Here is a 57,671-nt window from a genome sequence, read left to right on the forward strand (position 1 = left end):
TTCAAGAAGATAATTCAAGAATCAAAGATTGTGCGGTAGCCGAAAAATTTTCTTTATTGATAACTTTAATTATGAATCTTTATCGAAGGGTTTTTTATCAATTAGTCAAGGACAGGCGTGGTTAGGAAACCATTGGCAAAACTAACCATTTATAATCTTTCCCAACTGCTAAAGGCGGCGCAGTTTCAGCTAAACTAATGCGATAAATTCCTGGAGTTTCTGTTAAATTAAGGTAAGCTGCCTCACCAATTGGTTGACCTTCCTCATCTTCCAGTCTCAGTTCTAGGACTTGAGCAGAGGTTTGCGGAACATAAACCAGAAATGTCGGTTTTTCTGATACTGTTAACTGGAAATTCATGCCAACCGGGGATCGCTCCAATTCTTTTAATGGTTGGGCATTCAAGACAGAGGGGACAAGTACCGTCAGGGATTGAGATGCCGTGGTATCTTCTGCCACACTTTGCTCCCGCGAACATTGTCCGTCATTTCGCCTTCCTCCACCTGTAGTTATTTCTGGTGCAGGTTGGCTGGGGTTCGGTTTAAAAATTACCTGTTTTGACTGTTGGTGGGGTTGATACCAGGAAACCCAACAGAATATAGGGCTAAGGTTCCCTGACGACAAACGCAATCAAAGCCAATTTCCCAACAACACAAACGGTGCCCAATAGTAAGGATGTCTGAATCTCGACTGCTGCAATAGTGCCAACTGAGCCTGACGCAACGCTTCCGCCTTGGCGACATTGGCTTGTGCCAATTCCTGATAAAATTTCACCATCAACGTAGCCGTAGACTGATCATCTACTGACCATAACGTCGCCAACGTACTCCGCGCCCCCGATCGCACCGCCACTCCTGCTATTCCCAACGCCGCCCGTTTGTCACCTGCGGCGGTTTGACAAGCACTCAATACTAGCAATTCCAAGGGTTGACGTTTCCTCTCTTCCCGCACCTGGAGAACTTCACCCAATTGTTTCACACTGACGCGATCATCCCACGCCAAAATAAAGGTATCTTCAGCATCAGAACTAAACTGACCATGAGTGGCTAAATGAACCACCGGAAATGACGCAGCACTTATCTCTTTTTGCATCGCCGCGCTGGTAAATTGCTGATTTAGTAGCACCTGCGCCGGAATCTCCGCCTGAATCTGCTGTATCTCCGACTCCACACCGGGTAACGCCGGAAAGTTCTGTTTTGCCTCACTTAATCCCCCCACTAACACCTTAATCGGGGTACGGCTTAAGGGTTGGGGTTGCAGGATTTGCAGACTGGGAGTCAGGGCGACACTGTATTTCTCAATCAGATAGTTTTCACCATCATATAATGCTGCCATGGGCAGACTTTTCAGGGAACCATCTAAGGCAAATACTAAGGTTTTAATCTCAGATGCCGCTAACTCTGTCTCAATGGGTTGCACCAACCAATCGTACAATTGTTTAAACAGGGGTAATCGTTCGCGATCGCTCGCCACACGTCTGAGAGAACGGCGGGTTTGATTTAATACGTCTTCCACTTCCGCCTGAGATAAGGGAGTCGCATAATGTCGTAGTGGTTGGTTGGCTATCGAAACAATTACCTCCAATCGATCCGGTAAAATAATCGGATAAATAACCGCCGCATTCGCATCAATTTGGTCAACAGATTCCGGTTGCGCCGTCAAACAAGCCTCACGAAAGAAATTATCTAATTCAGCCAACTGTAAGGATTCAATCACCTCACGGGCTTGAACTAAATTCTCCTGGCTAACCGCTTTACTCCCCGGTTGCAATAGTAAACTAACAAGTTGGCGATAAATCGGTTCTACACTCTCTCGAAATGAGAACTGTAATTCTAAATTTGTTGCCACTAAATCATTCCGCAGGGAATTGAGAGAATGAATCGCTTCTTGATAAGCAGCAACAGCACTAGGATAAGCAGAATCATCGGCAATTCCTCGGTCGATCTGAGCTTTCAGCAACCGTCCTAACTGCCATTGCCACAAATAAGCAATATCAGGAGAATTGACCGATTGCGCCAACAGTAACGCCTGTTCTGTTAGGGTTTTCGCGTCAGACCATTGTTGAGTATACTCGTAAATCTGACCCAAATAACCCAAGCTGTAGGATTCCGCCCGTTGATCGCATAATTCCTTAGCTTGCTGAATTCCTGTTGTCAGAATTTGAGCAACGGTTTGTGGGTTCAGGGTGGATTTAGTGGCGTTAACGGTTTTCCCCAGAACGTTATTAGTTAAACCAACGCCGACGATGGGGAATGGGGCGGGTTTAGTTACGTTAGCGGTTTCCTCCGGAAGGTTAGAAGTAAAACCCGCCCCTACAACCACTGATTCATGACGCCACAGTTTGAGCAGGCTTTGGCTAAAATTAATTCGGGCATAAATCGTGCTACGATTGGTGGGTAAATTGGCAAATTGGGACTGTATTTTCTCGGCTAAGGCTTTCGCGTCTGCCCAGTTTTCTAGTTCTATGAATAAACGCAGTTGATTTAATTGTGCCTGTAGGGTTGTTGTTGGTGAAACAGAAGACGCGATCGCGCTTTGATAAAACTCAATTGCCGCCTTCAATTTTCCCTGACTATACGCCGTATTCCCCAAGCTCAAAAACGCCGCCGTAATCCCTGAGGATAAGTCTAACTTTTGGGCAATGGCTAAACTTTTCTGCAACACTGTCTGCGATTCTTCCAAGTCACCCACCAAGCGCAACGTATCGCCAAAACTCAATAATCCCGCCGCTTTAATCGCGGAATCCGGCTGATTGTGCAACCGTTGGTTCACCTGTTCTAACGTCATCTTAACTCGCGGATAAAACCCCAAAACTCGCAAGGCTTGCGCTTGATTCATCAAGCTACGCACCACCCCAGTTTCATCGCCCACCTGCTGATAGGTTTCTGTCGCTTCTTCCCACGTCTTCAGTGCCTGTTCCGGTTTTCCCTGTGCTAGTTGGAGCTTTCCCTGGGTATTCAGCGCCTGTGCCAAAACCGTCGTGCGATCGCGACTATCATTTTCGGTTTGTATAAGGTGTAAACTCTTCTCAATTACCTGATTGGCTGGCGTCCACTGTCCCAACTGCTGATAGGCGAGTGCTAAATTGCTCAGTACCATGGCTTGATTCCGGGAATCCCCAAGACTTGCAAAAAGATCGGCAGCCTGTTGCCAAGCGGTTACGGCGGCGGCAAATTCACCCGACTGATACCGTTTTTTCCCCACTTGCACCCATTCAGCCGCATTTGGGGTAGATACCTGAACCACTGGTGTATCAGGAATCGCTGCATTAACTGCACTGATTCTCATTCGGCTGGGGAAATCTTGCCACGCTAACGCTACTGTCAAAACAGTTGTTAAACCGACTAAGCCAAGATACTTGAGGAATCGCTTGAATCGTTTTGCTGTAGCGCTCATTGGACGCTCCGAAATGGAACTATAGCTGTGAATCGAATCTTAGGATGAATGTCACTGACTGGTATACCGTAGGGTGGGCAATGCCCACCCTACGGTATACCAAAGGTTTCGGCGATTCAAAACAGCTTATTTCAGTGCCATTAATCTTAGGATACTCCGCTTTATTGAAATCTTGCACCTTTGTCAGTCAACTCCTAAACCCTCCGGATAGAGGAACTGCGATCGCGGGAAATAAAACAAGACCCACATATCGCCTAATTTTTGAATTTAAGCGATAATGTGGGTTTTACTCAGGGTTCAGCAGGGTGCATCTGCTGTGGCTGGCAGGGTGCATCTGCTTTTCTTAGTTTGCCTGTTCCAGCGCGGTTTTAGGTGTAGCTATGATAAAGATGCTTTGAAGAGTTTGTGAAGCATGGGGGGAGGGGGGAAATAGGGGAGCTGGGGGAGCTGGGGAAGCTGGGGAAGATGGGGGAGCTGGGGAAGATGGGGGAGCTGGGGGAGCATGTAGAGACGTAGCATGCTACGTCTGGGAAGCTGTTGGCGTTATTTCTGCCTTCTTGTACTAGGTTTAGCTGCATTATTGAGCGTCTCAAGACTTATCATGATTGCCCACTTCCAACCTCAAAGCGATGGATTGAGGATAGTACAAGAGGGAGAAGGATTCCCTTTTGCTGCAAAATTTGATTTATTGGATAAAAACGTCTAGGTGTAAGCGAGTGAATCACATTCCCCCTATTGATCTGGCACGACAGTATAAACACATTGAAAACCAAGTCAGTGTAGCTGTTCAGGAGATACTTACCTCCGGACGTTACGTGGGTGGGCTTCCGGTTCAAGGCTTTGAGACGCAATTTGCGGCATATATGAATACCAGCGAATGCGTCGCCTGTAACTCTGGCACAGACGCCTTGTATCTGGCACTGCGAGCCTTAGAGATTGGATCAGGGGACGAGGTGATTACCACGCCCTTCACGTTTATCGCCACGGCGGAAGTGATTACCCGGGTGGGGGCGACACCTATTTTTGTGGATATTGATCCCCAAACCTTTAATCTTGACGTTGATCAGATTGCAGCGGCGATTACGCCGAAAACTAAAGCGATTCTCCCCGTTCATTTGTTTGGACAGCCTGTGGATATGACGGCGATTATGGACATCGCCCAGGCGCATGATTTAGTGGTTATTGAAGACTGCGCTCAAGCAACGGGCGCGGAATGGGCGGGACAAAAGGTGGGTAGCATTGGGCATATTGGCTGCTTTAGCTTCTTTCCCACCAAGAATTTAGGGGCTTGTGGGGATGGTGGTGCTGTGATTACTAATGACCCAACCCTAGCAGCTACAATCAGAATGCTGCGAGAACATGGAATGCGCGATCGCTATCACCACGAAGCCACAGGAATCAATAGCCGTTTAGATGCCCTACAAGCCGCCATTTTACAAATCAAATTAGGTTATCTTGATCAGTGGAATCAGGTTCGCTCTCAGATTGCTGATCGGTATCACCAGTTATTACAACCTGTTCCAGAAATCGCCTTACCTCAAGAAACTCTAGGAAGCCATGCTGTCTGGAATCAGTACACGATTCGTCTAACTCAAGACAGCCGCAGCAGTGACTATCGAGATCACGTCCGCCAAAATCTGCAACAGATGGGCATTATTTCGATGGTTTATTACCCCCTACCGTTGCACTTGCAGTCGGTTTATCAGAGCTTAGGGTATCAAGTGGGTGATTTTCCAGTTGTTGAGCAAGTGTGTCACCAAGTTTTGTCTCTACCTATATTTCCAGAATTGTCCTTCTCCGAACAGCAGCAGGTTGTCTATGGTTTAAAAGATATCGCGGAATTCCCCACCCTCTTAAAGGGTAGGGTTAGTTCATAAGATTGCTTGATTAGTGCGGCTGAATAACCGTCGCTATCTCAACCTATTTGCACAGGATAAACCCGTTATCGTAGTCTGGCGTGACGAGTTAAGTCACAATAAAAAATATCAGCCACCCGGTCAACGGATTAATTTTGTGCGAGTTGTTCTCGTCTACCTCACCCATATTGGTGGATTGTTGACCATCTGTTTATTGATTCACAGATGGATACCGACTCTCAGGGAACCCCTCTGGGCGACTCTATTCTTGGCGCTGATGGTGGCAGAATGGAATCAATTCACAGGGCAAACTGTCGATCCGAATCCCCCATTCCCTGGCATTAAACAAATTTGGTATCGCAGTTGCTGGAATCTGGGTTTTGTGCTAGCCGGACTTAGTTATGTCTTGCTAGCCGATGAGATCTTTATTGACCTATTTTTTGTTCCCGCTTCTATGCCACCTTGGGGACTCTTATGGCTGTTAACCCCTTTAACCTTAACCGACATTGCCAGCCGAAGTACGCGATCGCGCCAAGGTAACAAAGAGGCTAATGCCTTTCCCAGAGCATCATTGAGGGATTCTCAAGTGAGTCCTAGGTCATCGGTAGACAACACTGAGTTAGACTCAGATTCTACTCCCAATCAGGAGCTAAACTCAAGGCAAATCCAAGTATTTTGGTGGAGTGCGATCGCCTTATTTCTCGTCCAAGGGCTAACCCTATTCCAACCGGATATTAGACTCATCGGTTTGGGTGTCGCCACTTTCGTGATGTTTATCAATAGCTGCTACCTCGAGCAAACCGTAGCCGCCGCGATCACAATTGGATTTAGCCTAAGTTTTGCTATAGCACGTCTGGGACAAGGAATTCCAGGATTGTCCCCCCTCTCTGCAGCCGATTGGTATTGGGTGGGCGCGATCGCAATTTTCGGATTATGGCTGCTACGCGCTGGCTTAACGCCCCAGTCTAGCCGGCTAGCTCAATTGTACGCTCAAGCCTGCGATCGCTGGGCAATTGCTTTGTCTACTACGGAACTAGGACTACTGACGCTGCAAAGCGCCAATATGTATCTAGAATTCATTCCATCTAGTTGGCAGTACCTGACTGCATCAATGCTCATTGGTGGTGCTATTGTTTACCGATATTGGCATTCTTTTCCCAAATTCAGTATTTATGGCATTAGTTGGGCAATAGAATTGATAATAGCTAATGCGATTGTACTGCTTAATGGTTCATCCTTAATCCTCGGTGTCGCGAACATTATCCTGGCTTATGTAACACTAATTCTCAACCGTTGGTGGTTTGCCCGTTTAGGTGGGGAAGACGGGGAGCATTTAGAGACGTACCCTGGCACATCTGGAAGGTGGAGAGAAAATTGGCAAGAGATACTGGAATCTTTACCCTTAGTTTATGCCATGATTGGCATTAATTTGCGCTTTTCTTATTTCACTCCCTATACAGGGTTGCTCACCCTAGGTGCGGCTTTAACGGGCATTATCCTAGGGCGTCGCCGTACTCAAACCAAAGGTATCACCTATCTTTTCCTGGCAGGTATTTCCCTTGCCTGGTACGAATTGGTAATTTATTCTTTGATTGGCATTAGTTTACGCTTTTTTTATTTCACCCCCTATACGGGGTTGCTCACCTTAGGTGCGGCTTTAATCGGTATCAGCGTAGCGTATCACCGTACTCAAGCCAAAGGTATTATCTATCTTTCTCTGGCAGGTATTTCCCTGGCTTGGTATGAACTGGTGATTTATCAGATACTGCAAAGCGATGGGGGAAATCCTGGGAATGGCTTGATTATTTTAGCGTTAGTCACGGCTGTACTCTGCGGTATTTATCGTTCACTCGCCTGGTTTTTGCGCTCGCGCGATCGGGCTACAATTTTTAAGATCAGCGTCACCCAAATCGAAATTACCGCCCACATTCATTGGGCAATGGGTAGTGTCTTGATGGTTATAGCGGCTGGGATGTCTGTGGGAACATCCCCTAACCTGATGGGATTCGTGGGACTTATCCTTAGTTTAATACTGGCTAGTTATGCGTTTTGCCAAGGAAATTTACGAATTCAACAACGCCAGTTTTCTCCCTCATCTCCCTCATCTCCCTCATCTTCCCCATTTTTCCCAGAGTCTGACATCTGGATATACGCCGGATTAACTGAGGTTGTCGCCATTGGTATTTATGCGCGTTTGATGTGGACACCGTTAAGCCTACTTGATCCTTGGCGAGCTATAATTGCCAGTCTATTCGCGATCGCGGTTTATCAAACGTCCTGGTGGCGGTGGGGATGGAATGATCAGCCTTGGCAAGGATACGCCACGATATTACCTCTTCTGAGCATTTTAATCAATCCTCAAACCCTCTCTGCTTTTAATTTATTAGTTCTTGCAGGTTTTTATGCCTGGGTCACCAATCGCCAATCTAATTTACGTTGGACATACTTAAGTTTATTTTTCATCGATTGGGCAATTTGGCGTGTTTTGCAAAGCCAGCAGGTTACTGAACCCTTAGCGTATGCTGCCGTGATTGGTTATTTTTTCCTCTACATCGCCCAAGTTGATCCAGAATTAAGATTACCGCAAAAACGGAATTGGCGTCACTACATCCGCTTACTGGGTAGCGGCATAATCTGTTGGGTGGCGTTAGGATTTCATCAAGACGTTGGACTCATTCCGGGAATTATTAGTCTGGTTGCTATTGTGGCTGGATTAGGACTGCAAGTCCGGGCATTTTTAATGGTTGGAACGGTTACATTTATTTTTACAGTATTCTACCAGTTAGTCTATTTTGGTTTTCGCTACCCATTCTCTAAGTGGATTCTGCTCATAATTGCTGGCATTATTTTTATCAGCATAACCGCTAACATTGTCAAGGGACGTGAGCTAATTCTTGACCTTGTTCAAGATTGGATCGATCAATGGCGAGAATGGGAGTAGACAAGACAGGGGTATTCGCCACGGGTATCGTCACCTTTAAGTAGGTGGGGACAATTAAAGTTAACGGCGGAGATCGTCATAACAGCTTATAATTCCTCAGTACCCCTCCAGATGTCTCTGTCGTGATTGCAATTTATCCAGGCAGCTTCGATCCGATCACTCTAGGACACCTCGATATCATTGAGCGTAGCTGTAAGCTCTTTGAAACCGTCATTGTTGCCGTACTCCGCAACCCGAGTAAATCGCCATTGTTTACAATACAAGAGCGAGTACAACAGATTCGCGGTTGTACCCAACATCTCTCGAATGTCGAAATCGATAGCTTCACAGGTTTGACAGTGGACTATGCCAAACTCAAGAATGCTCAAGTCTTACTGCGGGGACTACGGGTGCTTTCAGACTTTGAGAAGGAACTCCAGATGGCGCATACCAATCAAACCCTCTGGGATGAAATAGAAACCGTTTTTCTCGCCACGTCTAACGAGTACAGTTTTTTAAGTAGTAGCGTAGTGAAAGAGATTGCCAAATTTGGCGGATCTGTTAACCATCTTGTTCCCCCCCAGGTTGCCCTAGATATTTGCCGATGTTACGCCCAGAGTCATCCCGCATCGAACCCAACCAACTCCCAGAACCAAACCCCCCAGAGAAACGCCTTTCCTCTGGAACCCCCGATGTAGATATCCAGAGAGAACTCACTAAGCTAGAGGAGATGCTGTTTGATAGCCCACACATCCCCTTGACCAAGTACACTTTGATTGATGAAGAAGCGTTCTTGACGCAATTGGATGTAGTGCGGGCAAGTCTACCAGAGGCGTTTGAAAAATCTCAAAAGATTGTTCAGCAAGGGGAAGATATTCTCCTACAAGCAGAAGACTATGCCCAAGAAATCCTAGAAGCCGCTGAACGACAAGCTCAACAGATTCTGGATGACATGGGGATTGTACAACAAGCAGAACTAGAAGCCAAGCAAATTCGGCAACGGGTTCAGCAAGAGTGTGAAACGCTGCAAGAACAAACCCGGACTGACATTGAACAGATGCGCCGACAAGCCCAGCAGGAATTGGCACAACTGCGCCAACTCGCACTCGAAGAATGCGAAGACATTCAAAACGGTGCGGATGATTATGCTGATTCTGTACTCAATAGTATTGAGCAACAGCTTACTGACATGCTGAGGGTGATTCGCAATGGACGTCAGCAACTTTACCAGGATGTACCACCTGGAAAACCACAAGATAAAGACGGGATTGGCGGCGCTGGGTCTCGTTCATCCTCAGCGTCACCGAAAAAGAAGAGCGGTTAAGGGTTGAGGGTTGCCCCTCTTCCCGCCCCTAAGAACCTTGATTTAGACGAATAAAATTATCATGGAGACTGACCAACCCGTCACCATAGATAACTTTGATTTATGGACTTATTCATACTCGAATCAGGTAAAAGGTTGAATGTAGCCAAATCTTCGTCATTGGAGCAACGACTACTAATAATTCTCCATCTGGACTAAACTGAAGTCCGGGCAAACTAAATGTTTCCGGAACTGTGTAGTCAACTTAGCGGGGCGGTTGGAAACCGCAGCTATACAAACAAAACCCACCTGCGTGGGTTAAAATGTAAGTTCGTTCTAAACGACATCGATTGATGAAACCTAGTCAACCGATACATTGGCACAGACAAGAAGTAAGGTGCGATCGCGAACGTCTTGAATTCGGGTTAACCTATTTGGCGGTAATGATTTAGATGATTTTTCTTTGCCAATACTAGCCCAAAGCTGGTAAATGATTAGGACAAGTAATTTTGTTGATGAAGGGATACCGCTACGGATTTTTTACCCAATCAAACGGTCAATGGAACTCAACTGACTCTATAGGCGCACATTTTTTTCAATTCTAATTCTATTTTTTAGATAATCAGAAAAACGCGGCTTTTGTCAACTCCGTATTTCGGTAAGTACCTAGACATACATTCTGTCCGTTGTACTAATAAATGTTAACAAGCATTAAATCCTTACCTTTCCCCGTTTTCTGCCCGTGAGTTTCCCAATCTCAACCATCAACCTTAATCTTGTCCGATGACTTAAGTTTCTCACCCAAATGGGTGACCTAGAAGCATGAAGTCAGAAATGACATTACACCTTATCTTATAAGTAGCGCGTTTCAACGTTAGCGGGATGACAATTAGTTGCTATATCTCAAGTCTTAGCAGCAACCACAGAAGTCACAGGAGTCATCAGGGGGAAACCATGACAGCGATTGCCTTACGCCTACTTCAGTTATTGTTGATTCTCTTGGTTTATGGGGGTTTACTCTACCAAATCTGGCGAAACCAAAAACAGCTATTGAAAAAGTGTTCGTCTCTAAATAATGGGATGAAACACTGTTGTGTAAATTACTTTAAACACGATAAATCAAGACTATTTCCTGAGTTTCGTAAATTCGGCAAAGCCGTCGTTTTAGAATATGGGTTCAATCACTCTCGTTGTTTGATTCAGGACGGCAAACAAATTCAAGAAACTCTAAAAATCTCCAACAAAAAAACTAAATTAACATTATTTAAGCCCAAGTCATCATTAATTAAATTACCAACTCTAATTCGATTTATTTCTCAAAACCCAGAAGACGAGAGCTTTAGCCCGTCCAGTCATTATTTTTTCGCCACTAATGCATTTGGGCGACCTGATTCTAAAAAAACAGAACACCTATTTGCTAAAATTGAACCCTTTTTTAAGACAGAAGGCGTGAAACTTGTCAAGCAAAAAGTATGGATAAAAATTTTAGTCTACCTCTGTGTTATTGTTGCTATTTGCGGTATTATCATCGCCATTGACAGTGGTTCTCGTGCCGCTTTACACCATGGACAAACCCTAGTGGCAACGACTAACCAAGGTGAGGTTTTTACTGCCACCAGTCACTATCTTTACCAGTTCGATGCTCAAGGTCAAATTCAAAATCAATACTCCCTAGAGACTTTAGGTATTAAAGATTTAACTGATCTTTATGCCCTTGATCAAAATCAATTATTAATCGCCGATTGGGAACTCGGAAACATCCAACGATGCCAACTCGACCAAAGTCGTTGTACTCCATTACCCAGTTTTAAGCATAATTCCCCCGAGTCTCCCCTGTTTAAGGGAGCATTTAAATTTGTGGTTGATGCCAAAAACAATCTAATTTATGCGACAGACGCCGGATGGCATCGCTTACTGGTTTTGGATCAAGAAGGGCGAGAACTCGAAAGTACACGAGGCAAAGATTTATTGCTCTGTTATCCCAATGGAATAACTCTGAGTAATGACGGAAAATTAGTTGTCGCCGATAGCAATAATTTGAGAATCCTCACCTGGTCAACGAATCGCCAGGGACTGAATCCAATCCCCAATCAATCGATTGATCTGATTCAACACCCTAGACCAGAAATTCGCTGTACTCCACAGGAAGAGCCACGCAGCGAAATACCTCTAGTGCGAATTTTTCAAGCCTACTTCGAGAGGGATATGGAGTACGAATTAAAAGGAGACGCGACCGCCTTAGAACCAGCTCACGAAGGTCGAGTTTTTCCCATCTTTGTGCAGCAAGATAACCAAGGGTTTTGGTGGGTATTGATTGGGGATCGTAACTTTAATCGGGATGACCTGTTACGCTTTGATCCAGACTGGCAAAATCCGATTCGGGTTAATCTACCGGGTTCAGAGGATATTTCCCATATTGCTGTGGGAGCCAATCAGCTAATTTTGACCCAAGCGAGTCGCTATCGTTTATTTTCAGTCTCTTTAAATGATCTCACCGTTAAGCCCTTTGGTGATGACAGATTTGAGGCGATGATGCAACAAGAACAACAGGCAGAATCCAATTTATGGCAGTTTTACGTGTTCAGTTTACTGGCTCCTCTGTTAGGATTAGTCGGCTTAGGCGTGTTGGCTCTATTCGATCTGCAACAACAATGGGCTGATATGATTAAATCTTAACTGAACCCACTCTTTAACTCCCCGTTTCCCTATCCACGGTTTAACTTGGAAACCTGGATTCAAGGCTTCCGGTGAAAAGTTAGCTGCCTCTTGCCTCCTGCCTTGTTTCCACCTCTAGCGAGATTACCCGGTTGTAGGTTTTATGTATCCTAGTTGGGGCATACTCATAATGCAAAGTTTACAAGATTCCCCTGGAGAGCAGGCTACCCTGTAGGGGAAATAAACACGAGTACACGTTCAACTACATTCTGACGAGAGATATATGACACAACCAAGCTTCGGAGTCATCGGTTTAGCTGTGATGGGAGAAAACCTGGCACTCAATGTGGAAAGTCGCGGGTTTCCGGTGGCGGTGTATAACCGGACTAGCTCAAAAACAGAAGACTTTATGGCAAAGCGTGCCTCGGATAAAAATGTCACCGCCGCTTATTCCCTGGAAGAGTTTGTCAAAACTTTGGCACGTCCCCGCAAAATCCTGGTTATGGTTAAAGCTGGGAAACCGGTTGATATTGTCATCGATCAACTTAAACCTCTGCTTGAACCAGGCGATATGATTATCGATGGCGGGAACTCCCTCTACGAAGAAACCGAACGCCGCACTAAAGACTTAGAAGCCACCGGACTCGGTTTTGTCGGGATGGGGGTCAGTGGTGGCGAAGAAGGAGCGCTCCATGGTCCTAGCTTGATGCCAGGAGGCACGGATACGGCGTATCAAGAGTTAGAACCGATTTTGGTCAAAATCGCGGCTCAGGTGGATGATGGACCCTGTGTCACCTATATTGGTCCTGGGGGTGCAGGTCATTATGTGAAGATGGTGCATAACGGGATTGAGTATGGCGATATGCAGCTCATTGCCGAAGCCTATGATTTGCTCAAACATGGCTTAGGATTGGATCACAAACAGCTTCATCAGGTGTTTTCCGAATGGAATACAACCGATGAGCTAAATTCCTTTTTAATTGAAATTACGGCGGATATCTTTAAGTACATTGACCCGGATACGAATCAGCCTCTGGTTGATTTGATTCTGGATTCTGCCGGACAAAAGGGAACCGGACGCTGGACGGTGGTTAGTTCTCTCGAATTAGGTGTACCGATTCCCACCATGTACGCAGCGGTGAATGCGCGGGTGATTTCGTCCTATAAACAGGAACGAGTGGCGGCGGCGAAGGAGCTGATCGGGACGACGGGCAAATATGATGGAGATAGCCAAGGGTTTATCAATAAAGTCCGTGACGCGCTCTATTGCTCAAAAATGTGTTCTTATGCTCAAGGCATGGCATTGTTGGGTAAGGCTTCAGAGGAGTTTAATTACAACCTGAATTTGGCAGAAACGGCTCGGATTTGGAAAGGGGGTTGTATTATTCGGGCGGGATTCCTGGATAAGATTAAAAATGCCTTCAATGAGAATCCGAAACTGCCGAATTTATTATTAGCGCCGGAATTTAAGCAAACGATTCTGGATCGCCAGGAGGCATGGCGGGACGTGCTCGTGACTTCTAACCAGTTGGGAATCCCGGTTCCAGCCTTTAGTGCATCATTGGATTACTTCGACAGCTATCGGCGCGATCGCTTACCGCAAAACTTGACCCAAGCTCAGCGCGACTACTTTGGCGCTCACACATATCAGCGAACCGACAAGGAAGGGGTTTTCCACACGGAATGGGCGCAGTCGTAAACATCTTCCATGTTTTATAGCAGTAGACACATCGATTAAAACAAAGGAACTGTTGTAGAGACGTTGCATGCAACGTCTCTACCATAAGATGCGTCCTAACCGCTATGGCGGTTGCTATACGTGACGTCCTCCTACACCGACCCTACGGGTACGGTTGTAGGCTTCCTTTGGGGTTCCGTTTCAGAACGACGCTTCCGGATAAGCTAAAAAGCCATAGGTAGGGGTATGACTACCCCTAGACCTATTTCAGAAGACACGTATTCTTTAGGCTTTCTTACGGAGCAACAGGATCACCATCGTTGCTTCCATTGACGTCGGAGTTACCAGGACCAGGAACTCCTTCTGGACCGTTACCAATCCCTTGGTTGGAGTTGGAGTTGCTGTTGTTATTCATATCAACCTGCGCTTGGTCATCATCGTCATCCATGTCATCGTCAACTTCTAAGTCATCATCGATGTCAGTGTCAGTATCATCAACATCATTGTTTTCACTATTAGCTGGGAAAGTTGCATCGTTATTGACACTGGCAGTATCGTCAGGTTCAAGATCAGCATCATCTGCAACATCACCAAGTTCATCTTGAGAAAGTTGTCGCAGACCAACTAAACCTGGGAAACAACGACTTTGTGGACCAACTAACTTATAGCCAGCAACGACTGAGCCACTACCTGCGCCTGCACCAGCACCAGCACCTGCGCCTGCACCACTACCAGCACCACTACCAGCACCAGCACCTACGCCCGAACCTGAGCCACTACCGGAACCAGCACCTGCACCTGCACCTGAGCCGCTACCGGAACCAGCACCTGCACCTGCACCTGAGCCGCTACCGGAACCAGCACCTACGCCCGAACCTGAGCCGCTACCGGAACCAGCACCTACGCCCGAACCTGAGCCGCTACCGGAACCAGCACCAGCACCTACGCCCGAACCTGAGCCGCTACCGGAACCAGCACCAGCACCTACGCCCGAACCTGAGCCGCTACCGGAACCTGCACCAGCACCTACGCCACTACCAGAACCAGAACCAAAACCACTACCGCCACCTGTTGTAACCAAGTAGTATCGATCGCCACCTCGCGCATGATACTTAACTTTTACCTTCGATCGGAACTGATACTGGCTGCTACTGTTGAAACGAGCTGATTGAGAAATTTGGTAGTTGGTCTGACTACTACTTGATCCGCCGTTGAAGGCTACGTAGTTAGTGTTAAACGTGTTCGCACTCGCACCTGAGCCTGCAGCTGCGCCAGCACCTGCACCTGAGCCTGCACCTGCGCCAGCACCTGCACCTGCGCCAGCACCTGCGCTTGCCGATAACCTCGTACCTGCCGAACCACTGCCATTGACAATCACGGTATCACCACCGCTAAGGGTGTAGTTTATAACTGTGCTACCGCCACTTTCAACCAAATTGATTGTGGTACCACCGAAAACGATATCCGTATCGAATGAAAGTGGGGAACTCGCACAAACACCGCAAACCAAATTCACATTGTCATCATCGCTAGGGTTAGAGTAGGTATACCCACCTTCAATGTCGTTCTCAACATTAAAGTTACTCACTCCAGCCACGGCGTAAAAATCAAAGCGACCCCGACTCTCTCCCTCTAGTTTAGAATCACCTTGTTCAAACGTGAACTTAACTTTATCTTTGTCGCTATCGCCAAAGCTGCTAAATGCTACACCGCCTGTACCAAAGATAGAAGCGTAGCCAGCCACAGCCCCTTCATCTTTGCCCTCAATTTTGAACTTGTCTAAATCAAGGCTAGCATCAATAAGTCCATCCTCTTTTATCTTATTGATATCAGCAATGGTGATATCAATAAAACCAATGTCTCCCTTAAATTTGAACTTTTCACCGGAAGCACTTTCGGTCTGAATTTCAAATTTCTTGTTAGCTTCACCCACAAAACGTATGCCATCATTTCCTACTGTTTCCAGTGTGTAACTTCCTGCTTCTAAATTTTCCCCTTCAAACTTGAATTTTAGTTTTTCTAGCAGCGAGACTTCAGGAGCCATAACATTACTAGAGTTGCCCAAAATATAGCTAGAGGGCAGATCAATTAGACCACTATTCAAGTCAGCCTCAAAGTCACCAATTTGTAAATCACCGAAGCTTGCTTCAAACTCAGACTGAGACTGCTGAGATAATGTCGCCTCTACATTCGGTAAGAAAACCAATGGAGCATCACCCATGACCGCAGGACTCACCAGGGTTCCTGGCAAATCAGAGAAAGTGTCAAAGGAACTCAGCTCAAAGTTAAGGACTGTATCAACCTGATTGTAGGGAACAATGATACCTTGACTGGTATAAGCTATTCCTGTCAGTTTACCTTGGAGGACTCCGGTGTCTCCGGCATCTGGTGTACCACTGGTATTAACATCATCAAAACTAGCCGCACTGGGTTCAAAATGGGCGGTTGTGGTATTCCCGTTGGTGCTTTCGATGCTCAGTTCCTGAATCCCGACATCAAATAGGGTGACACTCCCGCTTGTAGCGTTCATACCGGGAACGAAAAAGGCGGCTTGACCGCCAATTGAACCGCCTGTTACTTCAATACCGTTGGTTGTGGTAGTGCTCGTTGTTGTCGTGGTTGTAGTTTGAGCTTCAGCGCCTGGTGCGATAACTACCGCTAAACCACCAACTATCCCTAAACCAACTATGTAGCGTAGTGATTTGAGAATCATCTTGTTAGACTCCATCTGTATATGAACTAAAGGAACTGAGATATAGGGTTGACTCCGAAACCTAACCCAACAGTTGGCTAGTTGTGATTTAATCCTGAGCAGAGTCAGATCGCGAAGTATGTATCCAGAAGAGGGGATAAAGTACCCAAGACTGGCTTTTCACTGATGTCAACAGACTAAAACAATAAAAAGATGCAGATTCCTAGTGATTTCGCTAGCCTGTCTGAAGTTCAAGACGCGCCTTAATTAGGAGGGTTCCGTCAAAAAAGTAACTTTACCAGAACTTCATAAAAACTTCAGAAACAGCATTTTAGCGTTGTTATGCATTTCAACTGGGTATTAGTAGCGAGCAAGATGCTCGCACTACTATAATTTCGCCATTATTGGCATTTCCAAGCATGGAAACCTCTCCTCAGAATCTGGAGAGATGCTTCGCTTCCGTTCCTTCGCTTCGCTCAGAACAAAGCTCAGCATGACGAACACTCAATTGTGGCTGTGTAGTCGCCAGATGGGGATGCACCCTATCCCATTAACGGTATTCCAGCGACTGCCCCAATCTTCAATTTTGGTTTAGAACGTAAAGGTTGTCCGAATCGCGCCTATGGTAATCGTATCATTGTCATCGTTGTGCAAGGGATTGAATATCACAACGACTCCCGGCGTGATGCTGATATTGTCTGCCACTTGCCAACGATAGAATACTTCCAGGTGAGTCGTCGTATCCGGTTGACCTCCCTCATCGAATGCATTGGGAATGCCATCGGTAGAGAAGAAACCTGGAACGTTCCTGCCTATACCAGCATCATCGGTGATATCACTATCCGTGATTTTTGGTGGCTGACCCACATAAATGCCGCCTAAATTCCCTTCGCCAAATAAGTCTGGGAAATTCAGGAACGCCATCCAGTTAAACGTCTGCACGTCTCCTGAACCGTCTTCAAAATCCGAATCCGTAAAACCAGCCCAACCTCCAACGGTCAGTTTGGGAATGACACGCCATTCCAAACCAGCACCAAAGGCATTGGTGTTAATCGGTGCCCGCAGGAATCCATTATTGACTTGTTGTAAAGCAACCCGGTCATCCCCAACACCAGTACCCAAAAAGCCATTGGGTGAATAGGAATTGATGTACTGAAGGGATATATCCAGGGTATCTAAGGGTGAGGCAACTAACTGTGCCCCAGCCGTGGTTGTCGTTTGATCTCCACCAAAAATTCCCCCATTTTCTGGCTCATCTGGAAGACTGGACGAGTAAACCCCTTGTAAACTCAGACGAGTTGCAATTTGCCAGTCAAAGCCAATACCACCGCTGCCATTGCCGATACTAATGATCGGGTTGCGCTGGGCGAAGCGAGAGAGGGGACCCGAACCTGCACTTTCAATGCGGTTAACGCCTCGGAAGACGTTCACAGGGTTAACCCCTTCTGGTCCAACGATTAAGGCAAAACTACTGCCAAAGAGTTGACGATAGTTGAGGTCAGTCAGTCGTAAATCGTTATCGTTGTCTCCTTCATATCCCAGACCAACAAAGTTACCCAACGGGTCTCTGGTTGCAGGACTGGTGGTGCTACCATTCCCTGCTTGGAAGCTGGTGAGTAAAAGACTACGAGGACTCAATTGGGTGAATAGACTCAACTGGACATTGTTAATCACATTGACATTGGTGTCATCATCGGAAATGTCATTGCCCGCGAGTACAAACTCATCACCACTACGCCCTTGAACCCCGAGAATGGCTTGTCCAAAGATTTTAGTCGTCGTCGAAAACTGATTATCTTCTAAAAGGGCAGTCCGACCTTCTAGGTTATCTACCCGCGCCCCCAGGGTAGCGAGTTCTGCCTCAAACTCCAACACTAACCGCCGCAGACTTTCTAAATCCCCGGTGGGAAACTCAATCCGACCCGCGATTAACCGCTCAATTTGCTGCATACAGGCGTTCACCCCAGCGGCAAATTCATACCGAGTCATCGCCCGATTACCCCGAAATGTACCATCTGGATATCCGGCAATACAACCATACCGTTCCACTAGACTCCGCAGTGCTTCATACGCCCAGTCCCCAGGCGAAACATCTCTTAACTGAGACACATTGGTCACTTGATCCATCGGGTCAGATTCCTCTACCGCCTCTAATGAATCAACGAACAGGGGATCAGAAACAGTGGGATCACTTGCCTCCTCCATCTCCGGCAAAGCTTGGGCTAAGTCTTGAACTTTGGTGTCCACAAAAGCGTCCTCGGACTCAACTAGGGAATCCGTTGACGTGATCATGCCGACTTCACTGGTGGCGGATACCGCTAGTTCAGTGGTAATCTCTGCTTCAGTTTCTGGAAAAGCTATCTCAACCGGAGAATTCACCCGTCCCGTTTCAGTTGACAGAGATAGTCCTGGGTCTACTCCTGACGTTTCAGTCAGCCGAGCCAAATCTGTCGGCTGTTGCTCTGAAGATTCAACAGGCGTCGCTTGCGCGGCACAGAAGCTGGTAACCCAGCAACCTAACGTGGCAAACATCAATGCTGAAGACGCCGTTTTTCCCAAACGTTTATAAGTCGTCATGGTTTTATCACTCCTCAAAAAAACCACACTCGCCCTCGATTTTAGCTATAAATAAGAGACAACTGTCAATTTGCTCTTTTTTCCTTAATCAAAGCTAAGTTTCTTGTTGGAGAAAGAGAAAAGGGTACGGGGAACAGGAAACGGGGAACGGGGAACAGGAACAAGGAATTGAGGACTTTGACAATTCTTAACCTAGTTAACCAAATTTATGTTCAGGTAATTAAGGGCGGGTTTTACTGATCGCGTTCGGTTGATTTCCGAGTAACTTGACTGGCGAGAGTCTTTCTAAGAGTGTGTAAGCTGTAACGCATTTAATTTGATAAGGCAATCTAAGCTATCAAAGGGTTTCAGGAGCTAAATTATTGGATTTAGCTGTATAGCAGCTTAGGAGGATGTCACGCTGAGGAGTCGTCAAATATCTATACAAAGACAGAGAACCCAGAATTTCCTTAACCCCTTCTTAACGGGAAAGAAGTCAACCCTACCCCCCTCGTTCCCCCCTCTTGTAGCTATGCATTACTCACATCTTTCTTAACATAAATTCCCTTGACTTTAGCAGTAGTTTTGGGGGAAAGTAAAAGCCTCTTTCTGGGCAATGTCATGGAGTCGTCGCAGACCTTGCCAAATAGTTTTAACCCCTGGTTCGCCATCATGAGAACGGGCTAAGAACCCGCCAAGTTGGGCGATCCAACGCACGGCATCTCTTAAATTGGGAGGAGAGTCCGGGGGGTTAGAGTGATGATGAATCGTGCAATAGAGACTCTGCCACTGATATGCTTCTCAAACAGTGTCGGCAGGCAGATCGGGATGGTAACGGGCGAGATAGGTGATCCATAATAAGCGCCAAGCAACAATGGTGTAGGTAGCCAAAGCTCGATGAATGCGATCGGCACTTTCCAATTGCAGTTGTTCAAGGCGACAACCGCTCTTGAGAACATAATGATAACGTTCAATCAACCAACGATAAGAATACCAACGTAAACATTGAACCAAATCCTCTCCATACCTTTCTTGCTGGGATGGTGGGTGAAATTGAGTTCTGTCGTATCTTGAGGAGCAATCACCACCGCTTCAGCTTTGATTCGATTGAGAGTACTGGTTTGGTGAGCTTGAATAATCGAGGAGGCTTTGACATGAGGAGAACTCCAAAAATCATAGGCGGCTTGGGTCGCTGCCCAGTCTCCTGATGCCTGGGGTATGCTGGCGCTCTTGTTGGGCAGCCAAGTCACTCACTAAACGTATCAGCCTTTTTTTGCGGCGCACATCCCCCAAGTCGGCGTATTGTAATTCTGTGGCTGCCCAATCGCTCATTTGAAGTACCTCCTCATCTTTTCGGCTTGCTGGCTTTTCACACCAACAGTCAATCAAAAAAGTGAAACAAAAATTCACAGGGTTGACCTTTTGAGCGATCGCGCTATTTGACTCCAACTATCCAAAACTTGTCTGGGGGAGAGTGCCATAGCTCAACTAGATTTGTGGCGATCGCGCCGCCTTTAACCCACCGCTCAAAACTCTCCTGGGAACAAGTTACATCGGTTAAGCCAAGTTGCTGAAGTCCCATTGATGCTGGCGATGGCTGCTACTGTACCACACCCTGTTGTCAGCCTGCCGTATTCCGACGTTGACGATAGACCAGGGACTACCGATGAGCATATTAATAAATGTAACGTCATTCAATTGAAACCTATATATGTCCAGCCTTCTGAATTGTTAAGAAAGATGTGAGTAATGCATAGCTACAAGAGGGGGGAGGACAGAGGATGTTTTACTTTTGTTGCACGGAAGGGGTAGCATCAAAGCCCCTCCACATAAAAAACCTCTCCCTAGCCTTGCCCTACGAGGGGAGGGCTAGGGAGAGGTTCGGGGAGGAGGAAAGGGGAGGGGTCTGACCCCTCAGTTAATGACCAGCAGTATCCTTGAAGTACGGGGTTTCTCGGCGGTTTCCCGATAGACTATCGATGAAAAATAATTATTAACTTAAGTAGGGTTGAGTTGCCGATTGGCTCAGGATTTCTAATCTAACGATCCCCGATCCCCGGAAAATTGTCAGAATTACTTGTCATTTCGTAAACTTATGCCAACCAAATCTCAGGAATAACGCTAAGATCGAATTCATTTAGTTGAGGAATGCAAGGAATGGGTGAAGCAAAACGTCGTAAAACTGCACTTGGAGACAAGTACGGTCAAGAGGCGAGACTCTTCCCCTGGCTCCCAATTACTAAAAGTCAGGGTGAGCAGTTCGTCAAACTGACGACTAAGGGCGCTTGGATTGGCATCGGTTTACTCGTAGCCTGGTGGCTAACCGTGCGCTTTGTTGGACCAACATTCGGTTGGTGGCAAATCAATTAGCCAATTCCCACCGATGGACTAGGCGGCAATGGTATCCGATTGAGTATCGCCATTGTGACGGCTGATACAACTCATTAGGAATTTGTATCAGATAACTTGAGGATTGCCCCCAATGACTTGATTTTTAGTCAGCAACTCGTCTGAAGTGGGCTAGAAGCGTGGAGCCAGATCATCAAGCTAGAATTGCTCAAATCCCTAACTCTGTTAGTCAATTTGAGGAATCAGCCGAAGACAAGGCTTGCTCATATTTTGCACTGACCCCTCCCAAAATAGAGTCTTAAATCCTTAAGGAAGTATAAAATCTAATATTCGTAGGAAAGGTGTTTGGAGGATTAACGTGTTCATAAGACTTGCAGAGCAACATCGTCAATTTGTACGAGATTTAGTCATGAATCTTCAGGCTTTGGCGATCGTGCTAGAAAACCGAGGCTATTTGGCATCATGCTATACCTGCGGCAATCAAATGAATAGTGCCTCATTCATGGTTAGTCTGGGCGATAGTCACCTGATTCGCTTTTTGGTCTCCGATTACGGGATCACTTGGACGGAAATGCGCGACGATCGCGAACTGATGAAGCTAGAAGGGGCGGAAGCGATTAGCCAACTTCAGGACTTAGCCGATCTGGTCAAATACCAAATTCAACCGTCTGCTGAGGTTCGTTATACTTCAGCGCGATCGCCAATTAACTCTGAGCGCAAATCGATTGAAGTGATTGGTTAAAAGTCAGAGTGTTTGGAACATCACCGTTTCCTTGTATTAAGGGAATATTCCAGGTAACGCGAGGCGAGGGGTTAAATGAGATGGTAAAGAATTTAATGCCCTCTTGCCTCTAGCGTTTACCGAATGAGCGTTTATCGATGCCGAGTGGTGATATTATCACTCAATCTTCGGCAAAAATGTAACGATGTAACTCACTCGAATCAGGTTCTGGACTGGTTTGAGCAAACTGTACCGCGTCATTGAGAACGTCTTGAATCCGTTGGTCGATCGCCTTTAGTTCTTCCGCGTCGGCGAGATTTTGCTCAGTCAGATAGGCGGTTAACTTTTTTATTGGATCGCGAGTCATCCAAAAGTCCTTCTCTTCTGAAGTGCGAAGTTCATCCGGATCAGCGAGGGAGTGACCTCGGAAGCGGTAGGTAAGGGCTTCAATCAAGGTCGGACCTTCACCAGCCCGCGCCCGGGCGACAGCTTCTTGGGCGACAGAGTGCACCGCCAGGACATCCATCCCATCGACTTCAATTCCCGGCATACCAAAAACACTGGCTTTTTTGTAAATTTCGGGCTGGGAGGTTGCTCGTTCGTGTGCCATGCCAATTGCCCATTTGTTATTCTCCACAACATAAATAATCGGCAATTTCCATAAGGCTGCCATGTTTAAGCATTCAAAAAACTGACCGTTATTGCAGGCACCATCGCCAAAAAAGCATGCTGTCACCTGATCAGCGTTCGGATCACCCAAGGCGTCACGGTGATATTTTGACGTAAATGCCGCTCCTGTAGCAACGGGAATCCCCTCCGCGACAAAGGCAAAACCCCCCAAAAGATGATGGGGTTCTGAGAAGATATGCATTGAACCGCCGCGTCCTTTAGAGCATCCGGTGGCTTTGCCAAATAACTCTGCCATCACCTCCCGTGGGGGAACACCTGCACTCAAAGCATGGACATGATCGCGATAGGTGCTACATACATAATCATAATCCCGGCGCATTGCCCGAATCACGCCCGTGGACACGGCTTCTTGACCGTTATAGAGGTGGACAAAGCCAAACATTTTGCCCCGGTAATACATCTCAGCGCACTTGTCCTCAAACAAGCGCCCTAAAACCATATCTTCGTAAAGCAGTAATCCTTCGTCTCTGGTGATTTGACCGTCTTGAACTTGAAACTTAGGTAACGTCCGTTCCTGAACCATGGCGAATCGAGTATCCTTGCAGCAATTACTATACTGTTATTTTGTGATCAAAACTCAAAGCTATTTTTCAGTTAGGATAGGCAGTATTGCTAGAATGACTACTATGTTAGGGATGCTATAGGTTACCATACATGAATTCAGTTGTTGCAGCGCTGGGGAAGTGAACCGTGCGAATTCCGCTCGATTACTACCGAATATTAGGATTGCCGATCCAGGCGACACCGGAACAGCTTCAAGTCGCCTATCGCGATCGCACTCTCCAACTTCCGCGTCGGGAATATTCGGAAGTGGCGATCGCGTCTCGCAAGGAGTTGCTGGATGAGGCGTATGCGGTTCTCTCTGACCCGGAACAGCGCTCAACTTATGATCAGAGCTTTCTGGAGAAAACCTACAACCCAGAATCTAGTCCCTCTTTACCCCTGGAATCAATCGTCTCTGGAATCGTCCCTGGGGCTGAAACAACAGCTACGGAGGCGATTGATCCAAATAATCCCAGCCTAGACATCAGCAAGGAACAATTTGTGGGCGCTTTGCTGATTCTGCAAGAACTTGGGGAATATGAACTCGTCTTGCAGTTGGGACAGCCCTATTTGCACAGTCGTGACAGCATCAGTTTGGATAAAGGTCACTTAGGTGACCCGCAACTGGTGCGACCCGATATTTTCCTGACCCTGGCGCTGGCGTGTTTGGAACTGGGGCGGGAACAATGGCAGCTAGGTCGGTACGAAAATGCCGCGTTGTCCCTGGAAACGGGTCAAGAATTACTCCTGAGTGAGGGTTTATTTCCTACGGTGCGGGGCGAAATTCAAGCCGATCTCTATAAGCTGCGTCCTTACCGGATTCTGGAATTGTTGGCATTACCTGATGAAAACATTGCTGAACGGCGTAAGGGTTTACAACTGTTGCAAGATATGCTACAGGAGCGCCAAGGAATTGATGGCAACGGGGATGACCAGTCGGGGCTGAGTATTGATGACTTTTTGCGGTTTATTCAACAGCTACGGGGTTACTTAACGGCGGCTCAACAACAAACCCTGTTTGAAGCAGAAGCCCGCCGCCCTTCAGCCGTCGCCACCTATCTGGCGGTTTATGCCTTGATTGCTCGGGGATTTGCCCAGCGTCAACCGGCTTTAATTGCCCGGGCGAAACAAATGCTGATGCGATTGGGACGGCGTCAGGATGTGCATCTGGAGCAAGCGGTTTGTGCGTTGCTGTTGGGTCAAACGGAAGAAGCCAGTCATGCGTTGGAATTGAGTCATGAATATGAACCCCTAGCCTTTATTCGGGAACAGTCTCAAGGCGCTCCAGATTTGTTACCGGGATTATGTTTGTATGGAGAACGCTGGCTGCAAAATTCCGTATTTCCCCATTTCCGCGACTTGGCAGAACAAACCGCCTCGCTGAAAGACTATTTTGCCGATGAGCAGGTACAAGCCTATTTAGAGCAGCTTCCGGAATCGACGCCAACGGCTAATAATGAATGGTCAGTGACGGCTCAGAAAAAAGCTTACACGACAACAGGCGCATCCGCAGGTCGGAGTAACGGTCATTCTCGCGATCGCGAACCAGCAGTTGTGGGTTCATATAGCAGCAGAGAGCGCGATCGGGCAGCTCAGACGGCGAGTTTGGCAGGGGGGAGCGATCGCGCCTCGGTATCCGGTGTCTCAACGTTACCCGCAAGCCAACGGGTGGCTTCAGGAACGAGTCGGGTGGCAGAACCTACAACTCAAGCCATTAATTCTTCTGGGGATTCATCTGTAAACACGGCGGTTAAATCAGCGCCACCAGGACGTTCCACTAAAGTCCGATCAGAAGCAGAAGCCAGTCGAGTTCGTCCGGCGTCTGGGGTATCCACTCCGTCTGCTGAACCCGGACATCTGGATCAGTCCCCTCCAGGACACCTGCAACGATTGCCGGAACGCCGCAAGGCGGCTAAAAACCGACGCTCTATCTTGCTGGTTATTGCTGGAGTAGTGGGTATCGGATTAATCGGGTGGTTATTAATTGCTTGGATACAAAAAATCCAACAAAGTTTCTCTGCGCCAGCCTTAGAAGGTGAACAACCAATGGTGGAACTGGCTCAACCTCCGATTCCTATTCCTGAATCCGATAGTCAGTTAATCGCACCCGGAGGTCCGCTGACCCAAGATACAGCTCAGCAAGTGATTCAAACCTGGCTTTCGACAAAATCGCAAGTGTTCGGACCCGATTATCAAATTGATCGATTGAATCAAATTCTAGTTGATCCCGTTTTGTCGGTTTGGCGGCGACGGGCGCAAACCAATCAGCAACGGAACATTTATGCACAGTATAATCACCAGGTTAAAGTAACATCCGTGCAAACGAATCCGGCTAATTCTGACCAAGCGAAGCTGGAAGCAGCGGTTAAAGAAGAAGCCCGTTTCTATCAAAATGGTGAAATTAATCAGGCACTTTCATACGATGAGAATCTGCGGGTTCAGTATGAGTTGGTGCGTCAAGACGGTCAATGGTTTATTAAAGATATGGCGGTTAGGTAAAGTATTGTCATTTGTCATTTGTCATTCGTCATTTGTCATTCGTCATTCGTCATTTGTTAATAAAATTCTACTAGATCCCCGACTTCTTCAAGAAGTCGGGGATCTCATTAAAGGTGATTAGAAGCTAAAGGTTGTGCGAATTGTGCCTACCCAAATATCATCATTTCCATCATCGTGATTGGGATTTAAAATCACATAAACTCCTGGCGTAAACAAGATATTATCGGTAATCGGATACTGATACTGTGCCTCGATCAAGAAAGAGGTATCATCATCATCTTCACCACCATCAACATCCGTAAGTTTCGGTGGTATACCGGCGGCAACTGAAAAAGCAGCCCCTTCTTTTCCTAGGTCAAGGAATGACACATTTGCTGCCCAAGTCCACAATTCAGCATTATCCCCTTCTCGGTCATCCGCTTCAGCTTCTGCGTTTATGTAGCCACCCCAACCCGCAAGGTTAATCTTGGGAGCAACCCGCCAGCTACCTTGAATGCCAAAGCGCAAAGCAGAGGTCGCAACTTCACCAAACGGTCTTTTTGCCCGTGGACTACCTGTGCTACCGGAAAGGTTAACATCTTCACCGGGATAGTAGGAATAGCCAAAAGCAAACCCTAGATCTAATTTTTCTCCCAGTGCTAGATTCAACTGAGACATGGCAGTAAAGTCTCCATCAAACACCCCATCCTTATCGAGTGGACTGTTACTTTCACCCGTCAAATACCCCAAATCCAAACTCAGGGAATCGCTAAACTGAATATTGGCACCCACGCCTTGTTCAGCATTATTCCGGAAGACAAAAGGATTGCGGCGATTGAACCGATTTAAAGCACCCGTACCACTACTTTCGAGAATAGGGTTGTGGATTTCTGCGATGTCATTGAAATCAAAGCCATTAGCACCGACCAAAAGCCGGATTTTATCGCCCAGAGGGAAACGGTAATATAAATCATTGACTTCAACATCATTATCAGAAGCCGCTTCAAACCCTTGACGAGCCATTTCTGTTCCCGTCGCTACATCAAATTCAGGCGTATTTCCCGCTTGTAAGCGAACTCTTAAGCGGTCTTCTCCCATGAAACTTGTATCAAAGTTTAAACGAGTCCGATGACTGAAGGTAAGATTGTCATCAACATCTTCATCGCTATCCGCTTTTTCATCTCCAAAGGCACTCGCCAGGTTAAAAATAACTTCTCCTTTCAGTTTGGTGGTAGTAGAAAACTGATTATCTTCCAAAAATGCCACGCGCCCTTCCAGGTTATCCACCCGTGCGCCTAAAGTTGCCAATTCTGCTTCAAATTCCTGAATTAACCGCCGTAGGATTTCTAATTCCGTCTCGTCAAACCCCCCTGTGCCAATCAAACGCTCAATTTGGTTCAAACAAGCATTTAAACCGGCGGCAAATTCGTAACGAGTCAGGGCGCGATTACCCCGATAGGTGCCATCCGGATACCCAGCAATACAACCGTAGCGTTCCACTAAGCTTCGCAGGGCTTCATACGCCCAATCCCCCGGAGACACATCTCGCAGTTGACCCACGCTCGTTACTTGGTCAAGGGATTCGGCGTCATTTTCACCACTGTAACGTTGGATTTGTTCTAACAGTTCACGATTAGAATCAGCCGTCGTGTTAGTGGAATTCAAGCTTGGGGAGACATCGGAAGCAATTTGTAGAGAATTAATCTCTATTGAAGTTTCCGATAACTGGCGATTGAGTTCTACTGTAGATTCGCTGGTATTTGCTGTTTGGTCAGGAATCGCTGCGTAAACGTTACTGACGGTGAATAGAGACAGTCCAAGTAGGGCTGGACTGATTTTCAGTGTCTTCCAGACTAGGGTTGATTTCATCGATTCACTCTCCTCACACCGAATAAACTTAGAATACTTATTAGATCATTCTTATCCAAAACTGGCGTTAACGCTAACTATTGGCTCGGCACAGCTAAAATTGTGGAATAGGTTGAGTTCGTAGTAGGGAACCTGAGCCCTAATTTCTTGTGTTTCTTTTGCGTAATACTAATCCACCTAATTCGGTGTACCACGCCACTATCCTATGTCTCGTCATCAGAAGTTTTTTTCTCAAACCCTAACCAGAATAGCAACGCCTCTTCAACTTGTTCTGCGCTTTAAGTCCACACTCGTCTTAAATTAAGAACAAACCCAGGTAAAATATCTTCACCTGACAAATTGCTAGGATTTTCCAACACCTCTACCTCCCTCCCAGGGCGATAAATCTCCACTCGTCGGTTCTGCGGGTCAATTAACCATCCCAGTTGGGCTCCGTTATCGATATATTCCCACATCTTGGCTTGCAGTTTAGAAAGACTATCTGATTCAGAACGCAATTCAAGCACAAAATCTGGACACAGTGGAACAAAGCCTTTTTGCTGTTGAGGAGTCAGGGATTCCCAACGCTCTCGACTCACCCAAGCAGCATCAGGAGAGCGATCTGCTCCATTGGGAAGTCTAAACCCAGTAGAAGAGTCAAAGCCTTCTCCTAAATCCTCGTGTTCTTCGTGCCAGTGAGCAAGTTGCCCAGTAATGCTGAAATTTCTCTGACCTGATTCACCTCCTGTAGGGGGATTCACGATTAACTCTCCTTCTGCAGTGCGTTCTAGTCTTAAGTCTCGGTTCACTGCGGAGAGTGCCTCGAACTGTTCTTGGGTAACGTAGATGACGATCTCATTAGGCAATTCAAGGGATAGAGTTTCTGGTTGGGTTGGTGTTTGTATCATGGCTATTCTCGATCCTTCAGAGCAAACATCACAAATTTCTCTTAACACTTCCTAATCTGCTTCTTTTTGGTCTAGTGTCAAGAATAACTCTTCAGCATTGAAGACAAAATCTTCATCTGTCAATGGTGGAAAGTCAAAATGGACGAGCCGCTTCAAGATTTCTACGGCAATCTCAAGTTGCTCTGTATCAGGCAACTGATCAAAGGTCTGAAGAATCTTTTGAGTTGATGCAGTCATGAGCTTTAATCCAGCATATATAGCGCTACGCGCCAGGGAATAGGCAATAGGCAATGGGCAATAGTGAAGACAGAAGCTTAGCTGACAAGGGATTGAACGATTTGAATTTTTCTTGATATGTCCTAACCTTAGTGCGTAGTGCTATATTTAGACCTTAGCATAGGCAATTACGCAAGCTATCCGCCTAACACTGGACAACTGTGGATAACACAACCATTCCAGTTATGGATAGCCAGTCTCAGCAAACGCTACGTTATCAGGGTCATGGAATCTATAAGTGCTTGCCAGCTTATAGTCTAAAAGCCGTTTAGGTTTAAACAGGTGATTTAGGTATAGCCCAGTGACCTAGGCACAACAAGCCTTAATAACATTGACGAGGCACAATTTACCCTGGAAACAGGAGTTTTCGTATTATGCGAGTTTTCGTAATCAACCAAAACAAGGAACCACTCTCTCCTTGCCACCCCGCCAAAGCCAGAAAGCTACTTTCTTGTGGTAAGGCAGCCGTGTGGAAGCGATACCCTTTTACCATCATTATGAAACAGGAGGTGAAAAATCCTGTGAACAGAGAACATCGATTGAAAATTGACCCCGGTTCAAAAGTAACTGGACTAGCCATCTTAGAAGGAAGTCGAGTTTTATTTGGGGCTGAGTTAACCCACCGAGGGCCCGCAATAAAGGCAACTCTAGAAAGTCGTCGTGCTATTCGCCGGGGACGCCGAAACCGAAAGACTCGATACCGCAAGCCTCGATTCAACCGCAAACGTCCCATCGGTTGGTTGGCTCCTAGTCTCCAACATCGGGTAGACACTACTCTAACTTGGGTAAATCGGTTGAGAAAGTTGGCTCCAATTTCGAGTATTTCAATGGAACTGGTACGGTTCGATACTCAGCGACTCAATAACCCGGAAATAGCTGGTATCGAGTATCAAAAAGGAGAACTTTTTGGTTACGAAGTCCGGGAGTATCTATTGACCAAATGGAACCGTCAATGTGCTTACTGTGGAGCCTCTGGCGTTCCTTTACAGGTGGAACATATCCACCCAAAATCCAAGGGCGGCAGCAATCGGGTTTCTAACCTATGTTTGGCTTGTCAACCATGTAACATCAAAAAAGGAACCCAACCGATTAAACAGTTTATAGCATCGAAACCTGATATTTTACAGCGAATATTAGAAAAAGCCAAACGCCCCCTTAAAGACGCCGCTGCCGTTAACTCTACTCGATGGGCGTTGTATCATCAGCTAGCAGCTACGGGTTTACCAGTTGAAACGGGGACAGGTGGAATGACAAAGTTCAACCGCACCCGCTTAGGTTTACCGAAAACCCATTGGCTCGATGCTGCAAGCGTTGGACAATCAACCCCAGAAAATCTAATAACTCGAAATATTAATCCCTTGGTAATCAAGGCAACGGGACATGGGAATCGGCAAATGGCACAAATCAATAAATTTGGCTTCCCGCGTCAGAAGAAAGATGGCAGTCATAGCGTTAGAACTCGCACCAAAGAGTTTCATGGATTTAAGACAGGCGATATAGTTCGTGCCATTGTCCCCACCGGGAAGAATCAAGGAACACATGTTGGACGAGTGACAGTGAGAGCCAGTCGGGTCTTTGACTTGACTACAGTTAAAGGAAAACTGCAAAGCATCAACTGGAAGTATTTCGAGCTAATCTGGAAAGCTGACGGTTACACTTATGTCCACAAAGTCCAGAAATGTCCATTGATTTAGCGATTAGAGGAATAGCGATCGCGCTTATTCATAAAGGTTAAGATTAATCGGGGTATAGCAATGCTATACCCCTACACCAGATGATTCAATTGTCAACGACAGCCGAGACAGGCTTAGAAACTGAAGACTGTTCGCAGAGTCCCGACAAACTGGGTATCATTGTCATCATCATGTTCAGGATTGAAGATAACAAAAGCACCCGGAGTGATAGCGATATTATCAGTGAGTTGATAGCGGTAGAAGGCTTCTAGGTGATAGGAAGTGTTGTCATCTTCACGAGTAGCTATATCGTTGCCTGTTGTTTTGGGTGGCATTCCAAATATAAAGCCCAGCTTATTACCCTCACCACCAATGTCTAAGAGAGCTAAGTTGACAGCCCAGTTCCAAATATCAGCGTCAGCTCCTTCGTTAGCACCCGATTCGGCTTCAGCGTCTTGATATCCAACCCAACCACCAACAGAAAACTTACCAAATAGTGCGTTTGCTTGGATTCCATAGGCATCAACCGAAGTCGCGGTATCGTTGTTACCAAAAGGAGCAGATGCGAAGCTACTTCCTGTACTTCCTGTAACGTTAACCTGACCGCCATTGTAGTAGGAGTGCAGATAGGTTGCTGCTAAGGAAATATTTTCAGTCGGTGTAAAGGCAACCTGACCTAGGGCTGCATAATTGCCATCAAATAGACCATTCTCGTCAGCAGGATCGCTGCCACCCCCATCAACAACGTAACCAGCAGACAGTGACAAGGCGTCGCTCACGTTAAATGTTGCAGTTATTCCAGGACCACCTGTTTCAGCGCGATAGATGGGATTGAAACGCCCAAAGCGAGAAATAGCACCGCTTCCACTACTAGCAAAGTAAGGATTGATTGGATCAATAACGGTATCCTGATACTCTACCCCAGTAGCGTCTATTTGCACGGAAATTTTTTCACCGAGAGGGAAGCGATACCACAGCTCATCAATTTCAACATCGTTACCGTTATCGCCATCAAACCCTAAGCGGGTCATGTTGGTACCCGTTAAATCCCCGCTAAATGAACTGATATTGCGGGCTTGCAAACGAGTTCTCAAGCGATCTCTTCCGGTAAAACTCGTCTCCAAGTTCAAGCGCACCCGGTCAGCGAAAATTAGATTCGTTTCATCATCGCTACCAACAGCTTCAGTGGAGTCGCCAAAAGTATCGGCTAAGGCAAAGATGACTTCCCCTTTCAACTTGGTTGTTGTGGAGAACTGATTATCTTCCAAGAACGCCACGCGCCCTTCTAGGTTATCTACCCGCGCACCCAGGGTTGCTAATTCCGCTTCAAACTCCTGAATTAACCGCCGCAAGGTTGTTAGATCAGGACCATTAGGACTATCCCCGTTAACAAATAACCGCTCAATTTGCTGTAAACAGGCATTCAAACCCGCTGCAAACTCATAACGAGTCAAGGCGCGATTGCCTCGATAGGTACCATCTGGATACCCGGCAATACAACCGTAGCGCTCAACTAAACTACGTAGCGCTTCATACGCCCAGTCCCCTGGGGAAACGTCTCGCAACTGACCCACGCTGGTTACTTGGTCAAGAGAGGTAGAGCCTTGGTTGCCATAGCGCTGAATTTGCTGTAGTATCTCTTGATTTGATTCAACCGAGGGAGTTCCAGCCCCTGGAACAGGTTCAGGGAAGGTACTATCGGCGAGTTGAAACCTGGGACTGCTTGAGGCTGTGGGTTCAGCGTCTAAATCTATAGTAGCTATAGACAAACCTTCAGCCATCTGATGGGGATTTGACTCAGCCGCTGATGCACCGCTCGCCACGAATAAACAGGCAAATAACAGGACAGGACTTGCCTTTACCGTTTTCCAGAATAGAGTTGACATAATCATGAATAATCCTCACACCTATTTCCATGCCAAAACTGTAAACCAATTGGACTGAATGAGCAATAGCTTTTTGGCGTTTACTCAAGACATATCCCTAAACTTACGATTTAACGGTTACACGTTTTTATCCTCTAAGAAATAGATTCTAAATCAAAGCTGTTGAGCTGGATACCAAGAAAAGATTAGAATTATTTATCTGAATCAATTAATAGAGAAATGTAGAGATATAGCATATTACATCTCTATTAAGAGTATTTTATGCCATAGTAATTGGTTGGTTATCTAATCGCCGAATTGCGACGACGGCTGGCTTGGGTGGCTCGGTTGTACCTTGATGGGGCCAGTTAGACCCTAAAGGAACATAACGTTCTTGCAGAAATTGTTGCCCATCGAGGGTTTTTATCACAAACTTACGAGTTTCAGCCCGGTTATTCTTACGAATACCGTATCGTTCTCCGGGATGTTGTATGGCGAGGAATAGGGTTTTTTGATCGGGACTAAAAAAGGGTCCGGTGGTTTCACACTCCATCGGTCCAATGCCAAATAAATAAGCATTACCCGCCATTGTTCCAGAGGTAGGCATACACCAGATTGAATTGTTGCCAAAAATTCCCTGGATATCAGCTTGACTTATGGGTTGACCTTGGTCATTGACACGACTGGTCACAGGTTGATTGTGCTTGGAGGTAGACATATCGGTCACCATCCACACATTGCCATTTTTGTCAAATTCCAGATTATCGGGATTAGAAAATCCAGCGCCTCCTTCAGCGGGTTCGCCTCCCATGGCAAAGGAGTCCCACCGAAATGTCATCGCGGCTGGATCATCTTGGTTTTCTACTAGACGCAGAATCCAGCCATATTCCCAGGGTGTTTCTCCCTGGGGTCCTTTAAAGACGCGCTTGTCGGGTCCGCCATCTCCCCCTGGACTACCAGAGGTAAAGGCGATATAGAGGGAACCATCCGCCGCCATATCTGTATCTTCAGGACGGGCGGTGGTGGTTGCACCGGCTGCATTGGCGGCAAAGTGGGCGTCGATTAAAATTGCTCCCTGTTTTTCGATGTCATTCCCTTGGTATAGATCCCCCAGTGTGGCAAATTGCTGTTTAAACGCCAAGGCTTCCGCATCGGTTGTCACCTCAACAATACCTCCCTGGGGACGTTTGGGTAAGGGGACTAAGCTGCCTTCCACGGTACTGGGTAACACGGGGTTGACGGGAGTATTGGGTGTTAATGCCATCCAGCGCCCTGTGCCATCGGGTGCAAATACCGCCGCGTACAGCATTCCCTCTGCCATTAAACGGGAATTGGCTTTATCTGTCGGATCACTAACTGTGTCTTTACTGACAAACTTATACAGATGACCCCCTCGACGATCGCATCCCGAATATATCGCTAAGGGTTTCCCAGATACAACTTTAAACGCTACGGCTTCGTGACGGAATCGACCCAGCCAAGTGTGCTTTGTGCCATAATCATTGGCGTCAGCCGGATCAACTTCCACCATCCAGCCATATTTATTTCCAGCTAAACCAAACACATTACCTCGCCCATCGACAAATTCATCATTAATCATAAACGGAAGCGTGGCGGGGTCAAAGGAAGTTCCATCGGCGTAAACGGGTTCTGGGACTTGATCTTGAAAATTTTCCTCCGCACTCAGTACCGTTCCCCAAGGCGTGGTTCCACCCGCACAATTTTGCATCGTACCAATAATGCGATCGCCTAAGCCATCCGTATATCCTTGTCCTTGAGTTTTCTGGAAAACTGCGACAGCAGGACCGGTTGCTTTAAGATAGCGATCGTCTTCTAATCCAGAGATTCCGGTAATCCGCCGATCAGCCGCAGAATTCGTTCGCATCCAAGTTCCATCAGCCGTTCGGCGAATTGAAATCACACCTAATCCCTGATCAATCAAACCCGCTTGGGAAATCTGGCGAATTTTCGCTTTTAGGGGGTCAGAATCAGGCAAAGCGAAGGCATTAATCGTATCATCACTCTTCGCCGCAACCGCTTTAACTTCTTCAAAGGGCAATGACTCACCGATGACCTGAGAATAGGTTTGCATCCAAGTGCCACCGCTGATATATTCAAAATTAATCGTCAGGTATCCTTCATTCTGACCTGTTTCAATAAATGATAAATAATCATTGTTATAACCAAAGCGAGACTCCCCTATCTGATCTCCCCAAGCGCCGATCACCTCGTAAGTAAAGCCTTCTGGTAATACCAAATCATCGACCACCTCATAGCGGCTGTAGGCTTCGATTTGTTTCGTCGATGGCACGCGATCGGTTTCTAACGGTAAGGGACTCTTGACGGGTTTAAAACTCAGATTATCTGTATTGGGGTTAATTTGGGTTAATGAACCAGAACCCAACTGAGCCGGAGTACGACAAGAACCCAGTGCTACCGTTCCTGCACTAGCTCCCAGAAATAGCAGAAAATTACGACGTTTGAGAGCCATAGCTCACGCTTCCCCTTTTCAGATTTGGGTTTTGTTAGAGGAATATCCTAGATGCAATGCAAGGATATCCTAAAGTGTACAGGTTAGAAAAGGGTAAGGTTAAGGTAATCTTTGGGTTAAGCTGCTTCTAATAACGATGAACAAGAGCGGGTTTTGTTGTTCCGTTATCGGTGAGGCAGGGCGGGTTTTGTTGTTCCGTTATCGGTGAGGCAGGGCGGGTTTTGTTGTTCCGTTATCGGTGAGGCAGGGCGGGTTTTGTTGTTCCGTTATCGGTGAGGCAGGGCGGGTTTTGTTGTTCCGTTATTAGTAAAAAGCTAGCGCTAGTTCCTAAACCCGCCCCTACAGTTCCTAAACCCGCCGCTACAATTTTCTGCCTCCTGCTTTCTTCTCTAGGAACGATGACCTGTAACAATATAGGTCACTCGTTGACCGATGTTGGTGGCATGATCAGCCATGCGCTCGATATGACGAATCGCCAAGACCAAGAGTACAATTGGCTCAACTACGCCTGTAATATCTCGTTGAAAGGCTAACGTGTGATAAAGCTTATCGTAAGCATTATCGACTTTATCATCTAATACTTTAACCGCTTGTCCTGCCGTCGCATCTAAGTCTGCTAATGAAGCTAAACTTGAAGCTAACATCGCTTGAGCATGGTGGGACATTTCTTCAATTTCGGGTATACAAGGATGAGGTGGGTAAGCGAATAGTTTTACCGAAATCTCCGTTAAATCCTCAGCATAATCACCAATACGTTCCAAATCTCGGATTAACTGCATAAATGCACTGACCAGACGTAGATCTTGTGCTACTGGCGATTGAAGTGTGAGGAGAGAGGCACACTCTATTTCTATATGGCGGTAGTAGCGATCAATTCGTTTCTCAACTGAGGTAATTTCCTGGACTGCCTCCAGATTTTGGTAAAATAAAGCTTGATGACCAAGGCGGAATGAATTTTCCACCAATGCGCCCATCCGCAGCACGTCCTGCTCTAAGCGGTTAAGACAGCGTTTAAAGTGATTGCGATCGCAAGGGCGGTTTGTAGAAGATAGACTCACCTCATTCTAATTTGTGGCTGGATACCTCCTGCATACTGGGTATGGGTTCCGGAGGAAAGCCACACCTCCTAACTCAATTTACTGATACAAAGTGGTGGGTAGAAAGAAGTACAGTTAGTTTTTACCCAATTGCCTAATAGTTTTAGGCGTCTCCCCTGTACGGGGTACAGTTAGCCTCGTCCATACTTGGTATGGGCGAGGTAGTTGACTTGCCCTAGGACAAATTCAATTATGTCTACTTCTATTGATAGCAGATCTAGGTTAAATTGGAGTAAAGTACCCTTGGTTACCAAACCCCTACGATCACCTGTTCCCTAACGAATGATACCAAGTTGCAGTCTAAGGTAGAATCTGTCATGCTGAGCAGAATGCAGTGAAACCCTTCACTTCGTTCGAGGGCAGGCTCCATGACGCTCGCGCATCTGTCCAGATTCTTCGCTTCGCTCTCCAATGACATGATAGAACGCAACTTGGTATGACTAATGACTAATGACTAATGACTAATGACTAATGACTAATGACTAATGACTAATGACTAATGACTAATGACTAATGACTAATGACTAATTACAAGGTAATTGAATCTGTAACCAAGCCCCCCCTGTTTCCGGGTGATTTTTAGCATTAACTGTACCACCGTGAGCCTGAACAATTTGCTGAACAATTGCCAAACCTAAACCACTCCCACTACTGCGCCCCAATGTGGTTACATTCTCAGATGTAGGTTGCCGATACCGCGAAGCATCTCCTCGATAAAGTCGCTCAAATACACGAGGTAAATCATTACCCGAAAACCCCGCGCCTTCGTCAATAATATCGATTTGCATCAGCACTTTTTCGGTTGGATCAACCTGTGTTGAAGTGGTTACCTCAACTCGAATCGATCCTTGGGGGGGACTATGTTTAATACTATTATCTAATAAATTCAAAAACACTTGGATGAGTCTCGACTCATCAGCCTTGATGGGCAGAGTATCGGGTCCACGATAGGCAAGATGTAACTGTTTTTGCTCTGCCAAAGGTTCCAATCGTTGCCAAGCCGATTGGATTAAAGTGTTTAGGTCGAGGGATTTATACGTAAGACTCTTGTTTGGATCTTGTTCAAGATGGCTGAGTTCTAGCCAATTTTGAATCAAGTCAATTAACCGATTAATTTCTTGCAGGAGTTGATTAACCCAACGGCTTTCTGGAGGATTAACCCGTCCTTGTAACGCTTCTGCGACTAAGCGAATCGACGTGAGTGGGGTTCTCAATTCGTGCGCTAAGTCAGACACCCACTGATTGCGAGATTCCGAGAGTTCAATTAAAGGTTGTCGATTCTCCAGAAACACCCCAACTTGCCCATTAGCGAGGGGCCAACCATACGCCCGCACCGTGAGCGATCGCACTTCGCTCATGGCTGCACCATCCATACAGGCGGGATGAAATACCCATTCTTGGCTCGTCGATTGTTGCTGTTTGCGCGTTTTCTCGATTAACTGATCCAGTTCGTAGGATCGCACCACCTCTAGAAGTAAGCGAATCTGTCCGGGTTCCCATCGGTCAATTTGTAATAACTGACGCGCCTGCTGATTACACCAAATTAAGTGATTGTCTTCGTCTACTTGTAAATACCCAACGGGCGCGACTTGAAAAAGGGATTGAATGGTGTTGAGTTGGTCTTCTAAGACAAGGCGCTGCTGATTCGCTTGGACAATCGCTCCCCGTAGACGAGACTCTAAGGGAAACGAGTTACTGGTCGAATTGACTGGTAACAACTCCAAGGTTTGCTTGAGCTGCTGTTTGGTGCGGTGTTGTAACCATAAGCCAACCCCAATTCCTAGAGCTAGACCCAAGAGAAATGTCAAGAGGGTCATGGGTGTGATCAATGAGACTATTGCCGAGCGATGGTCTAGACATTGTAACCTTTCGACAGACAGAGCGATGTCGGCACTGATTTGGGTAAGATGCGATCGCCGGTGTCGCATCTAAAATTAATTAGCCAAACCGATAGCCGAAACCACGAACGGTAATTAGGTATTCCGGTTGACTGGGGTCTTTTTCTAATTTTTCCCGCAGCCAGCGAATGTGAACATCGACGGTTTTGGTATCGCCGAGAAAATCTGGTCCCCAAACCTGATCAATTAACTGTTCGCGAGACCACACCCGGCGGGGATACCCGATAAACAATTCCAACAGTCGGAATTCCTTGGGCGAGAGATTCACCTCCTCGCCACGCACCGTGACGCGGCATTCTTGGGGGTAGAGGGTAATGTCCCGTAACTGTAACGTCGGCGTTTGCGGTATGGAACTATAGCGGTGGCGACGCAGCAGGGCGCGACAACGGGCAATTAATTCCCGCATACTAAAGGGTTTGGTCAAGTAGTCATCGGCACCGACTTCCAAACCCAAAACCCGATCCGTTTCACTAGCTTTGGCGCTGAGAATCAAGACGGGGATAGAATTTCCCTGATACCGGATCAAGCGACATAGATCGAGTCCGTTAACCTGAGGCAGCATCAAATCTAGGATCAACAGGCTAAAGTGGTTCTCCTGGTCATTGGAGTCGCCCTCAGAAAGAAGCGTTAAAGCGGTACGACCATCAGCAGCCGTCACCACGTCATAACCTTCCTCTTGTAAGGACAACATCAGCATTTCTCGGATGAGATCCTCGTCTTCTACAACCAGAATGCGGTTAGATTGTGCCAGTTCTGGAGTAGAAGGGCTTTGCGGTAGATCGACAGAAAGCATAAATAAATGGTAAGGAATTTGGGTATCTGAACGTTTAAGCCAAGATATACACCAAAATCATGGTGTTGAAACGATATAGAAATAGAACTCTACGTCTAGAGTGACACAAGATTCGGCTGGTGTGACTATACCCGGTGAATTTTTGAAGACTTAAAACAATTTGCGTAACTTTATTGCCGATTTCCCCATGGTGACATACACTAAAGATAGTGTAATACATGTCATACGCAAGTATGACAGAATGAGGGGTCTTACAGAAACAAAGCAGGAGGCTGGTCACCCTAGTCCACCTGCTTTCACTTTTTTAGAAGGGATAATGCTGCTACATTTAATGACCTGGATCGAGGTTGAGGAGTACTTGAAGCGATCGCCGGGAATTATTCTGCCGATTGGTTCAACTGAACAACATGGACCAACGGGATTAATTGGTACTGATGCGATTTGTGCCGAAGCGATCGCGCGAGGGGTGGGTGAAGCAACCAATGCGATCGTTAGTCCCACGATTAGCGTGGGTATGGCGCTGCATCATACAGGGTTTCCTGGTACGATGAGCCTGAAACCTAGTACCTTAATTCATGTCATCCAAGATTATTTAGTCAGCTTAACCCGGGCTGGATTTAGCCGATTTTTCTTTATTAATGGTCATGGTGGTAACGTGGCTACCCTGAAAGCTGCCTTTTCTGAGAGTTACGCCTATCTCTGGGATCTCAACATTCCCCATAGTGATCAAGTAAGATGTCGCCTTGCCAACTGGTTTACCTGTAATTCGGTTTATAAATTAGCCAAGCAACTGTATGGCAATCAGGAAGGCTCTCACGCCACACCCAGCGAAGTGGCGTTAACTCAATACCTTTATCCGGAAGCGATCAAGAAAGCCCCCTTAGCGGCTAATATAGCATCTGGACATCCAATTTACGGTGCGACAGATTTCCGCCGCCGCTATCCCGATGGACGCATGGGATCTAATCCCGCCTTAGCTAAACCGGAACATGGTCAGCAGTTGTATGAGGTGGCGGTGAAGGAAATGAGTCAAGCCTATCTGGAATTTTTGCATACTGAGTGACAGTCTTTTAGAGTGGTTCTGGATAGGTTGCGATCGCAGGAAGGGACAGAGGATATTTCCTGGGAAATTATTGTTGTTGATAATAACAAACTTCTTTTTCCCAACAACTCAGAACAAAACCGGAACCCCTAAAAGTCATCTTCCTCTTCCTCATTTGCCTCATTTGCCTCATTTGCTGAATTCTGGCGCAATCCTCCCGGTAAAGCAGCAATAATTGCATCCAGCACCCTGGAAACCGGGATCACCTCAATATCCAGATCCGGTAACACTTGACCCTTGGGAACGATCGCGCGTTTAAATCCTAATTTTGCCGCTTCCTTTAACCGCAGTTCCATCTGCGACACCAGCCGCACTTGTCCCCCTAATCCCACTTCACCAACCATCACGGTGCGGGGATCAACCATGCGATCGCGAAATGACGCCACTACAGCAATAGCAATCCCCAAATCAGCCGCCGGTTCTTCGACTCCCAACCCGCCAGCCGTAGCCACATAAGCATCTAATTTAGACAGAGGAATCCCCACCCGTTTTTCCAAGACTGCCAAAATTTGCTGTAATCGACTGTAATCAACACCAGTGGTTGAGCGACGCGGCGCCCCATAACTGGCGGGGGAAACCAACGCCTGTAACTCAACTAAAATCGGACGAGTCCCCTCACAAGCCACCACAGTCGCCGTACCCGGACTCATTTCATCCCGATTTCCCAAAAATAACTCCGACGGATTCAGCACCTCCTGCAACCCCTTATCCACCATTTCAAAAATACCGATTTCGTGGGTGGCGCCAAACCGATTTTTCACCGATCGCAGCAGACGATGGGAGGCAAAGCGATCGCCCTCAAAATACAATACCGTATCCACCAAATGTTCCAGCACCCTTGGTCCTGCGATCGCACCTTCCTTAGTCACATGTCCGACAATGAATAACGTAATATTTGCCCGCTTTGCCACCTGCATCAAGGCTGAGGTACATTCCCGCACTTGCGCCACTGAACCGGGTGCAGAGGTTAACGCCGCGAAATACAGCGTCTGGATACTGTCAATGACGGCGACTTGGGGTTTTAGGGACTCCAACTCCCGTAACACCTCCTCTAAGTCTGTCTCTGGCAACACATACAGATTTGGCTCTTGCTCCTGGGAAGCTTTACTCCCATTCGCCGTTTTCGACTTTGCCGACTTCCCCCGCTTTTTGGGCGCACCATTATTCGTCTGCTCACTATTATTATCTGCCTCCTCCTGAATCGGAGCAGCACAAACACCCAGGCGAGAGGCTCGCAGTTTCACCTGTTGTCCCGACTCTTCAGCACAAACGTAAAGGATACGATGCTCCTGTGCCAGTTGATTTGCCACCTGTAGCAGCAACGTGGATTTGCCAATCCCCGGATCACCGCCAATCAATACCAAGGAGCCAGGGACGATCCCTCCCCCCAGCACTCGATCCAGTTCACTATACCCGGAAGCAAATCGGATCTGGACATTATTGGAAATTTCTGAGAACTTGAGTGAAGACCTCGGTTGAGCGCGTCCAGAGGTAGGAGACGGAGTGTAGGCACGGGCATTTGATTGCCTTCCCCCACTTCTCATGTTGGCAGTCGTTGACAGCATACTCTCCTCTAAGGAGTTATACGTGCCGCAGGAGGAGCATCTGCCGAACCACTGGGAGTGTTCTGCCCCACATTGATTACAAACATAGATGGATTTAGTTTTAGGCATCCTGATCTCAAGGTGCTAGGAATTTTCAATAATTAAACCAATCTTAAAAAGTCGTAAGCAAATGTCAAATAAAAGCGTTATAGCTTAAAAAAGCTTCGTATAACGTTATATCTTAGAGATAAGCTACTGATAAATTAACATTTCGTTGACTGTAAATTAGGAGTCTTGAATCCATTGGAAACTCATAAGGAAAAAATTCTAGTTGTTGATGATGAAGCGAGTATCCGCCGGATCTTGGAAACTCGCCTGTCGATGATTGGCTACGATGTCGTCACCGCCGCCGACGGGGAAGAAGCCTTAGAAACCTTCCGCACGAGTGAACCCGATTTAGTGGTTTTAGATGTGATGATGCCCAAGCTGGATGGCTACGGCGTCTGTCAAGAGTTGCGAAAGGAATCGGATATCCCCATCATCATGCTAACGGCATTGGGTGATGTTGCCGATAGAATTACCGGGTTAGAGTTGGGCGCGGATGATTATGTGGTCAAGCCTTTTTCGCCCAAAGAGTTAGAAGCCCGGATTCGTTCGGTATTGCGGCGGGTAGACAAGGTGGGTGCTTCCGGGATTCCCAGTTCTGGGGTAATCCATGTCGCCAGTATCAAAATTGATACGAACAAACGACAGGTTTATAAGGGAGACGAACGGATTCGGCTCACAGGGATGGAATTCAGTCTCCTGGAGTTATTAGTCAGTCGCTCTGGGGAACCCTTCTCTCGGTCAGAAATTTTACAGGAGGTGTGGGGGTATACCCCAGAACGCCACGTCGATACCCGCGTTGTCGATGTTCATATTTCTCGACTGCGAGCCAAGCTGGAAGATGATCCCAGCAATCCGGAGTTGATTCTCACCGCACGAGGGACAGGGTATTTATTTCAACGGATACTCGAAGCAGGGGAGGAATAAGTGTTGAGTTTTGGGTTTTGAGTTGTGAATGTTGAGTGTTGTAGCAACCGCTACAACAGTTAGGACAGGCTTGCGTCCATTAAAACAATAAACGCTGTGCAAATAATGGCTAAACCTGATCAAAATTCTGTGTTGCGACAATTACCGTTTATTGTTGGGGGATTAGGCGGGACGCTATTGTTAATCAATCGCCTGCTGACTCACCAACTTACGGAATCTCAGGCGCGTTCAGACGCACTGGGGGTGATTCTGAGTGCCATATTGATTTTGACAGGTTTGCTGTGGCAGCAAGTGCAGCCGCGATCGCCAGATGCGGTAGATTTGATCGGGGAGGAAGGGTTTGAACTGGCACCTGGTTTACCGGAGACGGTGGAAACAGAACTGGCTTGGGCGTCACATTTATTATTAACCAATACCGTAACGCGATCGCTGGTTGTGTTTTATCAGGGGAGGGTGCTACTACGGCGGGGAATATTGGGGGTTAACCCAGAGGTGAAACCGGGTGCTATCTTGAAGCGGGTTCTCGATCAACAAAAACCTATTTATCTGGTTGACATGAAACTGTATCCCGGACGAATCGAATTTGACTACTTGCCAGAAAATACCCAAGGACTCATCTGTCAACCCCTGGGCAATCAGGGTGCTTTAATTTTAGGCGCGAATGCTCCCCGCAGTTACACCAAACAAGATGAGCGCTGGATTGAGGGGTTAGCTGATAAACTAGAGAACACGTTGAGTCAGTCAGTACAGTCGAATGTCAACGGTTAGGATCGTCATTTGTCATTTGTTATTTGTAAGGGTTTGAGGAACGTTGACCTTGATATCGTTAAGTTTAGATGTCTATCACTTTGCTCTACTGGATATTAATTGCCCTGATGCTTGTGGGTGTCGTGGGTGCTGTAGTCCCTGGTCTTCCCGCTTTACCTGTGGGAGGTCCTTTGTTAGGGATTTTAATTGGTCCTCTGTTAGGAGCATTTATCGGTGAGTTTTTATCTCGCCGTCAGTTGGAATTAGAGCTACGGTTAAATGCTGCGTTTAAGGCTAGTTTAGGGATTGTGGTGGGTTCCCTGGTGGGGAATTTAATTCAGGGAGCATTGGCGCTGGCGACAGTTATTGTGTTTGTGTTTACCACCTTCCCCCCCGGAGTTGCAGGGTAAACGATTCGAGTTGACAGGATGACAAAGGACTTGACGACAACGATAGACTCGAAAGGGGGTCATATTTATATCCAGGACTCTCACTCTGACACCCGAAAGGCTTACTGGCGGAGTATCCCCAGGATTCAGTGGTTGGTGATTCTCACGGTTGTGGGACTTGGTTTGTTTGGCTGTAAGTCCTCTAAATCCCCTGAAAATGCCCAGAGTCCCTCACCCCCTGTATCAGAAACACCCGCTGATTTTTCCTTTCCCCTGATTACCCCGAATGTCTCACCCCTTCCCACAGAAACACTAAAGGTTTCACCCCTCCCCACGCCCACGATTTCATCTGTACCCCCAGAGATAGTTGTCTTACCGACTCCTGAACAAGTCCCTAATACACCCTCTGTCTCCCCTGAGATACCTCCTTCGCCCACTCCAGACGCTTCTAAAGCTGTCCCACCCCCTTTACCCAAACCACCAAGAGTTGATCACCGTAAGCCGACGATTACAAATTTACCCGATGGCAATTATTTTTATGGCGAATCAGCCGAGTTTGACCGTCCGGGTAGTCGGTATTTAGTGTTTGTCAAAACTGATGATGTACTAATTGGACAGGAGTATTTTTGGCAAACTGAGCATAGTCGTTGTTTTAAAGGAATAGCCAATGAAAATACGGTCAAAAATGTTAAAATTGCTTATCGCCAACCCTCTCTAGATGCGGCAGAGGTACAATGGTCATTTGAAGATATGAAGCCGATAAAAATAAGTGAATTTCAGCCGATTAGTTGGGATAAAACTCCTGATTTTGCTAAGACTAATTTACAAGACTGCGTAAAAATTTTTAGAATCTTTAATGAATAATGAAAAACACAAAAATGGTTAATCGCAGAAAGTTAACGGTATAGGAATCACCCTAATTGGTACTACAGCGATGGTGGTACTCACCAACTTTTGGGTAAAAGTTGAACGCCTCAATTGGCTACTTTATTTCTGGGGAGTCCTCATGATTGGTGGTGTCATTCTCACCGATCTCAGCATTTTCCTGGGTTGGGGAAACGTGTTGATTCGCCTTTGTCCTCTAGGGTTGGGATTGTGGTTCCCTGTTCCCTGTTCCCTAATCTCAACAGTTAACTTTAATTGTGTCCACCTACTTATTTAAATAAAAGTTGGTGAAGAGACTTAACATATCTTCACCAACTTATTTTTGGGAATGAACCCATGAAAAATTACCGATTTTTTACCGATTGTTATCGGAGGTTACCAATCCGCTCTTCTGGGTTCGTGGAAAGGTTCACCACTGAAGGGTTGCACGCCCGTAGACGGATAAGCATCGTCACTGGGACCGAAAATTCTCACAACCGCTTCTGATATATATTGGGTCATTTCTGCAAACAGTTTGGAAATATTCATAACCTTGTCCTCCTAATAGAGTAAATCTCAATCAGATTTAAATTGGTGTATTGGTATGCAATTCACTTGTTAATTATGAGGGATACACCACACAAAAACAGTATTTTGCAACATTTATTTGATTATGTTTGCAATACTTTTCTCAAGGTTCAGTCAAACGCCCGATTATTCCCTATTTGTATAAATTTTCGTTTACATCCTTGACATTCTGTAATAATTTGTTGCACTCATGGAGGGAAACCCCAACATTCGCTACGAGAGTCCAGCAAACTTAAACGCCTGATCGTATAATGGCATAAGCAGGCTTAACTGCGGCTGCTGCACCGAAGTCTGCCAAACGCTCCACATTGATTAAGGCAAGTTGTTTTGATTTGTTAGGTATAGTTATGCAGCCGAAAAATTTGCGCCGACTTCTGCGGGCATTGTCTCGACAGCGGTTGGATGTTCACTACAACCCTTCTGAACTGGATCAGTTAGCCCCTGAATGCTTACATAAACGAATGACGAATGACGAATGACGATCTGTGCCGTTAACTTTTATTGTCCCTACCTACTTAGCGTTTATTGCTAGTTTTCCTAATCCATTAGCTATCCAACTGAAAGTTATTGAATACAGACAGAACAAACTGCACAATAGTTGGTAAAAGTATAGTCAAATATAGTATGTCTTTCCGCTAGTCGCATTATTGTCCGTGAGATTTTAACTCGGCTATAATCTTTTCGGTTTTTCCTTTCGACCTTCTTAATCCGTAAATTCGCGAGCAAAACGAGGTAATAATTGCTATTAAGTCGTCCATTAATTCATCTTGTTTCTCGTCACTCTGATTAACAATTTCAATCTTTTTATCTAATTCTTTGAGGAGTATTTCTATATAATTCGTTCCAAATCTAGCCAAACGGTCTTTATGTTCTACAATCAAAATATTGTAGTTTGGGTCTACTAGAATTTTAGCCAATTGTTTTCGATTGTCATTTAAACCACTTCCAATCTCTTTGACAATTTTATAAATTTTGTAGCCTCTGGCAATTGCATAATCTTTTAACCGCTCTGCTTGTCGATCTAGATCATCTTTGTTTTGGGCGCTGGAAACTCTTGCATAAATACAAGCTATCAAGTCAGGTTTCAAGTTGTCCTCAATCGCCTCCGACGTTATGATAATCGTACCAGACGGCAATTGATGACCTGTCAAATTTCCTTGTTTCCACCACCTCCAAGCAGTTCGATAACTGATTCCTGCTTTTTTGGCATAGTCTGAGAGTTTCATGTCTATATATTACACAACATGACTACATCTGACTATATTCTTATTGAAACTTTACAATACTCTTTTGAAACTTATGCCACAGGAAGATCAGCAACTCACCCTCACCCCAAGCGATTACAGCCTATTAACCGATCTCTATGAACTGACCATGGCAGCTTGCTATGTTGGTGAAGGGTTAGAGAATCGACGCGCCAGCTTTGAGTTATTCGTGCGACGTTTGCCTAACGGCTTTGGCTATTTAATTGCCATGGGTTTAGCACAGGCATTAGATTATCTGGAAAAGCTTCAATTCTCCGAATCCCATATAGAGGCGTTGCAGGCAACAGGACTATTTGATCAAGTCCCCGAAAGCTTTTGGTCAGTCCTCAAGTCAGGAGGATTTGCTGGCGATGTTTGGGCTTTACCCGAAGGAACCGCCGTATTCACCCATGAACCCCTGATGCGGGTAGAAGCCCCCCTATGGCAAGCCCAACTGGTAGAAACTTATATTCTCAATACAATTAATTACCAAACCCTGATTGCGACTCGGGCAGCGCGAATGCGAGATGTCGCTGGAGAGGATGTCAAGCTATTGGAATTTGGCACTCGCCGTGCGTTTAGTCCGCAAGGGTCAATCTGGGCAGCACGGGCAGCATTAGCCGCCGGGTTTGATTCTACCTCAAATGTGGTCGCCGCGCTGAAGTTAAACCAAAAACCCAGTGGCACAATGGCACATTCGCTGGTGATGGCAATTGCTGCTGTATCGGGGAGTGAGGATGAGGCATTTAGTGCATTTCAACGCTATTTTCCCACTGCACCTCTATTAATTGATACATACAATACAGTAGCGGCGGCTCAACGTCTGGCAGAACAGGTTAAAGCAAATCAGGCAAAAGTTGCAGGCGTGCGCTTAGATTCTGGAGATATTGCTGATCTCTCTAAACAAGTGAACTCGCTGCTACCGGATGCGAAAATCTTTGCCAGTGGTGACATGGATGAATGGGAGATTGCTAAAATTCAACAGGCGGGTGGTATTATTGACGGTTATGGCGTCGGTACACGATTAGTGACAGGTAAACCAGTTAATGGGGTGTACAAACTGGTGGAAATGGATGGCATTCCCACAATGAAGCAGTCGAGTAGCAAAGAAACCTATCCTGGACGCAAACAAGTTTTCCGCCATTACGTTGACTGGAAAATTAGCAAAGATCGACTAGCAATGGCATCCGAATCTCCTCAAGAAAATGAACAGCCCCTGCTTCAACTGATGGTTAAAGAGGGTAAACGCTTAAACCCACCGGAACTGTTAGCGGACATCAAAAAACGTACAGCGATGACGGTGAAAATGATTCCTGATTCAATCCGTAAACTTGATGATCCCCAGCCTCTACAAGTAGACGTTTCTGATGCATTAAAACAGCTTACTCAACAGACGAAAAAACGATTAAATCAAAAAGCCGCCGATGTCTAAATTTAGATATGATGTAGTATTTAAAGAAAAAAAATAACGACAAAAACACTTTCTGAAACAGACATTTGAGTAAAGGGCGACCCGAGCAAATTGAGTGGATATAATTGTTGATTTGTGCAAGCGGGTCGCGCCCCTACACGAGGGTCGAAGATAACATGCTTGTTTCTTGTATCTGTATCCCCCTGCCCAATCTATAATGACGATGCTATTGGACTTGATATGACCACTATTGCCTTATTCGGAACGAGTGCTGATCCCCCCACGGCAGCCCATCAGACCATTCTCGAATGGTTGTCCAACCATTACAACAAAGTCGCTGTCTGGGCGTCAGATAATCCGTTTAAGTCTCACCAAACCTCCCTAGAACACCGCAAGCGGATGTTAGAGGTGTTAATTTCCGAAATTGAAACACCGCGTAATAATATTGGCGTACATGAGGAGTTGAGTCGTAGCAGAACTCTGGAAACCTTAGCCAAAGCCAAGGAAATTTGGGGGGATGAGGTGAACTATACTCTCGTGGTGGGTTCGGATTTAGTCAATCAGATACCCCGTTGGTATCGGATTGAAGAATTACTCAGCCAGGTACAGTTACTGATTGTACCGCGTCCCGGGTATGACATAGACAAGGCAGGTTTAGAGAGATTGAGGCAGCTTGGAACTCACGTTGCGATCGCGGATCTGAATGTTCCTGGAGTTTCCTCCACAGCCTATCGTGAAAAAGGAGATCCAGATGTCATAACACCTTCTGTCAAAGACTATATCAATCGAGAAAAATTATATGCTTGATCAACGGTGACTCCGGAAGATGGACGTTCTTAGCTATACTTTTAGGGGGACTATCACTGTTTTAAGTTCAAAACGTCACAGTTTTGGATAACCATGTCAGAACGCGGCATCAAACCGAGCAACCAACCAGCGTTAGCTGACTTCAAAGTCAGTGTTGACACTGTTATTTTTTCTGTCGATACTCAACAAAACCGCGTCTTGGTGCTGTTAATCATGCGCCGGGATGAACCTTTTTCCGGTCAGTGGAGTTTGCCTGGAACACTGGTGCGCCAGGGAGAATCCCTAGAAAATGCCGCCCATCGGGTTCTGGTAGAAAAAATTCGGGTGAATAATCTCTACTTGGAACAACTCTACACCTTTGGTGGTCCGAATCGCGATCCTAGGGAATCCCCAAAAAGCTTTGGCGTTCGTTACCTATCGGTTAGCTACTTTGCCTTAGTTCGGTTTGAAGAAGCACAGTTCATTGCTGAGGGAGTGAGTGGTATTGCGTGGTATCCGGTTAAGGAAATACCTTCCCTAGCCTTCGATCATGGCAAAATTATCGAGTATGGATATCAGCGTTTGCGGAATAAGTTGGAGTATAGTCCTGTCGCGTTTGACGTATTACCCGATGTTTTTACGCTGAGTGATTTGTATCAACTCTATACTACTGTTTTAGGCGAAAACTTCTCAGATTATTCTAACTTCCGCACCCGTTTGTTAAAGTTGGGTTTTTTAGCCGATACTGGTCTAAAATCCTCACGGGGAGCAGGACGTCCAGCCTCTTTATATCGGTTTGATGCTGAGGCGTTTGCGCCGTTGAAGGATAAGCCGTTGGTTTTTCTTTGAAGATATAACAGTTTATCGTAGTTTATAATTATTGTTTATCGAAACGATTATGACCAAATCGACTATTCAGTACACCACCAAACATTTAAAGGAACTGGGTTTATTTATCGAAGTCAGCGGCAGAACGGATAGTGAGCGCAGTCGCAAAAAGGCGCTGGAAGAAATCGAACGCCGGATGGATGACCCAGAGGATACCAGCTTAGATGAGAATAGTTTTGCCGATGGGTTAAGCAGTGAAGATTTAATTGTGGTTGGACCCCCATCAGCCGTTGAATCGCCAGAAGATGAGCCGGAAATCATTCAGGCGGTGAAGGCGATCGCGAATTTAGCCAGCTTACGAGTTACCCTAGAAGAGATACAGCAGCAGGCGTTGGAGTTGCGTCCGGTAATTGAGGCACTCTTTAGCCCCGAACCCCTGACTCCCGAACAAATGCAGCAGGCGACGGATAAGAGTTTTGCCAAAACGTTAATCAAGTTTGCCGAAGCTAAAGCCGCACGAGATCAATTTTTACCCGAAGCGCAACAAGCTTGGCAGGTTCTAAAACCCGCTTTAGACAATGTTGATACTGATTCTAATCCGGTTCTTTCATGAGTTAATTGTAGGGTGCGTTAGCGAAGCGTAACGCACCTATTGCTCTAGAAACAAGTTAAACACAAACGGACATAACATCACAAACTCTCAAATACGTTTGGATTAAAAATTCCACAAGTTTTTAGGCACCTTGAGCATCAAGAGCATGTTGTTTAAGTTCACTTAAGGAAACATATTCTAACGCCGATGCATGAGTAGCAGACAAAACCACAGGAGGTGCAGCGCCAGCTTCGAGGGCTTCTTGCCAACGAGACGCACATAGACACCAGCGATCGCCTGGTTTTAAACCGGGAAAGTTAAATCCGGGAAGGGGTGTACTCAAGTCATTCCCACGCTGTTTGGTAAATTCCAGAAACTCTTCGGTAACTTGAGCGCAAACAACGTGAGCGCCAAAGTCACCGCCTCCAGTACTACATTTCCCATCCCGGTAAAATCCAGTCATGGGAGATGTGCAACAGGTTTCTAGTTCTGTACCCAGGACGTTTTTTGAATTAGCCATGACAGCACCTTTTATTGACAAACCGTTCCATCAGTAGGATACATAGAGACGCTTCTATCCAGCAAGACCCGTATTAGTCATGCGTCATTGGTGATTGGTTAGAGAATCCTCGCACCTTGATCGGGGCGGGTTTAGTTACATCGGGGCTGGAAAAAAATGTGAGCCGTGAAACCCGCCCCTACAAGACAACCAAACGTACTTTTCTAGATCTTTGTACTAAGACTGTTTCATCCCTCATCTGCCATCTTGATCACCCAGTTGGCAGTAAGATAGGGACAGCAGTTTACCCAGTCGGGTAGTAAAGCAGTATTTAGTCAATTTGGGAGGGTGTTCGATGAGCAATAAACCTGAAAAAAACGTTATCAATGTAGATCCAGTCACGGTTGTGGCAGTTATATCTGCCCTTTTACTGGTGCCACTATTGATATCGGGGTTTATTTTCCAATAATTCTATGGGTTATCGTCATTGTCAATCTACCTCTGGCTTGCCCCTTGCCAAAATCATCAAGCTGGTAGCAATAGTATTTGTGTGCTTATCGCTGTGGGTTGCACCAGCATCCGCCAAGGTTATCCGCTATTTTGATGGCAATTCGACTGATATCAATGTTCCCGCAGGTATTGCTTTTGACTTAGGTGGCGGGGGGGCTGATGTGGATGAAGCGATTCAGTGGATGATTAATCAGGCGAGAGGTTGCACCGACTGTTCGGCTCAGATTGATGTGGTTGTGATTCGCTCATCGGGTTCGGCTGGCTATAATGAACCGATTCTGGCGATGAATGGGGTGGATTCGGTTGAAACCTTGGTTATTCGTAGTCGAGATGATGCTAATTCTTCAGATGTGGCGGATACAATTCGCCAAGCTGAGGTGGTATTTTTTGCAGGTGGTGATCAGTGCGACTATACCCGCAATTTTAAGCATACAGCGACAGCAGACGCGATTAAATCCGTTGGCGCTAAGGGCGGTGGGATTGGGGGAACCAGTGCGGGGGCGATGATTCAAGGTGAGTTTATCTATAACGCCTGTTCGGATGCGGTTGATAGTGAGTATGCCTTAGATGATCCCTATGAAGATATTCTGTTTAGTTATGATCTGTTCAATTGGTCGCTGATGAAGGGTACGATTATAGACACCCATTTTAGCGATCGCGATCGCATGGGTCGATTGATGACATTCATGGCGCGTCAACTTCGGGATGGAATCGCTGATAGTGTCGTGGGGATAGGTATTGATGAGGGAACCTCAGTGGTGGTTAACAGAAATGGGTTAGCCCAGGTTATGGGAGAGGGTGCAGTGTATTTTGTTTTAGCCGATCATATCCCGGAAGAGTGCGAACCTCAAACCCCACTCACGTTTTCTAATTACAAGATTTGGAAACGCGAAAACGGTGAGCAATTTGATCTGAAAAATTTACCCTCAAGGGGTTATCGTAGAGCCAGTGTCCAGGATGGTATTGTGCAGAGGGGATAAAAGGGCGCAAACAAAGGGATAAAAGGGCGATTGGAAATCGCAGCTACACAAACAAAGTCCGCCTACGCGGACTGAACTAGAAAAGTGATAAGCTTTTATGCATTTAAATTGGGTATTAGTAACGAGCAAGATGCTCGCACTACAAGGATGACGTCATGTCTTTAATCCACATTCCGCACTTCAAAATGTAGCACGATAGATTACAGGATTGTCTCCGGTGACAACCTTGCTAGATCTACGCCATCTAGTCTAAACTACGGTATTGAAGGTAATGTACTTTCTCTCAAACTGCTTATTCTAAAGCCGTCGTTAAATAATTAAATGTGATAATAAATTTGCATTGTACTTGTAATAAACTTATGAATTTTTATAACAAAACTAACTTTTTGGCGTAAAACAAATAAGCAAAATCAGAGTATTCAATGAAGACTATCGCTTTTTGCAAAATTGAGTGATTAAGTATCAGTATGCGACTATATTTACACACTATCCAGCGTATCCGTTTATTTATGAAGTATCGTGTCAATAAATAGTTGAGTAATATTCATACAAAGATTTATATATTTCTATTGTCTATACTACATTTAGAAAATATAAAATTATCAATTAAAGAAAACCCGAATAAAATACCTGTTATCGTAATATCATATAACAATGGTAGTTATGTAGAAAACATTATTAATCAATTACAAAAATTTGGTATAAAACCTATTATTTTTGATAACTGTTCTGATGATAATAATACCCTATACTTATTGAGAAAGATAAGAGAAACGCAAAAGGCATCCGTCATATTTTTGCCTAAAAATTTTGGTCATTATGTTGGTTTTATAAAAGAGATATATGATTTGCTTCCTGAAGTTTTCGGATATACAGATCCTGATTTGCAGTTTTCTTCAAATTTACCACCCAATTTTATAGATGTTCTTGCAGAACTGACGGTTAATTATTCGGTATACAAAGCCGGTTTTGCATTAAGCATTGATGCTTAACAATTCTAGGTTTAGCAGTATGATTAGGCTTTGGTGCTTTATTTTGACCAGTGGGATAAGTCACAGTTCAGAAACTCAGCAAGTTTTTGGTTCGGCTCCCGAAACCTTTCGATTAATATCTTACGGGTTTCTGGAAGCATCGGTGGCGGTAAGTATTTCTGTTCAATCTGCTTCCCAGTGGGTAGTTGTCTTAGTCCCTGATAAACACAATCGTGCAACCCTTGCGGTAACAAAGAAGCTACGCGGGAAACACCGGGAATTGACTTCAAAGGAGTCGTTATACGTGAACGTATGATATTGTCAAAATGGTAACGTTTATCGTTCGCCCAAATCGACTCTCCTTTGGTTAAATCAATTTCATCAATCTCCAAAAAATTACAAACCTTGCGAAGTGTATCTGCTGTTGCGTGGATTAAATCATCCATAAATAAAAAAAGAAAAGATTCTCTGGGAAAGTAGCAAAGATACTGTTCTATTCGCTCCATATAATTACTATTTTCTAAATAAAATAATTGGTGTCTCATGTTATCTTCAAAGCGTTCCACCATAATTTTAGTAACATATCTTTTGCTTGTATTTTCTTTAAGGTCTAAATATTGTGCGATTCTCATGTGATGTGACCAATGAGAGTAAGCTCGATCTATTGGATTTCGCATGATATATATTAGCTTTACATTGGGTATTATTTTTGCTATTCTACCAGCACATTTAGACACAGTAACTGGTTGTAATTTGTAGGAAAATAGGGGTGTTGTTGATGTAAAATTAAGAGTATAAAAAGTTGATGCTTCACCACAGAATTGATGTGATTTAGCATTTATAAATAGAGAGGTATACCAATCTAATCCTTTAGCATAACATCCGTCATCTCCAAAAAAATTAGGTTCCTTAGGTACACTCATATATATTTGAGGATGCTGGCACAAGTATTTATAAAGTGTTGTTGTTCCAGACTTGGCTGCTCCAATAATTAGAAAATCTGGTAAGCGCATCTGTATACTCCTTGTACTCCTTTTGCAGAAACTAGCAACGCGAGGGGGAGCGTACCGCAGGCTCGGCGCGGAGCTTGCCTTCGCGCCGCCGCGAAGCGTCCCTATGGTGATGGGCGATAGCCCACTAATAGTACTTGATAATTAAGTAATAACTCAAACATTTTGATTAGAAGGTGACAATGGACGGGCTAGACGAACTGAAATGACAGAGCATTAAGGTTTCTGGAACGCTTATAGGACAAGGGTTTTGAGCTAGATTGCCCCTGGTGTCAGCTTCGCTAGATCTACGCCTATTGGAGGTAATGGCTATTATCCCTAAATGATCAAGGTTTTTTATTTCGATTTTTTGACAGTTTTTACCCATTGTTTTGGCTGATTTATTATTTGCAAAAAAAAAAATAAGTATAAATACTTATTTTAGGGGGCGATTACTATCCCTCATTGTACTACAAAACACACTTCAAGTTTAAGTGCGGAATGTGGTCTTTAAAGACGTTCTAATCTGTTCTATCTGAGAAGACTCCAGAGGTTCTCTAAACCACTTCGCTTGCAATCCGATAACCTGATCATCCTTCAGTTGAGTATATGCCTCAACACCACCATCGCCACCTGCACCATTAACGAAGACGACTCGCCTAATTTGATCGGCATACTCCCGATAACACCAGCGCTCAAATAACGTTCCAGTCAGTGCTTCAAAGGCATGTTCAGGAGCATCACCATGAAGATTAAATCTAGACCAGTCCAAGAAACCGGCGAATCGGGGCGGGTTTAGTTGCATCTGGGTGCAACCGAAGAGATAGTAGTGAAACCCGCCCCTACACATTTACGTGCCATACCTTGCCGTAGTGCTAGCATCTTGCTCGCTACATTGAGCATCTTGCTCGCTACTAATACTTATAACCCAGTCCGCGCAGGCGGACTTTGTTTGTGTAGCTGCGATTTCAATCGCTCAAATTAACCCAATTCTCGCTAGAGTGGTTTTTGCGCGAAAATCCTAACTATGCACCTACGCCAAAAACTGACTCACCATTATTTTATCCTTACTGGAATCATTATCCTGGGAACCCTCCTCCGATTTTGGCATCTTGATTTAAAACCTCTGTGGCTGGATGAAGTTCTCACGGCTTTCTTTAGTCTGGGACGGGAGTATAATGATTTACCATTAGATGTGGTATTTTCTTTGTCCACCCTCCAAGAACTCTTCACTCTGCAACCGGAGGCTAGCTGTAGAGATATTGCCCAAACCCTTGCCCAAGAATCCACGCATCCCCCCTTATTCTTTTGCTTAATGCATTCGTGGCTAAGGTTTACGGGAACCGAACCCCTGGCGTGGGTGTTGCGTTCATTTCCAGCATTAATTGGAGTTAGTGCGATCGCGGCAATCTACGTTCTCAATCGTCTCATCTTTTCGCCAATCGCGGGATTAATCGCCGCTGCGTTAATGGCGGTGTCTCCTTTTGCGGTTTACTTGTCTCAGGAAGCGCGTCACTACACGTTGCCGATGTTGCTGATTATTCTGGCACTTTTGGCATTAATCCCGATTCAGCAGCGTCTTTATGATCAGCAATTGCCTTCCCCTTGGCTATGGCTAGGTTGGGGTATGGTGAACAGTATCGGTTGTTATGTCCACTACTTTTTTCTTCTGGCTGTCATTGCCCAAATTTTGACCCTCATTTCCGGGATGATTTGGTATCGTCGGCGTAACCCTAGTGGGAGTTGGAGTGCTGTGGCGCTGGTAATGGCGGGAATGGCAGTTAGCTATCTGCCGTGGTGGGGTATGCTTTTGGCAGATATGGGGCGACAAGAAACCAATTGGCTACCGCCACCGGATAGTATTACGCCTTTGGTGCAATTACTGGTGGGTTGGTTCCTGATGATGATTGCTTTACCCGTGGAAAATCAACCCTTGTGGATTGTGATACCCATGGGAGGATTAACTCTCTTGTTGGGTGGGTGGATTATTTGGCGGGGAGGCGTGGGAGTTAAACGACTGCTGCATCAGCCTTCAACTCAGTTAGCCACGTTAACGCTATTCGGGTTTACTTTGGCTGTATTGCTGCAATTTCTGGCAATTATTTACGGATTAGGTAAGGATATCTCCATTGTCCCCCGTTATAACTTTGTTTATTATCCGGCGATTTGTGCGCTATTGGCTGCGAGTTTAACCGTAAATGTAGAGACGCGCCATGGCGCGTCTAGGCGCACAGATGCAGGGGTGCAGGGGAGAGGGGTAATCATGTTAACGTTGGCTATCTCTCTGGTGAGTACGGTTTGTGTTGTGGCTAATTTGGTGTTTCTCAAACCCTATTATCCTCAGCAGGTGGCGCAAAATATGACAATTGAACCCACGGTTCCCCTGATCATGGTGATGGGATATAAGGATCTTCAGGATGTAGGATTAGGATTGAGCTTTGCCTTGGCATTAGATTCAGAGGGTGGAAGTCAACAGGGCGATCGCGCGATCGCATTTTTAAGTCGCCAACAGGGATATGATCAAGTCTGGCAGCAGTTATCCAAATTAGCTATACCCTCCGTGTCTCAATTGAATCTCTGGGTAATCGCTCCCGGTTTGAAGCGGCGAGACTATCCCCAAACTCTTGCGATCGCGAACCAAAAAAGCTGTATCCTTGATCCGAGTCAACATTACCGGATTGGTATTCCTTATCAGTTATACCGATGTGGTCAAGATTTGGCGTAAGCTACACCAGAAAAGATGTTTTCGGCAACCGTGGTAATGAAAGTAAGTATTATTAAGTCTATTCAAGGACTCGCTGCTCTAATTCTGGCGTTGGTTTTGGTTTTAGTTCCCCTATCTGCCCAAGCTGCTAATTCCTCTGCCAGACAGCTTATTAATGACGGTGTATCTGATCTAAGTGCCATGGATTTCTCCGGTCAAAATTTAGCTGAACTGGAGATATCTAATATGAATCTAACCCAAACTACAAGTCCAAAATCTCTGCACTAAAGCCAGTGGCATTAACTCGAAAACGGGGGTAGAGACTCGCGAATCATTAGGATGTCGATAATTTGTCTACTGCAGGGGCGCACCGACGTGCGCCCAGAAAACCCGCTCACAAACAAAGTTCAGGTGCCCAGTCTTGATGACCGCGCCCAGGGTAACATTTGAACTGAGATCCTGCCCAAATCATCTGCCATTGTTCATTAGCTTGAGCAGAGGGATTTTTCTGAAAATCAACGCGATATCGGATATCTTGCACAGAATCATCCTTTAATCCAGTTTGAGTCAGAATCACAATTGCCTGATCCGGTTGAGGATAGGAGACATCCACGGTGGGTGAATCCGTGTCAGCGTCGCTACTACCAAACGCCGAGAGTGCGATCGCGTTTGGATTGCTACCGGTTAAACTCATCCTATCTGCTTGTTGGGATAGATCAATGGAACGATAATCTTCCCGGTTAGCCGCCGGAGTCTGAGCCGATGAAAAATTTTGCTGGGGAGTCGAGTTACCTGGAGAATCGGGGGCTGGCTCAGTCGATGAGGAAATCGTTTCATCAGGTGAAGGCTTAGCGGCTGTAACTGTCGTTTCTGGGCGATTACTGACGCCTGTGCAAGCCGTCAGCATGAATATCATACTAGCGAGACTCATCAAAGAAATTTTGCCAGACTTGACCATCCAATCCATCAGCTTTCTAGTAAGCGGCTAATTCTATTGTAGGTTGGTATGGAGAAGCACCCAGATTTAGGGGCGGGTGGGTAATCCCTGTTTCCTGTTCCCTGTTAAGAGTTCCCCATTCCCTGTTCCCTATTTTCGACCTTTATAGTTTGAGAACCCGTCATCACGCTAAAATGCGATCTGGCAAATGCTATTGTTATTTAACGCCTAGTTCATTGGGAATACCACCTCATGATCCACGAAGTTTTC

51 protein-coding genes and 2 pseudogenes (1 of these 53 running past the window's edge) are annotated in these 57,671 nt (G+C 46.0%); 28 read left to right on the plus strand and 25 right to left on the minus strand.

The window, feature by feature from the left end:
* Positions 1-121: 121 nt before the first annotated feature.
* Complete coding sequence (locus tag RIG27_RS02215) at positions 122-628, minus strand: DUF928 domain-containing protein (RefSeq protein ID WP_446342001.1); 507 nt, start codon at positions 626-628, stop codon at positions 122-124.
* On the minus strand, positions 629-3,394 hold the full coding sequence (locus RIG27_RS02220; RefSeq protein WP_446342003.1) for a CHAT domain-containing protein: 2,766 nt from the start codon (positions 3,392-3,394) through the stop codon (positions 629-631). It abuts the gene before it with no gap.
* Between the two features lie 44 nt (positions 3,395-3,438).
* On the opposite strand from RIG27_RS02220, the gene RIG27_RS02225 reads away from it, so the two are divergent.
* From RIG27_RS02225 to gndA, 7 genes are all read left to right on the plus strand, one after another.
* Positions 3,439-3,672, plus strand: coding sequence for a hypothetical protein (locus RIG27_RS02225; RefSeq protein ID WP_446342005.1), 234 nt, complete (start codon positions 3,439-3,441; stop codon positions 3,670-3,672).
* 438 nt (positions 3,673-4,110) lie between these two features.
* Positions 4,111-5,271, plus strand: a complete 1,161-nt coding sequence (locus tag RIG27_RS02230) for a DegT/DnrJ/EryC1/StrS family aminotransferase (RefSeq protein ID WP_446342007.1) — start codon at positions 4,111-4,113, stop codon at positions 5,269-5,271.
* 13 nt (positions 5,272-5,284) lie between these two features.
* Positions 5,285-8,191 (plus strand): hypothetical protein, encoded by a 2,907-nt coding sequence (locus RIG27_RS02235; protein WP_446342009.1) that lies wholly within the window; start codon positions 5,285-5,287, stop codon positions 8,189-8,191.
* 122 nt (positions 8,192-8,313) lie between these two features.
* On the plus strand, positions 8,314-8,868 hold the full coding sequence (gene coaD, locus RIG27_RS02240; RefSeq protein WP_446342010.1) for a pantetheine-phosphate adenylyltransferase: 555 nt from the start codon (positions 8,314-8,316) through the stop codon (positions 8,866-8,868).
* Positions 8,775-9,494, plus strand: a complete 720-nt coding sequence (locus RIG27_RS02245; RefSeq protein ID WP_446342012.1) for an ATP synthase F0 subunit B — start codon at positions 8,775-8,777, stop codon at positions 9,492-9,494. The genes coaD and RIG27_RS02245 overlap by 94 nt, the downstream gene beginning before the upstream one ends.
* Positions 9,495-10,427: 933 nt before the next feature.
* Positions 10,428-12,149: a hypothetical protein gene (locus tag RIG27_RS02250; protein WP_446342014.1), complete on the plus strand. Its 1,722-nt coding sequence runs from the start codon at positions 10,428-10,430 to the stop codon at positions 12,147-12,149.
* A 262-nt stretch (positions 12,150-12,411) separates the two neighbouring features.
* The gene (gene gndA, locus RIG27_RS02255; RefSeq protein ID WP_446342016.1) at positions 12,412-13,827 is read left to right on the plus strand and encodes an NADP-dependent phosphogluconate dehydrogenase; all 1,416 of its coding nucleotides are present in this window, start codon (positions 12,412-12,414) and stop codon (positions 13,825-13,827) included.
* A gap of 274 nt (positions 13,828-14,101) precedes the next feature.
* Here the strand turns inward: gndA and RIG27_RS02260 are convergent, their stop codons facing one another.
* The 6 genes and pseudogenes from RIG27_RS02260 to RIG27_RS02285 form a co-directional block, all read right to left on the minus strand.
* Positions 14,102-16,519 carry a hypothetical protein gene (locus tag RIG27_RS02260; protein WP_446342018.1) on the minus strand — a complete coding sequence of 806 codons (2,418 nt, stop codon included), beginning with the start codon at positions 16,517-16,519 and terminating at the stop codon, positions 14,102-14,104.
* A 570-nt stretch (positions 16,520-17,089) separates the two neighbouring features.
* Positions 17,090-19,075 carry an iron uptake porin gene (locus RIG27_RS02265; protein ID WP_446342020.1) on the minus strand — a complete coding sequence of 662 codons (1,986 nt, stop codon included), beginning with the start codon at positions 19,073-19,075 and terminating at the stop codon, positions 17,090-17,092.
* A 552-nt stretch (positions 19,076-19,627) separates the two neighbouring features.
* Positions 19,628-20,074 (minus strand): annotated as a pseudogene (locus RIG27_RS02270) (IS4 family transposase); the annotation flags it as partial.
* Positions 20,029-20,304 carry a transposase DNA-binding-containing protein gene (locus tag RIG27_RS02275; protein WP_446342022.1) on the minus strand — a complete coding sequence of 92 codons (276 nt, stop codon included), beginning with the start codon at positions 20,302-20,304 and terminating at the stop codon, positions 20,029-20,031. The pseudogene RIG27_RS02270 and the gene RIG27_RS02275, both read right to left, overlap by 46 nt.
* Positions 20,228-20,386 carry a transposase DNA-binding-containing protein gene (locus tag RIG27_RS02280; RefSeq protein ID WP_446342024.1) on the minus strand — a complete coding sequence of 53 codons (159 nt, stop codon included), beginning with the start codon at positions 20,384-20,386 and terminating at the stop codon, positions 20,228-20,230. Before RIG27_RS02280 ends, RIG27_RS02275 begins: the two co-directional genes overlap by 77 nt.
* Before the next feature lie 103 nt (positions 20,387-20,489).
* Positions 20,490-20,636, minus strand: coding sequence for a hypothetical protein (locus tag RIG27_RS02285; protein WP_446342026.1), 147 nt, complete (start codon positions 20,634-20,636; stop codon positions 20,490-20,492).
* A gap of 575 nt (positions 20,637-21,211) precedes the next feature.
* Between RIG27_RS02285 and RIG27_RS02290 the strand changes: the two genes are divergently transcribed.
* Positions 21,212-21,424, plus strand: a complete 213-nt coding sequence (locus RIG27_RS02290) for a DUF2839 domain-containing protein (RefSeq protein ID WP_446342028.1) — start codon at positions 21,212-21,214, stop codon at positions 21,422-21,424.
* A 337-nt stretch (positions 21,425-21,761) separates the two neighbouring features.
* A complete protein-coding gene (locus RIG27_RS02295) occupies positions 21,762-22,145 on the plus strand; it encodes a DUF1815 family protein (protein ID WP_446342030.1) in 384 nt (127 codons plus the stop codon).
* A 160-nt stretch (positions 22,146-22,305) separates the two neighbouring features.
* Here the strand turns inward: RIG27_RS02295 and pdhA are convergent, their stop codons facing one another.
* The gene (gene pdhA, locus RIG27_RS02300; protein WP_446342032.1) at positions 22,306-23,337 is read right to left on the minus strand and encodes a pyruvate dehydrogenase (acetyl-transferring) E1 component subunit alpha; all 1,032 of its coding nucleotides are present in this window, start codon (positions 23,335-23,337) and stop codon (positions 22,306-22,308) included.
* A gap of 167 nt (positions 23,338-23,504) precedes the next feature.
* On the opposite strand from pdhA, the gene RIG27_RS02305 reads away from it, so the two are divergent.
* On the plus strand, positions 23,505-25,856 hold the full coding sequence (locus RIG27_RS02305) for an IMS domain-containing protein (protein ID WP_446342034.1): 2,352 nt from the start codon (positions 23,505-23,507) through the stop codon (positions 25,854-25,856).
* Between the two features lie 117 nt (positions 25,857-25,973).
* Here the strand turns inward: RIG27_RS02305 and RIG27_RS02310 are convergent, their stop codons facing one another.
* The 3 genes from RIG27_RS02310 to RIG27_RS02320 form a co-directional block, all read right to left on the minus strand.
* The gene (locus tag RIG27_RS02310) at positions 25,974-27,704 is read right to left on the minus strand and encodes an iron uptake porin (RefSeq protein ID WP_446342036.1); all 1,731 of its coding nucleotides are present in this window, start codon (positions 27,702-27,704) and stop codon (positions 25,974-25,976) included.
* A 278-nt stretch (positions 27,705-27,982) separates the two neighbouring features.
* On the minus strand, positions 27,983-28,591 hold the full coding sequence (locus RIG27_RS02315) for a Uma2 family endonuclease (RefSeq protein WP_446342038.1): 609 nt from the start codon (positions 28,589-28,591) through the stop codon (positions 27,983-27,985).
* 51 nt (positions 28,592-28,642) lie between these two features.
* Positions 28,643-28,828 (minus strand): hypothetical protein, encoded by a 186-nt coding sequence (locus RIG27_RS02320; protein WP_446342040.1) that lies wholly within the window; start codon positions 28,826-28,828, stop codon positions 28,643-28,645.
* A 413-nt stretch (positions 28,829-29,241) separates the two neighbouring features.
* Here RIG27_RS02320 and iscB point away from each other — a divergent pair, with 413 nt between their 5' ends.
* Complete coding sequence (iscB, locus tag RIG27_RS02325; protein ID WP_446342042.1) at positions 29,242-30,561, plus strand: RNA-guided endonuclease IscB; 1,320 nt, start codon at positions 29,242-29,244, stop codon at positions 30,559-30,561.
* A gap of 113 nt (positions 30,562-30,674) precedes the next feature.
* Here the strand turns inward: iscB and RIG27_RS02330 are convergent, their stop codons facing one another.
* From RIG27_RS02330 to RIG27_RS02355, 6 genes are all read right to left on the minus strand, one after another.
* Positions 30,675-32,432 carry an iron uptake porin gene (locus RIG27_RS02330; protein WP_446342044.1) on the minus strand — a complete coding sequence of 586 codons (1,758 nt, stop codon included), beginning with the start codon at positions 32,430-32,432 and terminating at the stop codon, positions 30,675-30,677.
* Positions 32,433-32,685: 253 nt separating this feature from the next.
* Positions 32,686-34,896, minus strand: a complete 2,211-nt coding sequence (locus RIG27_RS02335) for a PhoX family protein (RefSeq protein WP_446342046.1) — start codon at positions 34,894-34,896, stop codon at positions 32,686-32,688.
* Positions 34,897-35,128: 232 nt separating this feature from the next.
* The gene (locus tag RIG27_RS02340; RefSeq protein WP_446342048.1) at positions 35,129-35,308 is read right to left on the minus strand and encodes a hypothetical protein; all 180 of its coding nucleotides are present in this window, start codon (positions 35,306-35,308) and stop codon (positions 35,129-35,131) included.
* On the minus strand, positions 35,286-35,954 hold the full coding sequence (phoU, locus tag RIG27_RS02345; protein ID WP_446342050.1) for a phosphate signaling complex protein PhoU: 669 nt from the start codon (positions 35,952-35,954) through the stop codon (positions 35,286-35,288). The genes RIG27_RS02340 and phoU overlap by 23 nt, the downstream gene beginning before the upstream one ends.
* Positions 35,955-36,517: 563 nt before the next feature.
* A complete protein-coding gene (locus tag RIG27_RS02350; protein ID WP_446342052.1) occupies positions 36,518-37,810 on the minus strand; it encodes an ATP-binding protein in 1,293 nt (430 codons plus the stop codon).
* Between the two features lie 121 nt (positions 37,811-37,931).
* Positions 37,932-38,684, minus strand: coding sequence for a response regulator transcription factor (locus RIG27_RS02355; protein ID WP_446342054.1), 753 nt, complete (start codon positions 38,682-38,684; stop codon positions 37,932-37,934).
* A 316-nt stretch (positions 38,685-39,000) separates the two neighbouring features.
* On the opposite strand from RIG27_RS02355, the gene RIG27_RS02360 reads away from it, so the two are divergent.
* Positions 39,001-39,747, plus strand: a complete 747-nt coding sequence (locus tag RIG27_RS02360; protein WP_446342056.1) for a creatininase family protein — start codon at positions 39,001-39,003, stop codon at positions 39,745-39,747.
* 128 nt (positions 39,748-39,875) lie between these two features.
* On the opposite strand, the gene radA is transcribed toward RIG27_RS02360, so the two are convergent.
* On the minus strand, positions 39,876-41,459 hold the full coding sequence (gene radA, locus RIG27_RS02365) for a DNA repair protein RadA (protein WP_446342058.1): 1,584 nt from the start codon (positions 41,457-41,459) through the stop codon (positions 39,876-39,878).
* Between the two features lie 174 nt (positions 41,460-41,633).
* On the opposite strand from radA, the gene rpaB reads away from it, so the two are divergent.
* From rpaB to RIG27_RS02390, 5 genes are all read left to right on the plus strand, one after another.
* Complete coding sequence (gene rpaB / locus RIG27_RS02370; RefSeq protein WP_044208692.1) at positions 41,634-42,362, plus strand: response regulator transcription factor RpaB; 729 nt, start codon at positions 41,634-41,636, stop codon at positions 42,360-42,362.
* Between the two features lie 105 nt (positions 42,363-42,467).
* Complete coding sequence (locus tag RIG27_RS02375) at positions 42,468-43,130, plus strand: cofactor assembly of complex C subunit B (RefSeq protein WP_446342061.1); 663 nt, start codon at positions 42,468-42,470, stop codon at positions 43,128-43,130.
* 68 nt (positions 43,131-43,198) lie between these two features.
* Positions 43,199-43,519, plus strand: a complete 321-nt coding sequence (locus RIG27_RS02380; RefSeq protein WP_446342063.1) for a DUF456 family protein — start codon at positions 43,199-43,201, stop codon at positions 43,517-43,519.
* Positions 43,520-43,537: 18 nt separating this feature from the next.
* Positions 43,538-44,362, plus strand: a complete 825-nt coding sequence (locus RIG27_RS02385) for a hypothetical protein (protein ID WP_446342065.1) — start codon at positions 43,538-43,540, stop codon at positions 44,360-44,362.
* Positions 44,363-44,432: 70 nt separating this feature from the next.
* The gene (locus tag RIG27_RS02390) at positions 44,433-44,660 is read left to right on the plus strand and encodes a hypothetical protein (RefSeq protein ID WP_446342067.1); all 228 of its coding nucleotides are present in this window, start codon (positions 44,433-44,435) and stop codon (positions 44,658-44,660) included.
* A 98-nt stretch (positions 44,661-44,758) separates the two neighbouring features.
* Here RIG27_RS02390 and RIG27_RS02395 read toward each other — a convergent pair whose 3' ends face one another.
* Positions 44,759-44,911, minus strand: coding sequence for a hypothetical protein (locus tag RIG27_RS02395; RefSeq protein WP_006102658.1), 153 nt, complete (start codon positions 44,909-44,911; stop codon positions 44,759-44,761).
* Between the two features lie 386 nt (positions 44,912-45,297).
* Here RIG27_RS02395 and RIG27_RS02400 point away from each other — a divergent pair, with 386 nt between their 5' ends.
* On the plus strand, positions 45,298-45,429 hold the full coding sequence (locus RIG27_RS02400; protein WP_446342069.1) for a hypothetical protein: 132 nt from the start codon (positions 45,298-45,300) through the stop codon (positions 45,427-45,429).
* A gap of 165 nt (positions 45,430-45,594) precedes the next feature.
* Here RIG27_RS02400 and RIG27_RS02405 read toward each other — a convergent pair whose 3' ends face one another.
* The gene (locus RIG27_RS02405; RefSeq protein WP_446342071.1) at positions 45,595-46,176 is read right to left on the minus strand and encodes an IS607 family transposase; all 582 of its coding nucleotides are present in this window, start codon (positions 46,174-46,176) and stop codon (positions 45,595-45,597) included.
* A 73-nt stretch (positions 46,177-46,249) separates the two neighbouring features.
* Here RIG27_RS02405 and RIG27_RS02410 point away from each other — a divergent pair, with 73 nt between their 5' ends.
* From RIG27_RS02410 to RIG27_RS02425, 4 genes are all read left to right on the plus strand, one after another.
* Positions 46,250-47,626, plus strand: a complete 1,377-nt coding sequence (locus RIG27_RS02410) for a nicotinate phosphoribosyltransferase (RefSeq protein WP_446342073.1) — start codon at positions 46,250-46,252, stop codon at positions 47,624-47,626.
* Positions 47,627-47,845: 219 nt separating this feature from the next.
* Positions 47,846-48,412, plus strand: coding sequence for a nicotinate-nucleotide adenylyltransferase (locus tag RIG27_RS02415; RefSeq protein ID WP_446342075.1), 567 nt, complete (start codon positions 47,846-47,848; stop codon positions 48,410-48,412).
* A gap of 93 nt (positions 48,413-48,505) precedes the next feature.
* Positions 48,506-49,240: an NUDIX hydrolase gene (locus tag RIG27_RS02420; RefSeq protein WP_446342077.1), complete on the plus strand. Its 735-nt coding sequence runs from the start codon at positions 48,506-48,508 to the stop codon at positions 49,238-49,240.
* A gap of 49 nt (positions 49,241-49,289) precedes the next feature.
* On the plus strand, positions 49,290-49,832 hold the full coding sequence (locus RIG27_RS02425; protein ID WP_446342079.1) for a hypothetical protein: 543 nt from the start codon (positions 49,290-49,292) through the stop codon (positions 49,830-49,832).
* Between the two features lie 121 nt (positions 49,833-49,953).
* Here RIG27_RS02425 and RIG27_RS02430 read toward each other — a convergent pair whose 3' ends face one another.
* On the minus strand, positions 49,954-50,331 hold the full coding sequence (locus tag RIG27_RS02430; protein ID WP_446342081.1) for a DUF2237 family protein: 378 nt from the start codon (positions 50,329-50,331) through the stop codon (positions 49,954-49,956).
* A gap of 452 nt (positions 50,332-50,783) precedes the next feature.
* Between RIG27_RS02430 and RIG27_RS02435 the strand changes: the two genes are divergently transcribed.
* Both RIG27_RS02435 and RIG27_RS02440 read left to right on the plus strand, forming a co-directional pair.
* Positions 50,784-51,800 (plus strand): cyanophycinase, encoded by a 1,017-nt coding sequence (locus RIG27_RS02435; protein WP_446342083.1) that lies wholly within the window; start codon positions 50,784-50,786, stop codon positions 51,798-51,800.
* Between the two features lie 533 nt (positions 51,801-52,333).
* Entirely contained in the window at positions 52,334-52,792 is a 459-nt protein-coding gene (locus RIG27_RS02440) for a glycosyltransferase (RefSeq protein ID WP_446342085.1), read from the plus strand.
* Between the two features lie 38 nt (positions 52,793-52,830).
* Here RIG27_RS02440 and RIG27_RS02445 read toward each other — a convergent pair whose 3' ends face one another.
* Complete coding sequence (locus RIG27_RS02445; protein ID WP_446342087.1) at positions 52,831-53,784, minus strand: sulfotransferase domain-containing protein; 954 nt, start codon at positions 53,782-53,784, stop codon at positions 52,831-52,833.
* A gap of 466 nt (positions 53,785-54,250) precedes the next feature.
* Entirely contained in the window at positions 54,251-54,532 is a 282-nt protein-coding gene (locus tag RIG27_RS02450; protein ID WP_446342089.1) for a hypothetical protein, read from the minus strand.
* Between the two features lie 255 nt (positions 54,533-54,787).
* Between RIG27_RS02450 and RIG27_RS02455 the strand changes: the two genes are divergently transcribed.
* The 3 genes and pseudogenes from RIG27_RS02455 to RIG27_RS02465 all read left to right on the plus strand — a co-directional run.
* Positions 54,788-56,485, plus strand: a complete 1,698-nt coding sequence (locus RIG27_RS02455; protein ID WP_446342091.1) for a glycosyltransferase family 39 protein — start codon at positions 54,788-54,790, stop codon at positions 56,483-56,485.
* A gap of 36 nt (positions 56,486-56,521) precedes the next feature.
* Complete coding sequence (locus RIG27_RS02460) at positions 56,522-56,752, plus strand: hypothetical protein (RefSeq protein WP_446342093.1); 231 nt, start codon at positions 56,522-56,524, stop codon at positions 56,750-56,752.
* Positions 56,730-56,813: pseudogene (locus RIG27_RS02465) on the plus strand (pentapeptide repeat-containing protein); the annotation flags it as partial. The gene RIG27_RS02460 and the pseudogene RIG27_RS02465, both read left to right, overlap by 23 nt.
* A gap of 45 nt (positions 56,814-56,858) precedes the next feature.
* Here the strand turns inward: RIG27_RS02465 and RIG27_RS02470 are convergent.
* Positions 56,859-57,431 carry a hypothetical protein gene (locus RIG27_RS02470; RefSeq protein ID WP_446342095.1) on the minus strand — a complete coding sequence of 191 codons (573 nt, stop codon included), beginning with the start codon at positions 57,429-57,431 and terminating at the stop codon, positions 56,859-56,861.
* A 222-nt stretch (positions 57,432-57,653) separates the two neighbouring features.
* Here RIG27_RS02470 and RIG27_RS02475 point away from each other — a divergent pair, with 222 nt between their 5' ends.
* Positions 57,654-57,671, plus strand: the beginning of a protein-coding gene (locus RIG27_RS02475) for a dihydrolipoamide acetyltransferase family protein (protein WP_446342096.1). It continues 1,275 nt past the right edge of the window; only the first 18 of its 1,293 coding nucleotides appear in the window; its start codon is at positions 57,654-57,656; its stop codon lies off the right edge, out of view.

It is taken from the genome of Coleofasciculus sp. F4-SAH-05 (genome assembly GCF_040222985.1).
Taxonomy (GTDB): Bacteria; Cyanobacteriota; Cyanobacteriia; order Cyanobacteriales; family Coleofasciculaceae; genus Coleofasciculus; species Coleofasciculus chthonoplastes.

Bases quoted from the DNA above. Each gene is read 5' to 3' on its own strand.
- RIG27_RS02355 (WP_446342054.1), bottom strand. From the start codon at position 38,684: ATGCTTTCTGTCGATCTACCGCAAAGCCCTTCTACTCCAGAACTGGCA.
- RIG27_RS02265 (WP_446342020.1), bottom strand. From the start codon at position 19,075: ATGACGACTTATAAACGTTTGGGAAAAACGGCGTCTTCAGCATTGATG.
- RIG27_RS02225 (WP_446342005.1), top strand. From the start codon at position 3,439: ATGAATGTCACTGACTGGTATACCGTAGGGTGGGCAATGCCCACCCTA.
- RIG27_RS02400 (WP_446342069.1), top strand. From the start codon at position 45,298: ATGCAGCCGAAAAATTTGCGCCGACTTCTGCGGGCATTGTCTCGACAG.
- gndA (WP_446342016.1), top strand. From the start codon at position 12,412: ATGACACAACCAAGCTTCGGAGTCATCGGTTTAGCTGTGATGGGAGAA.
- RIG27_RS02455 (WP_446342091.1), top strand. From the start codon at position 54,788: ATGCACCTACGCCAAAAACTGACTCACCATTATTTTATCCTTACTGGA.
- RIG27_RS02220 (WP_446342003.1), bottom strand. From the start codon at position 3,394: ATGAGCGCTACAGCAAAACGATTCAAGCGATTCCTCAAGTATCTTGGC.
- iscB (WP_446342042.1), top strand. From the start codon at position 29,242: ATGCGAGTTTTCGTAATCAACCAAAACAAGGAACCACTCTCTCCTTGC.
- RIG27_RS02405 (WP_446342071.1), bottom strand. From the start codon at position 46,176: ATGAAACTCTCAGACTATGCCAAAAAAGCAGGAATCAGTTATCGAACT.
- RIG27_RS02385 (WP_446342065.1), top strand. From the start codon at position 43,538: ATGACAAAGGACTTGACGACAACGATAGACTCGAAAGGGGGTCATATT.
- RIG27_RS02420 (WP_446342077.1), top strand. From the start codon at position 48,506: ATGTCAGAACGCGGCATCAAACCGAGCAACCAACCAGCGTTAGCTGAC.
- RIG27_RS02395 (WP_006102658.1), bottom strand. From the start codon at position 44,911: ATGAATATTTCCAAACTGTTTGCAGAAATGACCCAATATATATCAGAA.
- RIG27_RS02360 (WP_446342056.1), top strand. From the start codon at position 39,001: ATGCTGCTACATTTAATGACCTGGATCGAGGTTGAGGAGTACTTGAAG.
- RIG27_RS02350 (WP_446342052.1), bottom strand. From the start codon at position 37,810: ATGACCCTCTTGACATTTCTCTTGGGTCTAGCTCTAGGAATTGGGGTT.
- RIG27_RS02425 (WP_446342079.1), top strand. From the start codon at position 49,290: ATGACCAAATCGACTATTCAGTACACCACCAAACATTTAAAGGAACTG.
- RIG27_RS02260 (WP_446342018.1), bottom strand. From the start codon at position 16,519: ATGATTCTCAAATCACTACGCTACATAGTTGGTTTAGGGATAGTTGGT.
- RIG27_RS02290 (WP_446342028.1), top strand. From the start codon at position 21,212: ATGGGTGAAGCAAAACGTCGTAAAACTGCACTTGGAGACAAGTACGGT.
- RIG27_RS02445 (WP_446342087.1), bottom strand. From the start codon at position 53,784: ATGCGCTTACCAGATTTTCTAATTATTGGAGCAGCCAAGTCTGGAACA.
- RIG27_RS02470 (WP_446342095.1), bottom strand. From the start codon at position 57,431: ATGGATTGGATGGTCAAGTCTGGCAAAATTTCTTTGATGAGTCTCGCT.
- RIG27_RS02315 (WP_446342038.1), bottom strand. From the start codon at position 28,591: ATGATACAAACACCAACCCAACCAGAAACTCTATCCCTTGAATTGCCT.
- RIG27_RS02245 (WP_446342012.1), top strand. From the start codon at position 8,775: ATGTTACGCCCAGAGTCATCCCGCATCGAACCCAACCAACTCCCAGAA.
- RIG27_RS02310 (WP_446342036.1), bottom strand. From the start codon at position 27,704: ATGAAATCAACCCTAGTCTGGAAGACACTGAAAATCAGTCCAGCCCTA.
- RIG27_RS02410 (WP_446342073.1), top strand. From the start codon at position 46,250: ATGCCACAGGAAGATCAGCAACTCACCCTCACCCCAAGCGATTACAGC.
- pdhA (WP_446342032.1), bottom strand. From the start codon at position 23,337: ATGGTTCAGGAACGGACGTTACCTAAGTTTCAAGTTCAAGACGGTCAA.
- RIG27_RS02380 (WP_446342063.1), top strand. From the start codon at position 43,199: ATGTCTATCACTTTGCTCTACTGGATATTAATTGCCCTGATGCTTGTG.
- RIG27_RS02250 (WP_446342014.1), top strand. From the start codon at position 10,428: ATGACAGCGATTGCCTTACGCCTACTTCAGTTATTGTTGATTCTCTTG.
- RIG27_RS02430 (WP_446342081.1), bottom strand. From the start codon at position 50,331: ATGGCTAATTCAAAAAACGTCCTGGGTACAGAACTAGAAACCTGTTGC.
- RIG27_RS02375 (WP_446342061.1), top strand. From the start codon at position 42,468: ATGGCTAAACCTGATCAAAATTCTGTGTTGCGACAATTACCGTTTATT.
- RIG27_RS02460 (WP_446342093.1), top strand. From the start codon at position 56,522: ATGAAAGTAAGTATTATTAAGTCTATTCAAGGACTCGCTGCTCTAATT.
- RIG27_RS02390 (WP_446342067.1), top strand. From the start codon at position 44,433: ATGGTGGTACTCACCAACTTTTGGGTAAAAGTTGAACGCCTCAATTGG.
- RIG27_RS02335 (WP_446342046.1), bottom strand. From the start codon at position 34,896: ATGGCTCTCAAACGTCGTAATTTTCTGCTATTTCTGGGAGCTAGTGCA.
- radA (WP_446342058.1), bottom strand. From the start codon at position 41,459: ATGCCTAAAACTAAATCCATCTATGTTTGTAATCAATGTGGGGCAGAA.
- RIG27_RS02435 (WP_446342083.1), top strand. From the start codon at position 50,784: ATGGGTTATCGTCATTGTCAATCTACCTCTGGCTTGCCCCTTGCCAAA.
- RIG27_RS02415 (WP_446342075.1), top strand. From the start codon at position 47,846: ATGACCACTATTGCCTTATTCGGAACGAGTGCTGATCCCCCCACGGCA.
- RIG27_RS02330 (WP_446342044.1), bottom strand. From the start codon at position 32,432: ATGATTATGTCAACTCTATTCTGGAAAACGGTAAAGGCAAGTCCTGTC.
- RIG27_RS02280 (WP_446342024.1), bottom strand. From the start codon at position 20,386: ATGAGCGATTGGGCAGCCACAGAATTACAATACGCCGACTTGGGGGAT.
- RIG27_RS02320 (WP_446342040.1), bottom strand. From the start codon at position 28,828: ATGACTGCATCAACTCAAAAGATTCTTCAGACCTTTGATCAGTTGCCT.
- RIG27_RS02285 (WP_446342026.1), bottom strand. From the start codon at position 20,636: ATGGGACTTCAGCAACTTGGCTTAACCGATGTAACTTGTTCCCAGGAG.